Source organism: Ferruginibacter sp. HRS2-29 (assembly GCF_024343615.1).
Classification (GTDB): Bacteria; Bacteroidota; Bacteroidia; order Chitinophagales; family Chitinophagaceae; genus Ferruginibacter.
In genome coordinates, this window is sequence record NZ_RJUB01000158.1 from 57672 (window position 1) to 115048 (window position 57377).

Sequence of the window (57377 nt, forward strand, 5' to 3'; positions counted from 1 at the left end):
ATAGATTTTGTAACGGTAAAATCGTTCGTATTCCCTTACATCAACCTGGTATGGCTTGGGCTGATCATCATGGCATTGGGCCTGATATTCAGCATGATAAAGAGGGCGAATTTTAACAATAAACAAGCGGCAGTGATCCTTGTGCTGGCGGCAGTGGGATTGTTTTATATGTTCCTCCTTGCGAATTAAGAATTAAGAATTAAAGCGAAGAGATCAATCACTGATTTCAGAAGGATAAAGGGGATTACACAGATTATTTTTTACTTCGTAAAAAACGAAAATGCAGTTTGTAAGATGTTGTATAACATTACAAACTGCATTTTCGTTTTGCGCCAGCAAAACAATCTGCGCAATCACCTTTATCCCTTTGAAATCTGTGATCCCCATCCGCTTCAATCCGATTCTTACTTCTTAATTTTTAATTCTTAATTCATTTTATGGTTACTTTAAGCATCTTACTGTATTAACGTTCGATCAATTTGCATTAAATTTACGTACATACTTTTTTGCTAACAGATATATGGCCCGTAAAGTCGCTTATTCCCTTTGTTGTTTCCTGCTGATATATTGCGGCCGTGCGGTTGCGCAGCAACAATATGGCATCCACGACACCATCACCACTTATGCGGTGGTTTACAACGGCGACACCATTGAAGCCAGGACCCTTGAAACCTGTTATTTTTACGCAAAGCTCAATGAATCGAACATGAGCGATAAGGCCAGGTATAACCGGCTTCGGAATGCGGTGTATGTAACCTACCCTTATGCCAGGCGTGCCGGCGTGGTAATGAATGATATCAATGCCAAACTCAGCAATGTTTCCAAAAAAGAAGAGCGAAAAAAATATATCCAGTCGCGGGAGAAAGAACTGAAGAAAGAGTTTTCCGATCCGCTTACCAACTTATCTGTTTACCAGGGCAAAGTACTCATGAAACTCATCAATCGTGAAACGGGTAACAACTGCTACGAGATCATCAAAGAATACAAAGGCGGGATGACTGCCCGCTTCTACCAGACAGTCGCATTTTTCTTTAACAGTAATTTAAAGCAACCTTACGATGCGGAGAAAGACGATGTGGTGATCGAGAAATTCGTTCATGAAGTGCAGCGTATGTACGGTTACAGCGATATCCGCAAATTAAAAGGTACGTAATTGACACGCAATGCCTTATCTCTTTACACATAAATGACAGGTTTGTGCATTACTTGACTACCGATTGTGGCATTAATGATGTACCTTGCGGGCTAAATTTCGTAAGAAGGATATGAAGATAGATGTGCTCGCCTTTGGTGTTCATCCCGATGATGTGGAACTAAGTTGTGCCGGTATTTTGCTGGCAGAAAAAAAACAAGGTAAGACCACCGGGATCATCGATCTTACACAGGGTGAACTTGGAACACGCGGAACGGCAGAAACCAGGAAACAGGAAGCAACAGATTCAGCGAAGATCTTAGGGGTAGATGTAAGAGAAAACCTTTCACTTGCGGATGGTTTCTTTTCCAACGATGAAATGCATCAGCGAAAAGTGATCACAGCATTAAGGAAATATACACCGGAGATCATTCTTTGCAATGCGCCTGAAGACAGGCACCCCGACCATGGAAGAAGTGCACAGCTGGTAGCAGATGCGGCATTCCTTTCGGGATTGAGAAAAATAGAAACTTCCGGCGAAGGAATGCCACAGGCACACTGGAGGCCGAAATACGTTTTTCATTATATACAGGACAGGTTTTTGCAACCTGATTTTGTATACGATATCTCGGATGTGTTTGAAGAAAAACTGGAAGCCATTAAAGCATTCCGGACACAGTTCAACAGTCCGGGCACAGATGAACCGCAGACCTACATCTCCACACCGGATTTCCTGGAGAGTGTGATCTACCGCAGTAAGATGTTTGGAAAAATGATCGGGGTAAAATATGCGGAAGGTTTTATCAGTAAAAAGATGATCGGGATCAGCTCGTTTGATGCGATCATAAAAAAGGAAACTTAAGGAAAAAGCCGATACAGGATGCCAGATACTGGGTATCGTAACAAAGGATAATAAGAAGGCTAAAAATAAAGCATCGGGTGACCAGCATCCAGCAACAAAAAATTAAATAAACTCATTTAAAAATTCACCATGAAGGTTACTTCACCAACCCCAAAATTCAAGAACACACAGGGTTCTACTTTTCACCAGGAACTAAAACGCAGGGTGAATGAATATTTCACCGCAAACAACAAGAAAAGCACCGGTGATTTTTCGCTGCATTTCAAAGCGATCCTGTTCTGGACCTGTTATGTAGCATTATATGTGCATGTAGTTTTCTTTACGCCGGTATCGTGGGTGGCCTTGCTGGAATGCCTGGCAATGGGCGGACTTACCGCGGCCATCGGTTTCAATGTGATGCATGATGGCGGACACGGCAGTTTTAGCGACAGTAAATTCTGGAACAAGATCGCGGCGTTTTCGGTAAACGGGCTGGGTGCCAGTGCATTGATGTGGAACAACAAACACAACATCATCCACCACACTTACACCAATATTGATGGCGTAGACGATGATATCGAGATCAAGCCGATGTTGCGCATGTGCCCTACACAAAAAAAATACAAGATCCATCGCTTTCAGCATATCTATGTATGGTTCCTGTATACCATGCTGCTGATCATCTGGGTTTTCGCGACGGACTATACCAAATATTTCAAGAAAAAAGTGGGTATAGTGCCCATCAAAAAGCTGAGCACTTTCGATCATTTCGCTTTCTGGATCGCCAAAATCGGGTATTATATCATGATGATCGCATTGCCGATCTACATGGTTGGGTTTGTTTCCTGGCTGGTAGGTTTCCTTGTATTGGCTATGTTTGCCGGTTTTGTATTAAGTGTAGTATTCCAGCTGGCTCATACGGTGGAAGAAACAGCATTCCCTACTCCATTGGGAGATACTAATAACATCGAAAACGAATGGGCTATCCACCAGATCGAGACCACCGCTAATTTTGCTACCAAAAACAAGCTCATCAGCTGGCTGGTAGGCGGATTGAACTTCCAGATCGAGCATCACCTTTTCCCGAAAATATCGCACATTCATTACCCTGCTATCAGCAAGATCATCAAAAAGACCTGTGATGATTTCAACGTGAGATATATTGAGTATAAAAGGATGAGGGACGCAGTAGTGTCGCACGCTTTGCACCTCAAAAAAATGGGTACTGCATAAAAAGTTTTTCTACATAAAAAGCCCCGACAACTTGTTCGGGGCTTTTAGTTTTTTACAGGATCAATTATTTAGGTATTTCGATAATTTCGTATACTTTTCAAGGTATCATATGAGCCATTTTCCTGATCTGAAAAATAACTTCAGGTAACAGTCATTTAATGACTTTTCTTTGAATCAATTTCAAATTATTGTTAAATATAATGCCTAAAGTATTCAAAAACTCAATTTCTTAAAAAAATTAAAAAGTATTTGACAAAAGACAATAAGTTTAGGGATTAGGGTTTAGAGTTTAGGGATGGGGGATTAGGGATTATAGATCAGGGATTAGCGTTTACAATTGAAAATACATATGCCTGATTTAAACGTCTACAAACTAAACCCCTAAACTTCCAACCTTCTAAACCTAAACTCTAAACCCTAATCCTTAAACTTCCCTAAAACGCTTATTTTTGCATTTATGACTGAAGAAAAAAGCCTGAATTTCTTAGAAGAGATCATTGAAGAAGACCTTCGCTCAGGAAAATACAAGACCATCGTTACCCGTTTTCCGCCAGAACCCAATGGTTACCTGCACATGGGACATGCCACCAGCATTTGTCTGAACTTCGGCCTTACGGCCAAATACGGGGGTTATTCCAACCTGCGGTTCGACGACACCAATCCGGTTACAGAAGAAACGGAATATGTAGATAACATCAAAGCTGATATCAAATGGCTGGGATTCGAATGGAAAAACGAGCTGTATGCTTCCGATTATTTCGATACGCTTTATGAGTATGCAATTAAACTGATCAATAAAGGCCTGGCCTATGTGGATGATTCCACTTCGGAAGAGATCGCCCTGCTGAAAGGCACGCCTACGGAACCTGGTAAGGATAGCCCCTACCGCAATCGTTCTGTGCAGGAAAATCTCGGGCTTTTTGAAAGGATGAAGAACGGCGAATTTGCCGACGGCACACATACCCTCCGGGCGAAGATAGACATGGCACATACCAATATGCTCATGCGTGACCCCCTGCTCTACCGCATCAAACATGCGCATCACCACCGCACCGGCGACAAATGGTGCATTTACCCGATGTATGACTTTGCCCACGGGCAAAGCGATTCCATCGAGCAGATCACCCACTCCATCTGCACGCTGGAATTTGTGCCGCACAGGGAACTGTACGATTGGCTGATTGAAAAACTGGAAATATATCCTTCTCATCAATATGAATTCGCCCGCCGCAATCTTTCCTATACGGTAATGAGCAAACGCAAATTGCTGCAACTGGTCAACGAAGGTTATGTGAATGGATGGGACGACCCGCGGATGCCTACTATCAGCGGAATGCGCAGGCGTGGTTTTACCCCGGCGAGCATCCGAAATTTCTGCGACCGTATCGGTATCGCTAAAAGGGAGAACGTGACGGATTTCAGCGTGCTCGAATTTTTCCTGCGGGAAGATCTCAACCATGCTGCTCAAAGGGTAATGGCGGTATTGGACCCGGTGAAACTGATCATTACCAATTATGAAGATGGTAAAACGGAAGAATTTCAGAGTGAGAACGGACCCGACGAAGCAAGCGGCACGCGTACCGTTCCATTTTCAAAAGAACTTTGGATAGAACGGGAGGATTTCATGGAAGAAGCGGCCAAAAAATGGTTCAGGCTCGCTCCAGGTGCGATGGTACGTTTGAAAAGCGCTTACATCGTTCGTTGCGACAGCTACGACAAAGATGCTGATGGAAACATCACCGCCATTCATTGTACTTATTTGCCGGAAAGCAGGAGCGGAAACGATACCAGCGGATTGAAAGTAAAAGGCACCATACATTGGGTAAGCGTACAACATGCCCTGAGTGCCGAAGTACGCCTCTATGACCGTTTGTTTAAAGTAGAAAACCCTTCGAGCGAAGAAGGCGATTTCAAAGATTATATCAATCCTGATTCCTTACAGATCGTGAATGCGTTTGTAGAGCCATCGTTGAAAAATGCGGGTAAGGATGACCGTTATCAATTCCTGCGGAAAGGTTATTTCTGCCTCGATGAAGATTCTACCGCAGGGCAACTGGTATTCAATCGCACCGTTACTTTGAAAGATGCGTGGGCGAAGGAAGCACAAAAATGATAACCGATCAGGCGAGAGCGGGATCACAGATTAAAATGGATAAAGGGGATTGCACAGATCATTTTGCTGGCGCAAAAATGAAAATGCAGTTTATACTGTAGTTACAACTACTTATAAACTGCGTTTCTATTTTTACGAAGTAAAAATTAATCTGTGCAATCCCCTTTATCTTTTTTGAAATCTGTGATTAACCTTCTCCCTTTTCTTTGTTCGCTATCTTCAAATCAGGAAATAATGCTGTGATCAACACGCCCAACGTAGCAGCGATCAGCAGGTACAATCCATATTGTCTTTCGGGACAGTAGGCAAAATAACAGGTTGTAAAAACGATAAACACCCTGATGACATAAGCTACTAAAAGCCCGGCCACAAAGAGATGTGTACGCTTTGCCCATATTTTTTTGATAAGTACCAGTATCACGGAAACGATCGCGAAGAACAGGATCACTTTACCCGGTTTGCCATAATGGTTCCTTGAGTAAAAACCGTTGAAATATTCTTTAATATCAGCATGATACGTCCAGGGTAAAAAACAGGCTACAGCCAGCAACACACAAGCCACGATACCGATCCATTTGTAATACTTCATAATTAAAAGCTTTGTAAAGCGGCGCAAAGATAACATTAAAAGTTCAAGAGGTTCAAGAGTTCAAAAGGTTCAAGAGGTTTAAAAGTTCAAAAGGTTCAAAATGTTGTAGAGCCGATCAACATTCTGAACCTTTTGAATTTTTAAACTTTTAAGCTTTTACTGTTTCACAAACCGGTAGGTTTCTTTTCCTGCCCGGATGCTATACACACCTTTCGCCCAGGTGCTGATGTCCAGGATGGTGGTTTGGTTAAGGACGATCTCCGAAACAAAAGCCCCCGCAGCATCATATATCCTTGCATGTTGTCCTGTGAAGGAAATATCTGTCAACGTGATGGTGAGCCTGCTGGTAGCCGGCACCGGCGAGAGTTTCAAAGAATTATTCCCGGAGAATTTCACTACAACAGTATTGCTGTAAGAAAACTTACCATCGATATCGATCATCTTAAGCCTGTAATAATTATATCCGTTCAATGGATTTTCGTCCACTTTGGTATAAAAATTATTTCCGTTACCGATCGCTTTTACAGAACCGATATTGACGAACCTGTTACCATCTGCACTGCGTTCCACTTCAAAAGAAGCGGTGCTCTGCTCATTGGCCGTTTTCCAGTTAAGGTCTACCTGGCTGCCCGACGGGTTGCCGGTGAAATTCACCAGTTTCAGCGGTAAAGCGCTGGTGATCGTCAATACAACTGAATTTGCATTGTAAGTCACCGTACCGATCACCCCTACCGGCCATGTTACCGAACTGAATGTTCCGGTAAGTGCTCCGCCGCTTGTAAGTATCGTGTAAGTCTGGCCAGCGCTTAACTGTACACCATTGTAAATTGAAATGGCTAAATTTCCGCCCAGTGTAGCTGTTCCGGTCACAGCCAGCCGGTCGTATTGTGTGCCAACGGTTGTGCCTCCCAATTCTATCTGCAGTGCTCCGTTGTTGGTATAATTACCGGTGATGTTGAGTATGCCCGGTGAATTACCCGGCGCTACGATCCCGTTATTGATGAAATTCGCATTTGCCAATGTACCGGTTCCTTTCAATGTTCCTTCATGGAAAACAAGATCCGTAACTGTAAGTGTGTTTCCTGCTCCCAGGGTCAATACACGGCCGGTTTCTACTTCAAGACGAACCACGGTCGCGTTCACATTCAAGGTAGCTTCGTTGATTACACCTGTTGCAGGCAGCAATGCACTTTCTGTAGTACCGGGAACCAGTCCTTTTTTCCAGTTGGCAGAATTGTTCCAGTTGGTATTGGTTGGACCAGCCCATGAATTATAGGTTTCCACTCCATAAAGTTCCAGCCCATTGGTGCCATCCGTGCCTACGAATACCAGGTTGTTTCCTGCCAGCATGATCGGGCCCGGGTTTGAACTTCCCGCCCCTGCTACTACTTCTGTGTATAGTCGTGCGGTAGTTCCGTCGTACTCCCAAAGTTCAACACCGTTTGCCGGTGTATAGGCCGAGAAGAAAACAGATTCCAGGACCGGGTGGTAAAAGAAATTAGCGGGGTTGGAGTTTCCGCTTCCGGCCACGATATCACTTACCAAGATAGTGTTGGCTGCTGTACCATCTGTCCTCCACAATTCACGGCCGTTAGTGCCATCAGTTGCAGAAAAATAAATATAGTTGCCGCATACGGTCAGATCCTGCGGATCAGAAGAAGTGATGCCCGGGTTGATATCTTTCAATACTACCGTACCAGCAGAAGTTCCATCAGTTACCCACAATTCATTACCTGAAGTCGGGCTGTAAGCGCCAAAATATGCTTTCCCGTTCAATACTTTCATTTTGGTAAAATAAGTATCGTCGGCACCTGGATTGATATCCTTTATCATCACGGTGTTGGCATTGGTACCATCACTTTTCCATAACTCGCTACCGTTGATGCCATTGTTGGCTGTAAACCAGGCATAGCTGCCTGTACCGGGATAAACAAAGTTTGCAGGATTGCCATTGGCCCCGAGGGAAGTTGTATTGATATCTTTTATCAGTCCGCCGTTGCCGATAGCTCCTGTGGAACCATAAAAATCCCAGCCGGTTTCCTGGCCGGAAGTCTGGTTAAGCGCCACAAACATCAACATGCTGCCTGTGCTGATCATGTTGGTCTCATTGGTAGTGCTTCCTCCTGGTGTTGAACCGCCGGTGCCGGATACGATATCTTTTACCAATACCGTTCCCCCTGCTGTACCATCCGTTTTCCACAATTCTGCGCCGGTAGCCGCTTCAGTTGCGCTGAAGTAAAGTGCGCCATTGTGTGGCACGAAGTTCTTCGGGGTGGAGTTGGCTGTTCCATTATTAATATCTTTCACCAATACTGTACCCGCTACTGTACCGTCCGTTTTGTATAACTCAGCGCCTGTGCCACCTGCACCTGTACCCGAGTTGCCGGAAAAATATGCATTGCCATTAAACACGCCAAACTTTCCCACGGAAGAACCTGTGCCGGCGTTGGTATTGATATCTTTTAGTAATAATGTTCCTGCGGAAGTACCGTCTGTTCCCCATACTTCCAGGCCGTTTACGCCATCATTGGCACCAAACACCACTTTGCTTCCCACAGCGGTAAGGTTGACGATGCCTGCAGCCCCAACCTCCGGATTGATATTTTTCAATAAAGCAGTATTGCCGGCAGAACCGTCACTCTTCCACAATTCTAACCCGTTGGTACCATTATCAGCACTGAACAACAGGAAACTTCCGTTGGTGACCATATTGGTAAGTCCGGATGCGGTTGCACCGGAAAATATATCTTTCACCAGTACGGTACCACCTGCTGTTCCGTCGCTCTTCCACAATTCCGCGCCATTGATGTTATCATTTGCCTGGAAATAAAGAGTAGAACCTATCGCTGTCATTTGAGCGGGATTGCTTCCGCCGGAGCCACTGGAAATATCTTTTACCAGTACTGTATTGCCCGCAGTTCCGTCGGACTTCCATAATTCTGCACCATTGGTACCTTCTGTCGCCCTGAAGTAAAGCGTATTGCCTGCAGCGATAAAGTTGAGTGGCGAAGATGAACCTGCGCCTGCGTTGATATCCTTTACCATTACAGTTCCCGCGTTGGTTCCATCGGTTACCCAAAGTTCGGTACCGCTTCCGTTGGTAGCCTGGAAATAAACTTTACCGTTCATTACGCAAAACTGCTGCGGGTTACTATCGCCTGAGGTATTGATATCCTTTACCATGAACGTACCGGCAGTGGTGCCGTCGCTGATCCAGAGTTCAAGGCCATTCGTACCATTGTTGCCGGCAAAGATCAATTTTTCGCCCCATGCCAGTACCCCTCCGCTCATCCCACCTGTATTCGCATCCGGGTTGATTTCCTTCACCAGGACGGTGCCGGCGGCTGTTCCATCACTTTTGAATAATTCGTAGTTGCCAAACTGAGACGACCCGTTGTTGGCCCCAAAGTAGATCTTCGTACCTGTTCCGGTTACGCGGTTAAATCCTCCGCCCATAGAACCTGCATTGATCTCTTTCACCAGTACGGTACCGGCGGCGGTACCGTCGGTTTTGTAAAGTTCATCGCCATAGATCGGGTCATTCGCAGTAAAAAGTACTGTAGTTGCACTGATAGCGTTAATATCGCTTGGACCGGATCCAAGTCCTGCTCCCGGCCTCAGGTCTTTGACCATCACCGTACCGGCAGTAGTACCATCTGTTTTCCACAATTCCCGGCCGTTCACGCCATCATCGGCCGCAAAGATCAAAGTAGAGCCCATCACCGCGAAGTTGTTGGGAGTAGATGAACCATTACCAGCATTGATATCTTTTACCAATACGGTATTACCGGCACTGCCATCCGTTTTCCAGAGTTCGATCCCATTGATGCCATTGGTGGCAGCAAAATAGTAATAACTCCCCATCCACACGCCTTTGGAAGGTGTAGAAGGAATACCGACAGTGGTAGTGTTAATGTCTTTAAGTAAAACGGCTGTTTGAGCAGAAGCAAACAAGCCTGCGCTGGAACATAATGCCGCCAGCAAGCCTCGATGAAGGATTTTCATAGATTGATTTTGAATTTCGGGCAAATGTATTTTTATTTTTTTTAATATCCTACTTTAAATAAAAGTTCGAAAATTAACTACAGACAAAAATCAAATGCATATATCTCCAAACGTTTATCCCGTTGATTTATTATAAAAAATTTATACCCAATTTGTAGTAGATTCCCACTTTCCTGTACGCCCACTCGCGTTTTCGATATATATTCGATAATATAAATTTATTACATGAAACAATTTTCCCCTTTTTCCTCTTACCTTCTTGGTTTGTTTTGTTTTTTCGTCGTTCCGGCGATGGCGCAGCAGGCAAAGAATACTGTTCCCAATGACAATAAAGAATACCGCGACCTCCTGTTAAAAAATGCCGCTTATATGGGCATTTCAAAGGTGGATGCAGCGCAGGCCATCATCACCGATGGTTATAAGGATGACCTTACCGGCCTTACGTTCCTGTATGTACAGCAGGCATACCAGGGCATCCGGGTTTTTAATACCATTGTTTCATCCGCTTTTAAAAGCGATAATTTCCAGACCGCATCCGGCACTTATGTACAGGATCTGGCTGGCAAGATCAGCACCATCATCCCTGCGCTGAGCCCTGTGGCAGCAGTACGTGCTGCGGCAAGCCATCTGAAGCTGAACAGCCAGGCTGCCTTCACTACTGTTGCAGATAATTTCGCCTCCGGCAAAAGTTATAAGATCAGCGCCGGTGGAATTGCCCGCAGGGATATTGATGCAACACTCGTTTTTGTGCCTTCGGAAGATAAAAAATCTGTAAAGCTTGCCTGGAATGTGAGCATTGATGTGGCAGGTTCCAGCGACTGGTGGAATGTACGCATCGATGCGATGACCGGTGAGTATCTCGAAAAAGATAACTGGACGGTGAATGAAACTTTGAACAAGCCGCAGGTTGAGGGATTGACCCCTATGCCCGATTTTGTTCCGGCATTGCCCTCCTCCGCTCCCCTGGCAGAAGGCAGAACAGCTTTGCTTGCCCCTCCAAATGTAACGACTGCCCAATACAAAGTGATACCCTATCCATTCGAAAGCCCCATATACAGCAGCTTTCAGACTGTAACCAATCCCTGGGAACTTGCAGGAGCCGGTAACAACGCCACTACCAATGGATGGCATTTTAACGGCGTCAACAACTATACCTTCACCCGGGGCAACAACGTATTCGCTTTCCTCGACCGCGATAATAATAATACCGCTTCCGCTACCAACAACTGGCCGGACACATCCACTACTCCTGCGCCATCGCTTAGTTTCATTCACGACCAGAATCCGGCGATCAAGCCTACCCTCAGTGTCGAAAACAAAAAAGTGGCGCTCGACAATCTTTTTTACTGGAACAACATTGTGCATGATGTCACCTACCAGTATGGTTTTACAGAAGCCTCAGGTAACTTCCAGGATGATAACCTGGCAAGAGGTGGGACAGGAAATGATCATGTGGATGCCCATGCGCAGGATGGCAACGGCACCAGCAATGCCAACTTCAACACCCCGGTGGACGGTACCAGTGGCAGAATGCAGATGTATGTATTTCCTTCAAAGGGCGTGCTTACGGTAAATACTCCTTCAGCCATAGCAGGTGTGTATCCCAGTTATGAAGGCAATTTTGTAGCACCCAATTACCTCGAAGATATTGGCCCGGTGACCGGACAGGTAACCTTGTATGATTCCGCATCTGCCACCCATTATGCCTGTGCTGCTCCCCTCGATCCTTCTAAAGTAGCAGGCAAGATCGTTTTAATAGACGTACTGGGCTGTGGTACAAATTATATCGGTAAAGTGAAGAATGCTCAAAACGCCGGCGCTATTGGCGTGCTGGCATATTATTCCACAGTGTTTAGCGTTACCGGTACAGATGCTACGGTAACGATACCTCAGCTGAATATTTCTACCGCCACTGCCAATACCATGCTGGCCCAGATCAATGCCGGAATCCCCGTAGTGGTAACGCTTGCCAGTGTGGGCATTACAAAAGATGGTGACCTCGACAACGGCATTGTTGTTCACGAATATGGACATGGTGTATCCAACAGGCTTACCGGCGGGCCGGCCAATTCAAGTTGCCTGCAAAATGCTGAACAGGGCGGCGAAGGATGGAGCGATTACCTGGCGTTGATGCTTACTACCAACTGGGCTGCAACTCCTGTAACAGCAGGGCCAACCCCTCGCCCGGTAGGCAATTACGCGATCAGCCAGACAACTACCGGCGCAGGTATCCGCCGTTATCCATATTCTACCAATATGGCTGTTAACCCACTCACCTACTCCAGCTTTTCACTGAGCACCGAAGTGCACGACATAGGAGAGATCTGGTGTGCGGCTTTGTGGGATATGACCTGGAACATCATCCAGCAGACCAACAGCATCAGTCCTGATATTTACAATTCATCTGCGGTAGCCGGCAACAACATTGCGTTGAAACTTGTTATGACCGGCATGAAGTTGCAACCCTGCAGCCCCGGCTTCCTCGATGCCCGCGACGCCATCCTCTCCGCCGATTCCATTTTATATAATGGTGCATATCGTTGCGCTATCTGGAACGCTTTCAGCCGCAGGGGAATGGGCTTCAGCGCAAGACAAGGTTTATCGAGCAGTGCAACAGATCAGACAGCAGCATTTGATCTGCCGGTTAAGGTCAGGATCAGCATTCCTTCAGTATTGCAAGTGGCACCTTCTACGCAGCGCACCTTCACGCATACGCTTTCGTGCGATTGTGGGCCAGTGACCGATTACGTGGTACGCGATACCATACCAGCCGGATTTATCTACGTCAGCAGCACACCTGCAGGAGCTACGCTCAGCGGAAATGTACTCACGTTCCCTGCAGCATCTTTTACAGCAAGCGAAGTTAAAAACTACACTATCACTTTACAGACACCAGCTGCCGGCTGCCCGGTATTGTTATCGATCAATGATAACCGTGATGGCAGTACCACAGGTGGATTTGTATCTGGCGGTACTTCGGGCTGGAGCACCAGCACTGTAAGGGCCAACAGTCCGGTTTCATCCTGGTTCAGCGCTACACCAACAACGATCACCAGCAATACGCTTACATCGGCTGCTACGGCAGGCTCGGCAGTTGGCAACCTTAGCCTTTTATCTTTTTCGCATTTTTATAATACAGAAAGCACCTTCGATGGCGGCGTAGTAGAATACTCTACCAATGGCGGTGGAATCTGGACAGATGCTGCTCCGTTGTTTTTAAGGGGCTCTTACTCTACCGCAATGGATGCTTCTACCACTTTGTCGGGCAGAAGAGCATTCTCCGGTACCAATAAATTTTTCTCCAATGCGATGCTGGATCTTTCTTCTTTGGGATCGGCTGACGTGAATATCCGTTTCCGTTCTACATCCGATAACGGTGTAGCTGTAGAAGGCTGGTACGTGGATGACATCACCCGCACCAGCGGTTGTGGCGCCTTATTAAAAACAGGGATCTACAATGCATCCAATGTGATAACGGACACTACGTTCACGCCGGTGTTCATTACATCCAATCCTTTACCATTGAGGCTGATCAGTTTTGATGCAAAAGAAAACAGCGGTCATGTTGCCCTCACGTGGAAAACAGCGGCCGAAGTGAATGTGCGTGATTTTGATGTGCAATGGAGTGCAGACAATATTTCCTGGAGCAGGATCGCCACCGTGAAAGCATTGAACCAGCTCAACAATAATTACACAGCGTTACATGCAGACCCTGTATTTGGCAAAAATTATTACCGCCTGAAAATTAACGACCAGGATGGGTACACCAGTCTCTCGGATGTCCGCATCGTGAACTTCTCCAAAGTGACTAAAAAATCACCGGTGCTCGTTCCGAATCCTGCCGTTACGGAAGCTACTTTATACATCAGTAAATACGCTAAGAATACCGCCGTAAAAGTGTACGATGGAAAAGGAAGCCTGGTTGCCAGCCTTACTGCACAACCTGGCATACAACAACTTAAGATCAATACCAGCAACCTTTCTGCAGGTATTTATGTAGTAGAAGTGATGGGTGAAGAGAGAACGACGATCAGGATGATGGTGCAGAAATAGAATCAATTACAAATTGAAAATTACGAATTACGAATGATCGAATCGAAAGAGAATTGCTGATTTTAAAGCGATGAAGGAGATTACACAGATTATTTTTACTTCATAAAATAGCAATGCAGTTTATAAATTTTGCAACCGGGTATGAGTTCCAAAATTTATAAACTGCATTTTGATTTTCTGCGGCGCAGGAAATAATCTGTGCAATCTCCTTCATCTCTTAATCTGCTATTCTCTTTCGCCTCAATCTTCGCTCACATTTGTAATTCGTAATTCGTCATTAACAATTGTTTCTATTCTGTTCTTAAACTCTTCACCGGGTTGGCGATGGCCGCCCGGATGGATTGAAAGCTCACGGTGATCAATGTTATGAGCACAGTTCCGATACCTGTAGCCACAAACAGCCACCATGGTATACTCGTTCGGTAAGTATAATTCTGGAGCCAGCCATGCATGAAATACCAGGAAACAGGTACGGCGATGAAGAAGGAGATCACCACCAGCAAAACAAATTCACGCGAAAGCAGGTTCCATAAATTAAATACGGAAGCACCCAGTACCTTGCGTACGCCGATCTCTTTTTTTCTTTGCTCCGCAACGAATGAAGTGAGCCCGAATAATCCAAGGCAGGAAATGATAATGGCCAGTACACCAAACACACTCGCGATCTTGCCTACCCTTTCTTCGTTACCAAATTTCTTCGCATATTCGTCATCTACAAAACTGTATTCGAACGGCTGATCCGGATCGAACTTTTTAAACACCGCAGAAACGCTGCTCAATGCGGCTTCGGTAGTTTTATTGTCGGCTAATTTTAAGATGGACATATTTCCTTGCCCGGCTGATAACGTGTAGATCATCGGGCGCACTTCGTCATACGGCGATTCGATGATCATATTTTTGATCACACCGATCACCTGCATCTTTTGTCCCCACCACACCACTGTTTCACCCACAGGCTTTTTCAATCCCATGAAACGAACGGATGCTTCATTGAGTATCACTGCAGAAGAATCGGTTGGAAAATCCCGCGAAAACCCACGCCCTTCCTTTATCTGCCATCCGATCGTTTTTCCATAATCATAAGAAGCCGTTACTACACACAGATCTACCGGAAGGTTAGGGTCCTTGCCATTCCAGCTGAAACCGCTGGTAGTATTCCAGATGCTGGTGGTAGGGCTTTCCGCTTCCGCCATATTGCTGATGGCGCCGGAACGTTGCAATTCGGCTTTCACCGCATCGAAATGCTGATGTATATTGGCATTGTTGCTTGGCACGGTGATAAGGTTGGCCCTTGTATAACCGATATTACGATTGCGGGCATGCTGCACCTGCTGGTATACGATCACCGTGCCGATGATGAGTGCAACAGAAACGGTGAACTGCACCACCACCATTACTTTCCGCGGCACCGCGGCAAATCTGCCCGCTTTAAAAGTGCCTTTCAACACCTGTACGGGGCGGAAAGAAGAAAGATAAAATGCCGGGTAACTTCCCGCGATAAATGCTGTAAGCAAAATGAATAAGATACTCACTCCCCAGAAAAACAGGTTCAGCCAGGGAATAGACATCTGCCTGTCTGCAAGCTGATTGAAAAACGGCATCGCCAGAGTGGCTATCAGCAGCGACAATACAAACGCGAATGCTACGGTGAGAAAAGATTCTGTAAAGAACTGCATGATCAGCTGCCCGCGGAGGGAACCGATCGTTTTTCGTACGCCTACTTCTTTCGCACGTTTTTCGCTGCGGGCTGTAGAGAGGTTCATGAAATTGATGCACGCCAACAGCAATACAAACACACCGATGAGCTCAAACATGCGTACATACCGGATGGCGCCACCAACATTTTTCCCGTTTTTAAATTCACCGTACAAATGCCATTGGCTCATGGGATGCAAAAACAAGGCTGGTTTTTTCTTCTGCAGATCGGCATTGAGTTTTTTCAGCTTCGCATCCTTGATCCGGGCATTCACCGAAGCGATATCCGCATTGTCGTTCAGTTCCACAAATAAGCTGGTAAAATTCGGGCGCCATGGATCGTCCGTATCCCGCAGCTCGTTATTAGCATGGTACCAGGCTTCCATACCTGCAATGAAGTTGAGATTTGCCAGGGATGAATTCATCGGGAGATCTTCATAAACACCCGCCACTTTAAGAGGCGGCATCTGGCCTATCGTGATCAGTTTGTTCATCGGATCTGTATCGCCGAAATACGCTTTTGCCGCGGAAGCGGAAAGCAGGATCGCCGACTGGTCGTTCAGCGCAGACCTGCTGCCTTTAAGCATTTCGAGCGTAAACATTTCGGGCATTTCTTTTTCAAAAAAGCCGCCGCGTCCTTTTAATTTTTTTTGATCGATGGTAAGCTGGTGGTCGCCCCAGTCTACCGCCATCACAATGTGCCTGAAATCGCCACCATAGTTGGTGCGCAATTCTTCTGCCAGCGGATATGGCACGTTTTTCCAGGTCTGCATCTCCCCGTTGTTGGTAAGATGCTGTAGCACTTGTGCAATATTTTTATACCGTTTAAAATTCCTGTCGTACGAAAATTCATTGTACACCCAGATAGCGATCAATATCGCCACGGACATGCCCAACGATAACCCGACGATATTGATGAACGAATGAAGTTTGTCTTTCAGCAGGTTGCGCCAGGCAATTTTAAAATAGTTTTTAAACATCGGTATGAGTTTTGGCTTTAACCTTACAACGATGCAGCCAAAAATACATACTATTGATTATCAACAATATAAATAATCCACCCCAGGCTAGGGTGTTCGCTTTTGATACGCTTCCTGTGCGGTTTCGGGCATTGCGTATGCCGGGAAGACGGGAAGAAGATTTAGTACAAAGTGTTTCGTTGCGCTTTGTACTACCCGAATCCGTGTGATTCTTAAAATTCGTGTAATCCGCGTACCAGCATCTATAACGGTAACGAATATACGATAACGATCAATTATCACACGGTATCTCAAAACAATCAATATTACCCCGAAGCAGGTTCAGTAACCATCACCCAAGGCAACCGCACACTTATAGTCAACATACATGGACAATCTTCCTGCAACGAATCTAAACAGGAAGGCAATAGTAAGTAACTAAAAATAGTACATCAAATGAAATATGATGATACCTTCCGCCATTAAGCAAATGGCCACAGTGTCGAAAATCTCCTTTTTCTGAAAGCAAAATATCCTTCATTTTTGTATCCTTAAAAATACGGAATGAAGATCTTAATTACAGGCAGCAGCGGTCACCTGGGCGAAGCGCTCATGCGCACATTGAAAGATTCGGAACATGAATGTATTGGCATAGACATCAAGCCATCGGAGTTTACAAAGTTTGTGGGTTCTATTGCCGACCCGGTTTTTGTACGCCGGTGCATGGCGGGTGTTGACGCGGTACTGCATACCGCCACGCTGCACAAGCCGCATGTGGGCACACATTCCGACCAGGATTTTATTGATACAAATATTACGGGCACGCTGAACCTGCTGGAAGAATCGTTGAAACACCACGTGCAGGCATTTATCTGCACCAGCACCACCAGTACATTCGGCGATATGCTCACACCCGAAGCCGGGACTCCTGCCATCTGGATCACGGAAGATATCCAGCCCATTCCAAAAAATATTTATGGCGTTACCAAGACAGCTGCCGAAGACCTTTGCCAGTTGTTTTTCCGGAATCACGGGCTGCCCTGCCTGGTTTTGAAAACATCCCGGTTCTTCCCCGAAGAAGATGATAAAAAAGCTACCAGGGAATCATACGACGATCTCAACATCAAAGCGAATGAATACCTGTACCGGCGGATGGATATCGAAGATGTAGTAACGGCGCACCTTGCAGCGTTGGATAAGGCAAAACAGATCGGGTTTGGAAAATACATCATCAGCGCCACCACTCCATTCAACAAGGAACAACTCAACAGGCTTCGTACAGATGCCCCCGAAGTGGTGGCATCCATCTTTCCCGAATATGAACAACTTTTTAAAGAAAAAAACTGGCGCATGTTGCCGGAAATAGATCGTGTATATGTGAATGAAAAAGCCAGGCGGGAACTAAACTGGCAGCCAAAATACGATTTTGCTCATGTGCTGGATTGCCTGCGGCAGAATAAGGACTTCAGGAGCCCGCTCACGTTGGCTGTCGGCAAGAAAGGATACCATGATGAAGTATTTGAGCAAGGGCCATACCCGGTAAAGGAGCATGGATAGGCGAACGTAAGCGATCATGTGAAAAAAAAATAAAGCCAATGATTTATGGACTTCGCTAAAGAAGAGTCTGAAACTGGATAAGTTTCAGCAATATTCAGGGGCAATACATTAAATTCTTTCGAAGCATTGGTACAAGCCTGACCAGATACCCGTTCTTTTTGTTTTGCTTTCGGAGAAACTGCGACGACCAATATCGGGCTCCTTACGGCAAAGTTTTAAATCGCTCCCAAAATTCTTTTTCCAATATTTCTCTATGATCGGGATGGGCCAGGCCAATAAGCAGCCGCCCCCGCTGTTTAAGGTTTTTTCCAAAAAGGTTTACGCTGCCATATTCCGTTACTACCCAATGCACATGCCCACGGCTGGTAACTACCCCGGCGCCCTGCTTCAATATCGGTACAATGCGGGAAATACCGGAGGAGGTTTGTGAGGGCAATGCGATGATCGGTTTACCGCCGGGCGAAAGGGAAGCCCCGCGGATAAAATCCATCTGGCCGCCAATGCCCGAAAATTGATAGGTGCCGAGCGAATCCGAACATATCTGCCCGGTAAGGTCTATCTCTATGGCGCTGTTGATGGCGGTAACGGCGGGGTTTTGCCGGATGATACCGGTATCGTTCACATAGGAAATATCCATCACCCTTACAGCAGGATTGTCATCCACAAAATCGAAAAGTTTGCGCGTGCCACTCAGGAACCCGGTAACCGAACGGCCCCTGTTGAGTTTTTTCAGGCTGTTGTTGATAGCGCCATTTTGAATGAGCGGCACTACCCCATCCGAAAACATTTCGGTATGCAGCCCCAGGTTGCGGTGCCCCTGCAGGTTTTTCAACACCTGGTCGGGTATGGCTCCGATGCCGAGTTGAAGTGTGGCGCCATCTTCTACCAATGAAGCTACATGATAGGCGATCTTTTCCACTGCTTCATTCAACCCGCTGCTGTAATCCACTTCGGGCAGCGGCGCATCGAAATGTACAAGGGCATCGATCTTATCTACATGAATAAATCCATCCCCATGGGTCCGCGGCATATTTTTATTTACCTGGGCAATCACGTACCTCGCAGTATCCACTGCTGCCCGTGCCACATCTACTGAAGTGCCCAGCGAGCAATAACCATGTTTATCGGGCGGCGACACCTGTATCATCGCGACATCTATCGGCAGAATATTTTCCCTGAACAGCTTCGGTATCTCGCTTAAAAAAACCGGCACATAATCGCCATGATCGCTGTTTACCACAGCGCGGGTATTAGCCGATACAAAAAGAGAATTCATAAAGAAACTGTTCCGGCAATCGGGATCATTAAAGTTGATATCTCCAAGCGTGGTAATACTTACCAGTTCTACATTTTGCAGTTCATTGTGCCGCTGCTGAAGCGCTTTGATTAGGTGTACCGGGGTGGCGGCACTGCCGTGGATGAAAACCCGTTGGTTCGAACCGATATTGCTTACCGCTTGTACGGCCGTCATGCTTTTACCCACAACATGAGGAGGGATAATGGTGTTATTGGTATCTCTATACATAAACCTGTTTGTGCCGCAAAATAAAGCTAGCCGCAAAAGCGGATGGCTGACCTTAAACATGCAAATAACTGATGGTGGTCAGGTTCAAAACTGCTATTTCAATACCCGCCACAATACAATTGCCAGCCCGATAACGAACAGGCAGGTAAAGATCACTTTGTTGTATTTCGCCAGCCACTCCGGTAAAAAAATATCGAAGTTGTCGGCCTTTGCGTCTGAATATTTCCGGGCGCTGAGCGTGATGGGGCAATACCCTTTGAAGACCAGCAATACCAGCCCTTCGCCTGATACCGCAGCAATGGCTATCCAGGTTAAGAGGTTAATATGGTTGCTGATGCCGCACCAGCAAACGTACAAGATGGCACTTACAAAAATGAGCCATACGATGCTATGCAGCATCTTCAGCAAAAACAGTTTTGTGCTGGTACCAAATGGCATGGATACAAATTTATTTGGTTTCAAAAGCCGCTACCGCCATCGGCAGGCAGGCAGCTACACCACTGATGCCGCTGGTGGTGAGGGTCATCAATATGGCATCGCTTATTTCGGGCAATGTGGCGCCGGCCTGTTTTGCCATACCAATGTGGAAGCTTACAGCCGTGGTATCGCCCAGTGCCGCTTTAATGGCAATGTAGATCAGTTGCTTGGTTTTAACATCCAGCCCCCTCGATTGAATGATGGACTGCAGCAGGCCATTGAAGGCTTTAAAAACTTCAGGGGCCTGTGTTTCAAACACCTGCATAGAATTTACACTCATGATATAGTTTTTATAAGATCATAAAATGATAGAACCGGAAACAGGTTCCGTTTATGGTGACAGTAGCCTTTTGCAACTACCTGTTGGGTGACTGCTATCATGGCCCATGATATTCGTGTACACGTCTACGAAGCTGAGCCGGAAAATAAGCTCATGGTTCGCAACTGGTATCGATCGTGATGGGGATACCCTGCAGCAAGGCTTTTTTCAACGCGCCGGGTATGGATCCGGTGCAGGAATACCTGGCCGCGGTATATTCTTTTTCGAGCAGGATCATTTTTTCCCGAAGCTGCTGCTGTTTCTTTTCCATATTATCGTTTACCAGGTGGTCTTCGGTGAGCAGTTGCGGCCCGCGGGTAAGCAGCTTTTCCTGTGCCCTGATCTTTTCGTGCATACTTTTAAATGCCCTGATACTGGCAGCAATGGCATGCTGATGCCCTTTCATTTCGGCTGCTACACCCGGAACCAACTGCTTCAGCTGCCCGGTCAATACGCTTGCCTCTTCTGTGTAAAAGGCTATGCGGTTGCGCCAGTCCTGCAGTTCTTCCAGGTAATATTTCGACAGTGTGGTTGACATAATGATAAATTTCAGCATGCAACATACACAGTGAGCGAAAAAAGGCGGCTGATATAGATCAGGGATACGGATGATACAATGCATTCAGAATCTCCTTCTGTCTCCCCGAGTTGACAACTCCCGCCAGTTGTCAACTGCCTGGAGTAGTCAACTCGAATGATTGAATATTCCGATCCTTCACTTCGAAGCCCGTTTGAATTACTATCATCACAGTTCGAAAACCTTCAACCTTCAACCTCCACCTTCCTCCTGCGAAAGCGCCTCCAGCCAGGCAAATGATAAAGGATGCTACCGAATGCAGCAGCCGAAAGTAATAATATGAATACGATGCCTGCATAAGGTACCATCGTCAGCAGCCTCAACCCGATCCATAACACGAAAGCGGTCATCACCAGTTTTGCATTCGACCAATCGCCTGGAAATCTTAGACGGATATAGTTGGCGCCCGCTACCGCGGTGATGTACAACGCGGCCAGTGAGACCAGCATAAAAATTGCCAGTAGAAATAACGCCGGGATAATGCCCGCGAAAGTGATCATGGAAACCAATGAAATAATGGGTACCAGCACGATGAACAACAACCCGTATTTGAACGCCAACACCGGTTGGTCCGCAAGTGTACCGGCTGCCCTGCGCATTGTTTTTGAAAAAAGGAATTGCAGCAGCAGGATCATCACGAATGCCGAGGCCAGGTACCAGGCCACTCCCAGGAGGGAAGCTGCGCCCAGGTAATACCATTTTTCCGGGAAAAATTTCAGCGAAGGGTCCTCCACCGCTCTGGCATTTATGAGAATGCCGGAAAAATTAGGACGGGCCTTATTGCTCCAGTAGCGTACATCTCCATAAAACAATGCATGCGGGCCAAACATGAGCATATCGGCCGACAATGCCGAATGGCCTTTGATACCGCCATTGATGAGTATGCTGGCGGCTTTGCAATATATGCTGTCGCCTACACTTCCATTCATTTCAACATTACCGGCGAGTGCGGTAACGCTTCCCGTAACGGTTCCGTTGATGTGTACCTGGCCACCCGAACTGATGAGGTTCTTCACCACGGCATTTTTTCCGATCCACAATTTCCCGCCGGTAAACAGTACATCGCCTGCTACCCTGCCGGTTATGTTGAGCGATCCGCCCGCAAACCGCACGTCTTCCTTAACAATGCCTGCAATGGTTACATTACCGCCGGCAACCAGGATGTCGTGCATCACCGAATCATTGAAGAACACATTGCCACCAGCCACTACCACATCGCCCCACACGGGTGCGTTGATGGTAACAGTGCCGCCCGTAATGTACAGGTTATCGTGCACAGGGCTTGAAATAGTTACATTGTTGCCAACAAATAAATTGCCGGCAATTGCTGAAACACTCAAAGGCACCAGCAATATTAACAGGATCATCTTTTTCATTGTCGTTGATTTATTTCTTCAAACCATTTTTTCTCATATCGTACCGATAATATATATACCCACACCGCACAGGCGGAAAACATGAACGAATGCCAGTAAACCGCCCCTGCATATATATCCGCGATAATGATCCAGAGAATAAGTGCCGCCGCGGCTATGCGGGCAGCGTTACACATCCGTAAAACCCTGCAGGGGGAATAGAAAATGGCAAGGCCCGCAAAGGTGGTTACCACACTTACGAGGATCATCCCCGGCCATACGAAATTTTTGAAAGGGGTATTATGCAGAATATTTTTATCCAGGCCCAGCAATTGCCCGTCGGGATTCATGATCAGCAGGAAACCGGTGATGATGCTGAAAAGTATAAGGCAGGAGAGCAGGAAATAAAATAACGTTTTCATGATGCGGCTGTTAAATTTTTAGGGATTGAAAGGCAAAGGATACTGGTTGCCGGCATCAAAGCAACGAATAAGCTTCATTACATCCCATGACGATCTATGGCAAGATCGATGATGTTCGTCAGTACAGTGTATGGAATATGTTATGGCAAGGGCAGGTACAATACCACACACGGCCTCCGGGCATGAGGCGGCGGAAAAGAACGCTATGAAAACGAGCAGTTAATTGAGCATATTCTCCAGCTTTTTTTCTTCCAGCACGATAATTTTCGTGCCGTCGATCTCAATCAGTTTTTCCTGGCGAAAATCGCTGAGGGTGCGGATCAGTGATTCGGTGGCGGTGCCTGCAATGTTTGCAAGATCCTCGCGGGAAAAGCTGATGTGAAAAGCTTTTTCAGAACTTTCGCGGAATTTTTTTGTAAGCATCGTAAGGGCGCCTGCTACCCTCTTCCGTAAAGAATTGTAGGCAATGTTGAGTAATTGCCTTTCTTTTTCAATCACATCCCGCGAAAGCAACTGAATGAATTTTTTGGTGGCATCCATATTTTGATGGAGCAATAACCGAAAGCTGTCTGCGGGAATCGCCACGATGCTGCTTTCTTCCATCGTTTCGGCGGTTTCTTTGTAGGGCAGATCTTCCAGCAATGCTGTGTAGCCAAAAAAATCCCCTTCACCGAATAACGCCGTGGTAAGCACTTTACCGTCATCATTACTCACAAAGGTCTTCACTTTGCCTTTTTTGATATAATACAGGCGGTGCGGACGGTTGCCTTCGGAATACAACACATATTTTTTACGGTAGTCGTTTTCATCACTTTCTTCAATCATTTTTTCAAGTGCCGCGGTTCCCCCAAAAACAGCCACCATCTGGTGCAGCCCTTCGGGATCCGAAGAAAAATCTTTCTGTCGTAACGCTACTTTTTTAAGGCGGCTTTCGATGGCGCTCAATAACTCGATATCGGTGAAGGGTTTTGTAATATAATCGTCGGCGCCCATTTCCATTCCTTTCCGCATATCGCTCCGCTCAGATTTTGCGGTAAGGAAGATAAGTGGTATGCCGCTCAGCTGTTCGTTTTTATTCAGCAGGTGCAGCACCCCATAACCATCGAGCACCGGCATCATGATATCGCAGATGATGAGGTCGGGGCGGTTTGCCAATGCACGCTCAATGCCGGCTTTCCCGTTTTCTGCGGCGTCCACTTCATACCCGGAAAGACCAAGTATTTCTGCAGTATTATCGCGGATGTCGTCGTTGTCTTCGATCAATAAGATACGTTGTTTCATATTATTGTAGAGGTTTAAAAGAAACGGTGAATGAGGTACCTTTCTCCAGTTCGCTTTCAAAGCTGATATTACCGCCCATCAATTCTACGTACCGGGCTACAATGTGCAGCCCGAGGCCGGTACCCTGTATATTGGTAACATTGGAAGCCCTGAAAAATCGCTCAAAAAGATGCTGCTGGTCTTCTTCGGAAATACCGATCCCGTTGTCGCTGATACGGATAGTAAACCCTTCGTCATCCACCCTGGAACTTACATGGATGAACGCCACCGGCCCCGAAAATTTGATCGCATTACTGAGAAGGTTATACATGATGTTGCGCAAAAGCGATTCATCCAGCATCACTTCATCCTTTCCCGCATGTTCCACCATTATTTGCTGACCTTCCTTTGCTACTGCCTTTACCTCAGTACACACATTTTCGATAAACTCACGCACATTAAAATTTGTATAATTTGCGGTGACTTTACCATCTTCTATTTTTCCTATAGATAAAAATTCATTGAGTATGGAAGTGAGATTGTTGACCGATGCTTTGATGCGATTGATATGTTTATCCCTTTTATCCTGTTCATCAGTTTCGGTATATTTTGCCAGCAGGGATGCTGAGGAAAGTACAGTGCTCAACGGTGTGCGAAACTCGTGGGAAGCCATGGAAACGAAGCGGCTTTTAAGATCACCCAGTTCTTTTTCTTTCTCCAGCGCTTTTTCCAGCTCATCCCTTGCTGCTTCTACCTGGTGCATGGCTTCCTCCAGCTGGGAAGTCCGCAAGGTTACCTTTTTTTCGAGTTCAATGTTCATTTGTTCTATCTGCTCGCTGGATTCTTTCAGCAGCTTTTGCTGATCCAGTACGTCTTGTTCGATCTCTTTTCTTTTGGTGATATCGATCACAAACGCGATGATATAATTGCCGTCGATAGTGTGATAATTACTCAGGCTTACTTCCACGGGAAATTCGCTGCCATCTTTTTTTACTGCATACAGGTCGCGGCCAACACCCATCGAACGGGGTTCGGGATGCCTGTTGTAATTTTCGCGGTGCCGGTGATGAGAATGATTGTAACGTTGGGGGATCAATGTTTCCACCGGTTTACCCACCAGCTCATTCTTCTCTGTATATCCAAACTGCCGTAGCATGAAATTATTCACCAATTCGATCGCGCCGTTTTCATCAGCCACCAGTATCCCCAGCGAAGCGTGTTCAAACAATGCCTGAAACCGCTCTTTTTCTTTTACTAACGCTATTGCTGATGTTTCATCCATGTAATAAAAATAGCTAAAGTTTTCCAGTGCCCACGATATATATGATGCGGCAGGGATGTTATTAAAATATTCCGGCGGTAACCCCAAGATACCGGCAACCGGCCAAGGCAGTTATGATAGCTTTCAGCCCCGGAACTGAGATGGATCATACCTGCAGAAGGTGTTCGTCATTCAAACAAGCAGGCGCGACCCCTATTTTTGGCCATTCTCTACTTATAAAACAATTACATGTTAGGACAACTAAACGAACAACAAATAAAAAACCTGCTGCTCAGCCATACAGTCGGCCGTGTAGGCTGCATTGCAGGAAACAAACCTTATATAGTACCTGTTACCTATATTTTTGAGGACGGATACATCGTGAGCCAGAGCAACGAAGGCACCAAGCTCGACATGATGCGAAAGAACAAGAATGTATGTTTCCAGGTGGATATGATCGTAGATATGGCCAACTGGCAAAGCGTATTTATCGACGGGCATTTTGAAGAACTGAAAGGCAAAGCGGCGATAGCGGCACGTAATAATTTATACGACCGCATTTTTCCACTGCTCACCAGCGCCACCGTTCACCCGCATGAACATGGCGTAACCTCAACACCCGACGACAGCAACCGCCTCAAACCAATCATGTACCGCATAAAAATAAAAAGTATGACCGGAAGGTTTGAAAAACAGTAGAAATGTATGATGTATGATCTGTGATCTATGATGTAGGATCTATGATGTGCTTTCAACCTTCAACCTTCAACCTTCAACCTTCAACCTTCAACCTTTCCCGCTCATGAAAAAAATACTCGTGCTTACCGACTTTTCCGATCCTGCACGCCATGCGGCGGAATATGCCGTATCGATGGCCGCGGACCTGCAGGCGGAAGTAACCATCCTGCATGTTTACCAGATACCTTTATTAATGCCGGATATCCCGTGCGACATGTCGCAGGACGACCTGCAGAAAATAACGGTGAAAGAGCTGGACCTGCTGGCAGAAGACCTGCGGGTGTTGACGAATAACAAAGTGACGATCTCTACGGAGATCCGTACAGGCAGCCTTTTTGTGGAACTGATGTATGCCTGCGCCCATATGGACCCCTACCTGGTGGTAATGGGCAGTTATGGAAATATGGCCGCCCGGTATATGCTGCTGGGAAGTCATACGCTGTATTGTATGAAACATCTGCCTTACCCGTTATTGGCGGTACCAGTTACGGCGCAATACAAACCGGTGGAAAGGGTATGTTTCGTCATCGATGAAAATGAAGCGGCTTATACTTTACCCACTGCCACGATCGTACGCTTTTGCAGCGATCTCAAAGCGGCACTGCTGTTGCTGTCGGTCACCAGGGAAAACCTCCCCGAAGAAGAACGCTTACGCAACAACGCTTCGCTGATGAAACACTTATCCCCCATCAAACCCGAATTTCACCAGGCCAGGCGCCACCACCGCGATGCCGATATTCTTGCTTTCTGCGAAAAGTCTGCGATCGATGTGCTGATAGTGGCCCCCGTGGCCCATTCCATCCTGGATATTTTTTATAAAAATAATATCCGCCAGTTCATCACCCATAGTAACCTGCCAATACTTGTGCTCCATAAAAAATTAGTGTACTGAGACAATTACGAATTACGAATTAAGAATTAAGAATTAAGAATTAAGAATTAAGAATTAACGGCAACCCATTGCATGCTGCCCATTCACTTACTCACCCATTCTTATTTCATTTTACCATATACGTCTTCGTAATAACGCAGTTGCCCGTCTGTATCGGTCCCGGCCGGGTTATACCATACCACTAACGGTGTAGGTGTATCCGCTTTCACTGTTACGGGTACCTTGTTGCGGATATTCCCTTTCTCCTCCAATGTATCTATGGCTATATGATTAACCGGTAAAAGGTCGCGGGCCAGCTCAAATGGTTTTTCCATGCGCATGCAGCCATGGCTGAGGAATCTTTTGCCAAGCAGGAAAGCCATCTTATTGGGGGTATCGTGGAGATAAACCGAATATGGGTTATCAAAATTCAGTTTGATGAGTCCAAGCGCATTATCGCAGCCGGTACTCTGGCGCAACGTATAAGGAAAATTTGACGGGCCGAGCGCCTTCCAGTTCACCGTTCCGGGATCAACAATTTTGCCCGCTTTATTCAATACCTGGTAACTCCCCTGGTCTAAAAAAGCACGGTTCATTTTGATCAGCGGCAACAACTCCCGCGTAGCGATCTTATAAGGCACATGCCAGTATGGGTACAGGATCACTTCATCAACCGTGCTGGTAAGTGTGGGGGTTGGAGTGGAAGGCTTACCACATACCATCTTCATCTCAAGTGTGGTGGTTCCATAATCATATACCCTCATCCATGCCGCGGGAATGTTCACCACGATCACCTCCTGCCGCTCCTGCAGCACTGCCAGCCAACGGTAATAATTAAGCGATAAAACCAGTTGCTCCAATCGTTTTTTTAAAGGCATATTCAGCGCTTCGAGGTAAGTGGTCCGGATGATGCCATCATCCAGCAGGCCAAACTCTCGTTGGGAAAGGCGTACAGCATTCTTCACGGCTGCATCGTCCTCTGCCGACTTTAACAATCCCATCTGTAAGAGCCGTTGGGCCAGTTCTTTATTTTCTGCCGAAACAACTTTTCTTACTACTGTCTTTTCTACAAACCCCGGGGCATCTGCCACCTGCTGAAAATAAACGATCTTCTGAGCGATCACTTTCAATTCGGGTAAACGCTGTGTAAGATCCGCCGCAAGGCTGGTGAGCTGATGGCGGCCAACATAGGTGGCCAGGCGGATGGCAACTTTGTGCCAGCTAAAAGGAACTGGTAATCCCTTATACCCGAATGCCGGTTCCACATTGCCATATTGCAGGTCGCGGTAAAACTGCATGGCTATACCCGTTATCCTTATTTCCGTTGCCAGCGAATCCGCTGCAGAAGTAAAGGGCTTATTTCCCCGGAGTTGTGCAGCCAGCCAGGCGTGTGGATAATCGGCGGAGCGAAGCCCCAGCTGCGGCGCTTTCGCCATTTCCATTTCCAGTGCAACCAGGTTTGCCTGGTTTTGACTTCCCACCCATGCTGTGGCAGTGCCATAACACTCGTAAAATTCGCAGACGGCTTCGGAAATTCCATCGCGGCGCGATTGCAGGTATTGCTCCAGCGACTGTTCATTACCCTGCCCAAGGGCGGTTACAGTAGAATGGATCAGCATCAGTAACAGGATCTTTTTTATCATGATATGCCGCCATTGATGTGGCGGGGCTAAAACTATGAGATAAGCTTACCTGATCCTGCAAGCATCATCAGGCTTGCAGGTGATGATGATCAGCAGGTTCATGATGCATATCAGGCATAAGCAGAAGGGCAGTCATTGATAATGCTTTGTACGCAAAATATCTTCGGTGTCATTAATTCATGGAAAAGAATGATTATGAAAAAGATATTGCTTGCTTTCGACGAAACCAATTTTTCCGAAGGCGCTTTTGACTTTGCACGCAGGCTGAATGAACTCAGCCCGGTATTGTTAACGGCCGTTTTTTTGCCGCAGGCGCAGATAGCGAATGCATGGAGTTATGCCGCCGGCGGATCAGTATCGGTGCCATTGCTCGAAGGTGACGACGCAGACAAAATAGAAAAGAATATCGCCCGTTTCAAAGAGCTTTGCCAATCCCACCGGATAGACTACCGTGTTCATAAAGATTACTTTGACCTTGCCATCCCGGCACTTAAAAAGGAGAGCAGGTTTGCAGACCTGGTGATCCTTGGATCGGAAGCTTTTTACAGTGGGTTCAGCAAACAAGATCAGCAACAGTACCTCGAACAGGTACTCCACGACCTGTGGTGCCCTGTAATCGTAGTGCCGGAAAAATATTCCTTTCCTCAAAGTGTTACGCTCACCTATGATGCAAGCACTTCTTCCATCTTTGCCATCAAACAGTTCGCCTACCTCTTTCCCGAATTATGCAACTGTGATGTAATGCTTGTTCATGTAACCGGGGATGAAACGAAGAGCCTTCCGGAGATGCAGCAGATGGAAGAACTGGCTGGCAGGCATTTCCCCAACCTTTCTATGTTAAACCTTCAGTTGAATACAAAAGCGTTGTTCAACACCTGGTTAAGCGAACGAAGATCATCCATATTGGTATGCGGGTCGTACGGACGGTCGGGAATTTCACAACTGTTTAAAAAAAGCTTTATCACAGAAATCATTGATGAGCATGCGTTACCTGTGTTCATTGCACACCGGTAGCTATAAGGTGCTTCATTAAACCAAATCATCATGGAAAAGATCCTGCTGGCCATGGATGCCACCAACCCCAATAAGAATGCTCTGGAATTTGCCTGTTACCTGGCCAGGCTCACCGGCTCCGTTGTTACCGGCGTATTTTTAGAAGACCAGGAATCTGAAGAACACGCGGTGATGAAACGGGCTTATGGGATGAGTTATGTAGACTGGGTGGTAGATGAAGACAACCCGCAGCACTTGTCTAAAATGGCCACGATAGAAAATAATATCGAATGGTTCAAACGGGGCTGCATTTCCAGGGAAGTAGGGTTTAAAGTACACCGCGATCGTGCGATGCCGCTGAAAGAAATGATCGGCGAAAGCCGTTTCGCCGACCTCATCGTAATGGATGCCGAAACTAATTTCAGGCACTCTTACCAGGGCACCCCCTCCGATTTTACCCGTGAGGTACTGCATAACGCCGAATGCCCGGTTGTGATAGCACCCGAAGATTTTAACGCCATAGAAGAGATCGTTTTTACCTACAACGGCACTGCCTCTTCCGTCTTTGCCATCAAACAGTTCACGTATCTCTTTCCCCAGTTTCAACTTAAAAAAGTGACCGTGTTGCAGATCAATGAAACGGGCACCTGGAATGATGTGGACAAGTACAATTTTGGCGAGTGGCTCAGCGATCATTACACCTCGTTTGAATTCATTGCACGAAAAGACAATTCCGTCAACGGGCTTTTCAAATACGTTTTCCCGCAAAAAAACAGTTTCCTGGTAATGGGCGCTTATGGCCGTACGCAGCTTTCGCAATTCTTCAAAGACAGCCATGCCGACCGTTTGATACGAACCATGAGCCAGCCTGTATTCATAACGCATCATTGATGCTATTCAACTAAACAAACCTGAAACAAGCAATATGAAAAAGATCATCGCCGCCTTTGACGGGCTGAAATATTCCACCAGCACGCGTGACCATGCCCTTGCACTGGCAAAACAAACAGGGATACACCTGTGCGGTTATTTTATGGACGACCCCGTTTACAACAGTTTTAGTTTGTACGATGTGGTGGTTAACCAACAGGCAGATGAACAGCTGCTGGATACATACCGGCAGGCGGATGATCAGCTACGGCATGCGAGTGCGCTGAATTTTGAAACGAATTGTATACAGCAAAACCTGGCATACACCATACATGCGGATAAGAATATTGCCCACCAGCAGATCATTCACGAAAGCATTTATGGCGATCTCCTGCTCATCTGTAAAACGGAAAGCCTCAGCCGCTATCCCGAAAAAACACCTACCCGGTTTGTACGTGAGCTGCTCGAAAATACCTGCTGCCCCGTGCTGCTTGTGCCGGAAAAATATACACCCGTTCAAAAGATCGTATTGTTATATGATGGCGCCCCCGCGTCTGTATTTGCTATCAAGATGTTCAGTTACATTTTGCCGGAGTACATGCTGCTTGAAACAGAGATCATTTCTGTATCGGGCACAGATAATATGGAACACACCCCCGATGACAAACTGATGAGGGAATTTCTCACACAACATTACCCCACCGCCAAAAGGACGATACTTTCCGGGAACCCGGAAGTAGTGATACCACAGCATATGAAACATCAGCCGCCCGGCACGATGGCAGTGCTGGGGTCGTACAGCAGGGGCAACGTGAGCCGCTGGTTCAGGCAAAGCATGGCCGATGTGCTGATGAAAGAAAGTGACCTGCCGTTGTTTGTTGCCCATGGCTGAAAATATTTTCGACGAACTGATAAATTTCCTTAATGACCAATACAGAACAATTCCTGGAACTAGAAAAAGAACAGCTTGATAAACTGAATACCATCGTACTGAAAACCGTGGAAGAGGAGAAATTATTATCGGAAAAACTACTCGAATTCGAGGACCGCAATCCACCCTTCGTAAGCCGGATGACGGATAAAATTGCACAGTTTGGCGGCAGCTGGAAATTTGTGATATCGTTTGCCCTGGTGATGGCGTTGTGGATCATATTGAACAGTTATTTTTTCATTCATCCTTTTGATCCGTTCCCGTTCATATTCCTCAATCTTGTATTGTCTACCATAGCAGCCCTGCAGGCTCCGCTGATCATGATGAGCCAGAACCGGAAGGAAGAAAAAGACAGGCAGCGTGCCGTGAATGACTACATGATCAATCTTAAATCGGAAATAGAAGTGCGCAACCTCCACGGCAAACTCGACCTGTTGATGACTGAGCAAATGAAGACACTTTTTGAGATACAAAAAACACAGATGAACCTGATGGAAGATATCCGGAAACTGGTGGATACCGGCAAAAGGCAAGTAAAGAAATAAAGCATCAACAGGAGCTGAAACATCAACCTGGCTTAAAATAATCTTTAATCATAAAAAACTATGACATGAAAACGATCCTGCTCGCGACGGATTTTTCAGTTACCGCTACAAACGCCGCCAATTATGCTGCCGACATGGCACAGGCCATCAAGGCAAAACTTGTTCTGTTGCACGTTTACCAGTTTCCGATGGTTGCTACGGATATCCCGGTAGTGACAGATGTGGAAGCAGAAATGCTGCAAGCGGAAACAGGGCTGCTCCACCTGAAAAACGACCTGGTAAAACGAACGGCCGGTTCGGTGGAAATAGATACCCTTACGATCCAGGGGCCTTTTTTTACCACGCTTAAAGAGCAATGCGAAAAATTACATCCCTATTCAGTAGTGATGGGCAGCCAGGGCACTACAGCCGCCGAACGGTTGTTGCTGGGCGGCCACACGGTATATGCCATGAAACATCTTCACTGGCCCCTGATCACCGTGCCGAAGCAGGCAAGCTTCAACGGCATCAAAAAGATCGGGCTCGCCTGCGACCTTCATAATGTGCCCGATACGATACCCGCTGATGAACTGTTGATCCTGCTGAAAGATTTCAACGCCGAACTGCATGTAGTGAATACAGGCGACAAACATGATTTTGACCCGCAGGTAGTTTTTGAATCGGGTGAACTGCAAAATATGCTCGGTGACATAACTCCGCATTTTCATTTCCTGGCGGGCAACGATACAGACCGGGAGATCATGGAATTTGCCGATCAGAAAAATATCGACCTGCTGGTAGTACTGCCCCGCCGGCACGGGATCCTTCATAACATCCTGCACCGCAGCCATACAAAAATATTCGTGCTGCATAGCTACGTTCCGGTAATGGCGATGCACCCGTCAACTACTTAACTACATTTTATGGAAAAGCTGATCAGAAAATTTTCCGATATCCATATTTCCGACGTGGACATCGTAGGCGGCAAGAATGCTTCACTGGGAGAAATGTTCTCTTCCCTCGCTTCCAAAGGGATAGCCGTTCCCGACGGGTTTGCCACCACCGCCGCTGCATTCGACCTGTTCCTGTCGCACAACGGCTTAGCCAACTCCATACGCGAATACCTCCGGCATCTTGACCGCGATGATTTCTCCAACCTCAACGACACCGGCTCGCGGATAAGGGAACTTCTATCGGACACTATACTGCCTGAGCGGCTGATGTTATCCGTAAAAGCTGCCTATCGCGAACTTTGCGGTAACGATGATAGCGCAGTGGCGGTAAGAAGCAGCGCTACAGCTGAAGACCTGCCATCGGCAAGTTTTGCAGGTCAACACGATTCCTTTCTAAACATTACCGGAGAAACTGCGCTGCTGGAAGCCATCAAAAAATGTTATGTTTCCCTGTATACTAACCGGGCCATCAAATACAGGGAAGAGAACGGTTTCGACCACCTGGATGTAAGGCTGTCGGTGGGGGTGCAAAAAATGGTGCGTTCAGACAAAGCATCTTCCGGGGTGATCTTTACCCTGGAGCCGGAATCAGGATTTAAAGACATCATCCATATAAGCGGCGTATGGGGCCTGGGCGAAAATATGGTACAGGGAACCGTAACACCGGATACCTGGATGGTATTCAAGCCGATGCTTGCCGCGGGAAAAAATGCCGTGATCCAGAAAAAACGCGGGGCGATGGAAACCCGCATGGTCTACGACGATATCCACCCCAACAAAATCGTGAGCAGCGAATTGCCGCAGGCCAACCGCGACAGCTTTACACTTTCGGAAGCGGAGGTGCTGCAACTGGCAAAATGGGCGCTTGACATCGAAGCGCATTATCACCTGCCCATGGATATCGAGTGGGCAAAAGATGGCATCAGCCAGCAGCTTTACATCATACAGGCACGGCCCGAAACGGTACATCACGGGCAAAATCCTTTATTGGTGCGCCAGTATCACCTGTCTGGCAAAGGAACTGTACTGGCTTCAGGTGAAGCCATTGGAAGAAGTGTGCGTACCGGCATTGCACGGCTGGTAGAGTCGCCGGCCATGGCAGGCAAACTTGCCCCGGGGGATATCATCGTAACAGACATTACCAGTCCCGATTGGGATCCGCTGCTGAAAAGATCGGGCGGCATAATCACCAATAAAGGCGGGCGTACCAGCCATGCAGCCATCGTAGCCCGCGAAGCCGGGGTGCCCGCGATCGTAGGCTGCGGAAATGCTACCACCGGGATAACAGACGGCGATACGATCACCATCGCCTGCTGCGAAGGAAAAACAGGGCATGTATATGCAGGAAAGATCGATTATAAAGAAACCGTTACCGACCTTAAAGGGCTTACCCGGCCTTCATCCCCGAAAGTAATGATGATCGGCAGCGATCCTGAAAAAGCTTTCGAATTATCGTTTTTCCCCAACGATGGTATCGGCCTACTGAGGCTGGAATTCATCATCATGCATAGCATCGGCATACACCCGATGGCGCTGGCGGATTTTGACAACCTGAAGGATGCAATGGTGAAAGATTCCATCAACATGATGACCAACGGTGAAGCCGATAAGCAAGTTTATTTCATCAACCGGCTGGCGGAAGGGATCGCTGCTTTTGGCGCCGCATTTTATCCTAAAGAAGTGATCGTGCGCATGAGCGATTTCAAGACGAATGAGTATGCCGGCCTGCTGGGAGGAAAAGACTTTGAGCCGGTGGAAGAAAATCCTATGATCGGTTTCAGGGGCGCTTCGAGGTACTACCATCCCCTGTATCAAAAAGGGTTTGAAATGGAATGCAGGGCGGTAGCGAAAGTGCGGCACGAGATGGGCCTGGAGAATATCAAAGTGATGATACCTTTCTGCCGTACAACCGGTGAAGCGAAAAAAGTAATTGAAGTAATGGGCGAAAATGGCCTGGTTCAGGGCATGCATGGCCTGGATATCTACATGATGGCGGAAATACCGGCCAATGTGATATTGGCGAAGGAGTTCGCTGAGTTATTCGACGGATTTTCGATCGGGTCCAATGACCTTACACAATTGACGCTGGGCATAGACCGCGACTCTGCCTTATTGAAAGAACTGTTCAGTGAAGAGAACGAAGCAGTAAAAATTTCGATCCGCCAGCTGATCCGGGCAGCACACGCCGCCGGCAAAAAGATCGGCCTTTGCGGCCAGGCAGCCAGCGATATCCCTTCTTTTGCCGCCTTTCTGAAGGAAGAAGGCATCGATTCCATTTCATTCAACCCGGATGCACTACTGCAAGGGATCAGCCTTTTAAATGCAGCATCCGCAGAAAGCGCATCGGTATCTCACGAAAAAATAAATTCACCGGAAATACCCCATCATTCCTGACCCATTAAATCTATACAAATGTCCGCCATTGTAACGCTCACCCTCAGTCCATGCATCGATAAAAGTTTTAGTGTACCCGAATTAATACCGGAGAAAAAATTATCCTGCTCCTACCCGCTCATAGAACCGGGCGGAGGCGGTGTAAATGTTGCCCGTGCGCTTCACCGGCTTGGCAGCAGGGTTACAGCCATATTTCCTTCCGGCGGGTATACCGGGCCTTATTTCGAGCACCTGCTCGATATGGAACGGGTGTCATATATCAGCATCAATGCCGCCCATGAAACCAGGGAAAATGTGATCGTACTGGAAGAAAATACCGGCCTTCAGTACCGTTTCGGTATGCCGCCGTCATTCCTGTCAAACAGCGAATGGTCGCATTGCCTGCGTGCGCTGGATGGAGTGGAAGATGCGGGTTTCCTGGTAGTAAGCGGAAGCCTGCCAGCGGGTGTACCGGCTGACATATACGGCCGTTTGTCGGAGATCGCTGCTAAAAAAAATATGCGGTTGATACTCGATTGCCCCGGCGCCGAATTGCAACGGGCTGCCGGCAAAGGAGTATACCTGATGAAACCGAGCCTGCACGAACTGGCGGTATTATGCGGCGCCGGTTCGGTGTTGCCCGAAGATGTTCCCGCACTGGCGAAAATACTGATCGCCAAAGGCACCTGCGATATACTGCTGGTATCCACAGGGGAAGCGGGGGCCGTACTCGCTACAAAAGACAAGTGCCTGCTGATAACAGCGCCACCGGTGAAAAAAAAGAGTACCGTGGGGGCCGGCGATTGCCTGGTTGCCGGGGTGTTGCATTATCTGTCGAAACATAAATCTTTGGAAGAAGCTGCCGCCTACGGTGTAGCCTGCGGCACTGCTGCCACCTTGCAACCCGGTACAGCTTTGTTTTGTAAAGAAGAAGTGGAAAAACTGTACCCGCGGGTGATAGTACAGGAAAAACATTCGTAATATAAAGAGGGCCGGATAGACATCCGGCCCGTGTATTCGTACCCTATGAAAAACCACTGACCAAAACTACCAGCTGAACACAACTACACCAATGAGCCGGGTCAGGCCGGCGGATGATGCCAGGCACTCCGCCAACTACATAACTTTTATGCAATGAATACCGATACAACCACACCAACAAACAGGAAGATATTGCCAGCGGGCAACGGGGAATACACAGGCTTATCCGCTTCCGAAGTAACAGCATTGCTGGCAACTGCAGGACATAACGTTCTGCCGGTAAACCGGTACCGCCATCTCTTCAGGCTTGCGAAAGAGCTCTTTACCGAGCCCATGCTACTGCTGCTTGCACTGGCCTGCCTCTTATACTTTTTGCTGGGAGAAAACAACGAAGCATGGATGATGCTGGGTGGCATGGCTATCATGACGGGCATATCGCTATACCAGCAGATCAAAAGCAACAGCGCTACCGAAGCCCTGAACAAACTGACTGCTACTGAAGTAAAAGTGATCCGCGACGGTCTGCAGGCCGGCATTCCTTCTGCCAACCTGGTACCGGGAGATATCTTATTGCTGGAAGAAGGCATGAATGTTCCCGCGGATGCTGTGATACTGGAGCAGCATGATCTTACCGTAGATGAATCAGTCATCACCGGCGAATCGGTGGCCGTTGAAAAAAAGGAAGGAACGGGAACTGTATTAATGGGAACGCTCATCAACAGTGGCAGTTGCATCACCCGCGTAACCTTTACCGGAGCCGCTACCACCCTGGGAAAGATCGGCAAAAGCATCGATGAGTATGCCGGTACAAAAAGCCTGCTGCAAATACAGATAGCGAGGTTTGTAAAGCGGTTGGCGCTGGCAGGCCTGGCTGGCTTCTGCTGCATATTCCTGCTCAATTATCTTCATTATCACCAGGCCATACCGGCTTTGTTGTTCGCCTTAACCCTTGCCATGTCTGTGATACCGGAAGAAATACCTGTAGCCTTTTCCTCTTTCATGGCATTGGGCGCCTACAAGATGAGCACCATGGGCATCATCTGCCGGCAACCACTGGTGATTGAAAACCTGGGAGCGGTAAATATATTCTGCCTGGATAAGACGGGTACCATCACCGAAAACCGCATGGAAGTAAAAATGCTGGCCGTGCCGGCGCAGGATGACGTGAGTTTATTGGAAGACCTGACTGTGCCGGCAAAGCAAAAGATATTGTGGTATGCCAGGCTGGCCTGCGAAGAAAAACCTTTTGATGCGATGGAAAAGGCGATCTGTAAAGCCTACGACGGGCTTTCCGGAACACAGGATAATTTGCCCGCCAAGATCTTCGAATACCCGCTCGAAGGCACCCCGCCCATGATGACCCATATTTATGAAGGAAACGGGATGAGCACTGTTGCCGGGAAAGGTGCGCCTGAGCGTATCATGGATGTATGTAAAATTGAAGGGGTGCGCCGCAGCAGGATAATGGAACATGTGGTTAAAATGGCTGCGGAAGGCTACCGGGTACTGGCTGTGGCGGGCACTTCTTTCCGCGGCAACGGCTTCCCGGAAGCCCAGGATGATTTTGACTGGAACTTCGAAGGGCTATTGGGATTGTACGATCCGCCAAAGCCGGAAATGCCGCAGGTGATCGCTGATCTGTACAAAGCCGGGATAACCATAAAGATACTCACCGGCGATCATCCTGCCACTGCCATGAATATTGCCGCCCGCATCGGCATAAAGAATTGCGGCGAATACATCACCGGCGAAACCATCATGAAAGCGGAAGGGAATGAACTGGCACAACTGGCAGCGAGGTACAGCATATTTGCCCGAATGTTCCCCGAAGCAAAACTGAAAGTGATCCGCCATCTGAAAGCGGAGGGCAACGTAGTAGCCATGACCGGCGATGGTGTAAATGACGGGCCTGCCCTCAAAGCTTCCAGCATTGGCATCGCCATGGGAAAGAAAGGCACCGCCATAGCACGCGATGCAGCCGACCTGGTATTAACGAGGGACGAGCCGCAGGTAATACTGGATGCCATCGGCGAAGGACGAAAGATCTTCGTGAACCTCAAGAAGGCTATGCGCTATATCATTTCCATCCACATCCCTATCCTGTTACTGGCAGTGATACCGGTGTTGCTGAGCTGGAAATTCCCCAACATCTTCACCCCTATCCATATCGTTTTCCTGGAACTGATAATGGGGCCTACGTGCTCGGTATTTTTTGAAAAAGAGCCCGCGGAGTCGGACAATTTAACACAGGCGCCACGAAAGATCACCGCTTCCATGTTTTCCCGCCCGGAGATCACGATCAGTATCGTTCAAGGCCTCGCTATCGCGATAAGTTGCCTGGGTCTGTATTGGTACCACATGCACAACGGAAGAACCATTGAATTTACACGGACCACCGTGCTCGTAACACTCATACTCAGCAATCTCCTGCTTACGTTCGTTAACCGTTCCTTTGTAGAAAACATTTCGGCCACCATACGTTACAGGAACCCGCTGGCCAAAGTGGTGGTACTGCTCTCCGGCATTTTCCTGCTGCTGTTACTGCTAAACAATACAGCCAGGGAGGTCTTCACGCTGTCGCGGCTTACCGGAATGCAATTCCTTGTTTGCCTGCTGGCGGCTACTACAGGAACAGGATGGTTTGAGCTTTATAAAAAAATAGCCCGGCAGCGTATGCGGGCTAAGGGTTGATAATAAAGTGCCTGGCAGAATTCAGTTTTTTTGAGATCTCCTGCAGGTGCTGATCCCAAAGATCCGGTATAAAGGGCAAAAGCCTATCCACGCGGTAAGCAGCGGGATGAACCCGAGCAGGCCCCACCAGGAATGATAGTAATAGCCGATCAGGAAGGCCAGCAGGCCAAGCGTAGTGCGAATGAATATATCCGCCGATCCGACATTTTTTTTCATATGTGTTGTTTTAAAATTTGATCAATCCCTTACAACCTGATTTTCGGACAGCACCCCTTTCTTCACCATGTTTTTTATCAGCAGCCGTCCATACTCATGCCCCATCGATTCGATGCTGGAGGGAGAGAAAGAAACAGTCTGTGCAGAATACATGAGTTTGCCGGAGGGCAGTTCATAAAAATTGGTTTCCCATAAATATTTCATGTTGGTAACATAGTATCCTTCTTCATGGATCATCCTGTACTGCCCGTGAACATAGCCGCTAAGGCTGCCGTAGTAATTTACATCGGGCTGCACATATGTTTTTTCGCGCCGGCTCCTGAGCAGTACTATGGTTACCAAAGCATCTGCATTGGATGCAGTTATTTTTGGTAATATTTGCTTTTCAGTCAGCTGCTCAAAAGCTTTGGGGCCGTAAGTCTCCAGTGCGGTTACGGCGGAGTATCCTGTTTTTACCAGGTCGCCCGCAAGATGGTTTTCCATTTTCTCCTGTATGCTCCTGTCGGCTTTGTTCACCACTGCCAGTACCATGATCTTTTGATATTTCGGGGCATGTTCCGGCGGTGCCGTCCACACGCTGGTGATCTTCGAAGAAGAACAGCCCAGGCTGCCCAGGAGGAAGAGCGCCCCTGTTATGATTTTTATTTTCATGCTGTTTATTTTAATGACCTTTTAATCACCTGCCTTGCGGGTTTAATTTGAACCGCCACCATCCCCGTACCTTTCGGTGAGGAACTGGTTAAACTCGAATTTCAGCTGACTGAACAATTGCTCTACACGGCGTACATCTTTTCGTACAGTCCGTAATTGTTGATAGACCGTATATTCCAGCGGGCCATCTACAAAAAGTTCCTGCACCAGCAGCTTTCCCAGCCGGGTATTATCGATGCGCAGTTGTTCGAGCATGGCATCCTGGGTGAGCAGGCGCTGGTGAAAAGTTTCCATTTCCGTTACCAGTTGTTTATCATCCGATAACCCGACCACTTCGGCGAGGTGTAGCTTCAAGAGATTATTTTCTTCTGCCATGAAACCTGTCAATCGCTGCCAGGTCTCTGCTTCGTGTTTTAATAGTATTAGTCTGAATGTGTGCATCTATCTTTTTTATGAGGCAGATATCCGGCAGGATAAAAATATCCGGCATAAGCTGCGCCCCCCGCAGTAGCAGGGGGCGCAGCAGGCGATTCTACTGAACGTTTATCTTCCTTGTAATATGTTTCTTTGATTCCAGCCGTGGGATGGTGATCTGCAATACCCCATCTTCATAGCGGGCATCTATCTTATCCCGGCTTACATCATCGGGCAGTGTAAAGCTCCTGCTGAATGAAGTATAACTGTATTCTTTACGGGTATACTTTTTCTCTTTTTCTTCTTTGGTTTCTTCTTTTTCGCTGCTGATGGTGAGCATGTTTCCATCAAGGTCGATCTTGAAATCATCCTTTTTCATCCCGGGCACCGCCAGCGATACACGGAACTCGTTGTCCAGTTCGGTGATATTCACGGCGGGCACATTGAATGGATGGCTGAGCAGGCCGCTATCGTCGAACCATTCATTCCATGGTTTAAAAAAATCATTGAAGACTGCCGGCAATCGGTTGCCGTTGGGGCGAACTAAAGCTTTTGTTTGCATGATCTTTGTTTTTGAAGTGATTGAATAGGATACAAATTTCTATCGTCTTCTTTGCCAAAGCCATGATGCCGGTCAAGCAGGCGGATGATCATCGGCATACTGACACTAACTACGGGGACGGTAATAAAAAGTGAGTGTATGAAAGACGAACCGGATGATCTGGTAAGCAAAAAAGCGCGCCACCTGGATGAAGACATTTTTATGCCGTTTCACTTCATCGGCGGTTTGCAACAGGCAATCACTGGTAATGAGGTTTTGTAATATCCCGTTGATCCGCTTGCAAAGAAACGGGTCGTACACATCCAGGTTAAGCTCTATGCTGGCATAGGCGCTTAGGTCGTTGATATTGTAAGAACCCAGCGTAAACCAGGTATCATCGCAGATAGCCAGCTTTGCATGTAATACCCCCGGCTGGTATTCCAGCACCTTGATATCGTGCCGCAGCAGCCAGTCGTACATCCATCGCTCCGCCATTTTTGCAATACGCACGTCCGATACCCCCGCGGTGATGAGTGTAACCTGCACTCCCCTTTTTGCCGCCGCACTGATATGCCTGCGGAGGAGCTTGCCCGGCAAAAAATAACTGCATACGATGGTGATGTGCGACGTTGCCTGCTGAAGCATCCGGACATAAGTAAGGGTGATCTCATTTTTTTTGCGTACCCAATCATTGCGCCTGATATGTACGGGGTCGGTTGCGGATACCGACTGGTGTGGCTCTATCCCTGGTGGCTTCTCAAATGATTTGCTGTTGATGCCCGACCGTACGCCACACCATGTTTTCCAGCAGATATCATCCAGTTGGGCAGCCACCTCCCCTTCTGTGTATAAGGCAAAATCCAGCCACGCCGGCTGGCCCGGGAGATCGTTGTACCGGTCGGCGATATTCAATCCTCCTACCAGGGCAGCCTTTTTATCAAACACCGCCACCTTCTGATGCAGCCTGCGCCCGAAATAAAAATAACTGCTGTGAATGACCGGCTCAAAAAAACGGAAATGAATTCCGGCAGCCCGCAACCCATCTATGAAATGCTGTGCCATCACCTGTGATGCATACCCGTCGGCCAGGAGATATACATTGACATGCCTTCGTGCCGCCTCCTTCAGCGCCGATGCTACTTCGGTCCCGGTACTGTCATCGTCGAAGATGTAGGTCTGAAGATGAATGCAATGTTGTGCAGCTGAAATAAGCCCGATCAGTTTTTCAAAATATTCATGCCCTCCACGCAGGATGGTAATGTTGCTGTCAGTTGCCAGCCTGGTGTGCCTGTACTCCTGCGTCGATAAGATTTTTTCCGGGGCCATGATGGATACTTGTATACTGCAAATAAAAAAAAAGAGGAAGGCTAACCGCTGAGGATCTTCAGCCGGAAAACTGATGCTGGTCATTCAAAAAAAAGAAGGGATGTATTACGTTAGCTTAAAATTTATACCATGACACCCAAAAAAGCCCCGCATTATTTTTTTGAAACAAACCAGGCATGGATCGGCGCAGATAAAGGAAAGGTCAGCATTCAGCATGTTGATGCAGAACTGATCGTTGCGCCCCCGGTGCAGTTTGGCGGAGAAGCGGGGCATTGGTCGCCCGAGCACCTGCTGCTCAGCGCTGTCAGCAGTTGTTATATGGCTACTTTTTTTGCTTTTGCGGAAAAGAAAAAAATAAGTATCACCGGTTTTGACTGCCAGGTGATCGGGCAGGTAGAGCTGGTAGCAGGAAAGTTCAGGTTCACACACATCAATGTGTACCCCGTTATAGTTGTTGCGGAGGATGCTTTACGTTCAGCAGCCATGATGACAGCGGCACAGGCAGAACGCCATTGCCTGGTGGCGAATTCACTGGATACGGATATCATCTATCATACTGCCGTGAAAACGGCTGCTATTTCCTTACAAAAAAAAACACGGTTATCTTAGTGCAGAAGATGAATAACTGATAGTGGTTATGCGCCCTCCTTGCTGTCAACCGGCGTTTTTACAGGATGCTGAAACCGGCCGGTCACTTCATCGATCTCTATCCTGAACATCACTTTCTTCAGCCGGTTGCCCTGCCTGATCAGTTCGATCATTCGATCTTCAATGGCTTCTGCAGGTTCGTTTGGCTGCTTCGGAAACAGCCGGTTGTACAAAGTATACCTTGCTGCCTCGGCCAGTTTCCCGGAGAGTTCTTCAAAGGCGCCCAGCACCAGTACACTTTGCCAGAACCCTGAATTGACAATGGCATCAACCTGGAAACAGATCCGTTTGTGCCTGCGCAATATGGACAGTTTCATCCCTTCATCAGACTGACAATAAATACTGGTACCATCAAAAATATAGTTTACCGGGAAGATATAAGGTTGCCGGCGGTGTACACACCCGATCCTCCCGATAGTATGGCTTTGCAATAAAAGCCTTATTGCCGCGGCATCCATTTCTCCCTGCATGATATAAGTTTTTCAATCAGGTTAAGATAATTCACTGTCCAGGATCACTTTCAGGGTCTTATGGTCTGCGGCATGCGCAAACGTATCATAGGCATCCAGTATGGCATTGAGTGCAAACCGGTGTGTGATGAGTTTTTTTGGATCGATCAGGCTGGAGGCGACAGTCTTCAACAACATCGGTGTGGTAACCGTATCCACCAGCCTTGTGGTGATGGTGATGTTTTTGGCCCAGAGTGATTGCAGGTGAAGGGTTACACTTTTGCCATGCACGCCTATGTTGGCGATATGCCCGCCGGGAGCAATGATCTCTTCACACAATTCGAAAGTGGCCGGTATACCTACCGCTTCAATGGCTACATCTACGCCAACATTATTGGTAAGTTTCATGATCGCTTCCACAGCGTTTTCTTCTGCGTTGTTGATCACATCCGTAGCGCCGAATGTTTTGGCCACCGCAAGCCGGTTGCTGTCGGGATCCACGAGAATGATCATAGCCGGGGTATATAATTTAGCAGTAAGCAGCGTAGCAAGGCCGATAGGCCCCGCGCCGATGATGGCCACCGTATCGCCGGGTTTTACCTGGCCGTTGAGCACGCCACATTCAAACCCTGTAGGCAGTATATCACTCAGCATTACTATAGCATCTTCATCCACGCCATCGGGCACCGGGTACAGGCTGGTATCAGCATAAGGGATACGCACATATTCCGCCTGCGTACCATCTATGAGGTGGCCGAGTATCCATCCACCTTTTTCGCAATGCGAGTACATACCTTTTTTACAATAAGTGCATTTTCCGCAGGAGGTGATGCAGGAGATCAGTACTTTATCGCCTTTTTTAAAATTAGCTACTGCTGTGCCTGCTTCTTCTATCACGCCCATCCCCTCATGCCCCAGGATACGGCCATCCGTTACTTCCGGCACATCGCCTTTGAGGATATGCAGATCGGTGCCACAGATAGTGGTCTTCAATATTTTGACGATCACATCCGTAGCTTCCACAATAACAGGATATGGTTTTTCTTCCCAGGATTTCTGGCCGGGGCCATGATATACCAACGCTTTCATGATATTTTTTTTTAGATAACTGCTCTTCTTTCTGAGCCTTGATTGACTGGCCGAAAATAACTCTTGCCAGATAGCCCTGGCATGACGCAACAAACCCTTTCGGATGATCTTAATCATACCATACAGTAATAGCTCTCACGTTCTTCATTACGTGCTCCCGCTACTTTTGAACAAACTATTTTTATGGACAGGATTCTGATCGCCACCGATTTTGACCCGGTATCACACCATGCAGCGGTTTTTGGAACAGCCCTGGCAAATGCCTGTGGCGCCAAAGTCATTTTGTGCAACGCATTCAACCCGCCATTACCTGTAGCATCGGCGGATGATCAGCAGGAACATTATGAACAGATGCTCCGGGCCGATGCGCTACTGCTGAAGGAAGCCGCGGAAATAGATCCTGAAAAAAAATGCGTCGAAATACTCTGTGATGAAGGCGATGTGCCGGAAGCCATTATGGAAATGGCGAACCAGGAGCACGCAGATCTCATCATTACGGGCCTGCGGCCTCATATTACCACTCCCTTATCACCGCACAAAAGTACCGCCGCGGCATTGGCTGAAGCTACCCGCAAACCGTTGTTGATGGTGCCGGAAGGCGCTGTATTAGGGTCCGGCCGTACCGGCCTGTTCATTCACACTTCCTTTAGCGGGGGAATTAAAAATATCGTTGAGCGGCTTTCTGATGCGGCATCATGGTTTGATGGCTCCATTCCCGTTTATAAGGAGGGCGAAGACCTGGCCGCACCGGCAGACAAACCCGCTCTATTGTTGCACCTGATTAAAAAATACCGCCCCGATTGCGTACTCATGATCGACCCCGGGCAGTTGTGGCTGACTGCTTTTTGTGAGTACGGCAGGCTTCCCTTGATGGTGCTTCCAAAAAACCATTTTTAGATCTTTTATTAAAAAACAGTTGTCTTTATGAAACTCATTTATTTATTCCCCCTGTTATTGCTGGCTGCAGGCTGCCGGAGCAATGATCAGAAAAAAACTGCCTATCCCGTAATAGTAAATACAGTTCCTGTAACCGACAGCCTGCCGCGAAAAACCACAGACGCCCCCTATTATTGGGAAGCTGATCTTACCCAACAGGAAGGGCTGGTAGTAAAACGTTCGGCCACTATCCCTGCCGACTCGCTCAACCCCGTGATGATGACGGCCAGGCTCAATGGCCTTTACCCGGAAGTGCCGTTTTTGCTGAAGAAGATCTCCAACGATACGGCCTATATCCGTGTAACGGACAGCAGGTACCTGAGCCGGCAGATGGGCTCCAGCGGGCCCGAAGCCTGGATGGCCGAAGTGGTGTACAACCTTACCGAAGTACCGGATATACGCTATGTGAACATTGATTTTAAAGTGCGGGACCATGGTGCCCCGGGTACTTATTCCCGTACAGATTTTACCATGCGCTGATCCCCTGTCTGCATGACCAGCATCACCGCCAATGCTAAGCAGACTCACCTGCGGCATTGAACCACCAGATTAATTTTGAGTAACAGAAATAAATAAACATGAAAAAAATATTGGTCGCCACCGACTTTTCCGACGCTTCAATCAATGCATTTTTATATGCCCTTAACCTCGCCAGGGCCACGGGCGCTGCTGTGCACCTGTACCACGTGTACCATGCAGTACAGCCCATCCCGGAAAGTTACCTGGTTCATACCACACCCGACTTATGGCCATCCATTAAAGAAAAACTGGACACGATGGTGAAAGGCGCCGAACTTACCAGCTCACTTAACATCAGTATTTCGGCCGACCATGGAAGGGCATCGGACCTGATCTTAAAGGAAGCAGCCGCGGTAAAAGCGGACCTGATCGTTTGCGGAACCAAACACACTACCCCCGACCTGAAAAAGATCTTTGGCAGTACGGCAACAGCCCTTTCCCATAAAACCAATATTCCCCTGCTGGTGGTGCCGTTGAAGGTATCGTACAACACCATCCGCCATATTGCGCTGGCCTGCGATACCGATCCGGATACCAGCCGCGAAACTGTGTGGCTGTTAAAAGATATCTGCCACCGGTTCTCGGCATCGTTGTCCGTGGTATTGGTATCTCCCGATCCCGTTACCGCGAAATATGAAACCCTTTTTCAATCGATGCCTGTCATGGATGCGCTGAAACCCTACCGGGCGGCCCTGGAGTTTTCCAAAGGCAGTAATATCACCCATTCGCTGTTGAAATTCAGTAACGAGAAACAGATCGATCTGCTGGTGGTCATTTCCCATAAACACAGCATCTTCGACCGGTTGATAGTGGAGAGTGTTACGCGGCAACTGGTCTTTCATACAGATCACCCGCTGCTGATACTTCCCCAGTTGAGGGATCCCATCGCTGCGGGGGAAAACGTTGATGAGGAGGAGGAAAAGGGGCAGGATTTTTTTTATACGGACTAGGTATTTTTTCCACCAGGACAGCCCGATAATGTTCCGCCAACGCTCGGTAAGCCGATGCTCATTCTTCAATATTCATTAAAAAAGCGATCATGAAAAAATTATACCTGCTCGTTATCCTGGGCTCACTCAACATGCTTTCGTTTGCTCAATCCTATGTAGGTTTTAAGGCAGGCTGCACCATTCCATCTATAGCCGGTACTACTGAAAATACCAATAACTATGTTTCAGGTCTGTCGTTCAATGGGGGGATAGCGTATAGCAGGCATCTTAAAAATGACTGGTACCTGCTGGCCGAACTGAACTATGCACCTCAATCGGGGCACCGCAACGGCCTGCAGCCCCTTACCGACCGCCAGTATGCAGACTTCAAGATGAATACGCTGCAACCATTGTATGCCAACTATCGCCACGAGCTTGAATTCACATTCCTGGAGATACCGGTAATGTTGCAGTTGAAACTGGGTAACAAACTGAAATATTCGTTTTGTATAGGCCCGCAAATCGGCCTGCTGCTACATGCAAAAAGCCGCAACTCGGGCACGAGTTTTCTTTATGTGAATGAAGGCGGTACGCTTGTTACGATCCCCGGTGGTACAGAAGTTGCGCCTGTATCGCTTACCAAAACAGTCAATACCACGGGCAACTATCATCGGTTCATTGCGGGTATGCAGGGTGGTTTGCAGCTGGAATACCCTCTTGCAGGAGGGATCATATTTATACAGTCGCGTACAGACATCGGGTTGACCAATATGAATAAAAAAAGTATCGATTCCGAAAACCTCTATACGGGGTCGCTCATCTTTTCCGCCGGGTGTTTTTTTACCCTGTAAAAAAGCTGCAGGCTTGGCGCTGGAAAATATTGACGGGCATCCGAACATCCTTTCCCGCATTTCATATTAAAAGATCATCCTGCCTGTGAATGTAACATAAGTGACCAAGCGCCCCCTTTGCAGCAGCCATCTTTGCATAAATAAAAAACGATGCAATTACTGGTCTTGTTCCTCGCTGCTTTGGTGGGCGTATCGCTGGGTGTTATTGGCGGTGGCGGCTCCATCTTAACTGTTCCCATACTGGTATACATCGTAGGTATCAACCCATTACTGGCCACTTCGTATTCATTGTTCATCGTTGGCGCCACTTCGCTGGTGGGCGCTTTCAACAGCTGGCGGCAGGGGCACATAAAAATAAAAACGGCAATTCTTTTTGGTACTGCATCCATCAGCACCGTATTCGCTACCAGGAAACTGCTGGTACCTTTGATACCGCATCATATTGCCCGGATAGGAAAATTTGAAGTCACCGCTAGTCTCGTCACCATGGTATTGTTCGCCATACTGATGCTGGCAGCTGCTATTGCCATGATCAAAAACGGCAGCAACAAAAATGCGCAATCGCCACCAACTGACCCCGTTCAAAAAATCAGGTTCTCGCGGTTATTATTTTATGGTGTTGCCATTGGCCTGGCTACAGGCTTTTTAGGTGCCGGCGGCGGATTTTTACTGATCCCAACCCTGGTGTTGCTGATGGGGCTTACCATGCAGGAAGCCATCGGCACTTCGCTGCTCATCATTGCACTTAACTCCCTGATCGGCTTCACCGGCGACATTGGCCATTTTGCCATTGACTGGGTATTCCTCCTCAAAATTACAGCGGTAGCCATAGCTGGCATTTTTGCGGGTGGGTATATCGGCAGGCGAACGGACACCGCAAAACTAAAAAAGTTATTCGGCTGGTTTGTGCTGCTGATGGGCATTTACATCCTCATTCACGAGATATATGCAGGATGATAAAGATCATTGTCCGAATGTGACCAATGTTACTTAAACACTTTTCATTTACCTCCATCTTTGTTTTATAAAAAAAATTATCATGAAAATTGAACAGATCTATACAGGTTGCCTGGCACAAGGGGCCTACTACATCAGCAGCAACGGCGAAGCAGCAATTGTGGACCCGCTTCGCGAAACAGCTCCTTACCTTGCCCGCCTGCAGAAAGACGGCGTACAACTGAAGTACATTTTTGAAACCCATTTCCATGCAGATTTTGTAAGCGGGCATGTGGACCTTGCCAAAGCCACCGGTGCAACAATTGTGTATGGCCCGGGTGCCGAGGCTGCATTTGATATTATATCGGCGGCTGATGGGGCCGAATTTAAAGTAGGCGACATTACCATCAAAGTATTGCACACACCCGGCCATACCCTGGAAAGTACCACTTACCTGCTGAGGGATGAAACCGGTAAGGATCATTGCATCTTCAGTGGCGACACCTTGTTTCTCGGTGATGTTGGCCGCCCCGACCTGGCCCAGAAAGCTGCCCACATGACCCAGGAAGAACTCGCCGGCTTATTATACGACAGCCTTGTAAATAAAATAATCCCGCTTGCAGACGATGTGATCGTATATCCCGCTCATGGCGCCGGCAGCGCGTGTGGAAAGAATATGATGAATGAAACGGTGGACACACTCGGCAACCAGAAGAAGATAAATTATGCGTTGAACCAGCCCGACAAAGCATCGTTTGTGAAAGCAGTAACAGATGGCCTGCTGCCTCCGCCTGCCTATTTTGGGTACAATGTGGCCATGAATAAAAAAGGGAATCCACCGTTTGAAGCGATCCTTCAGCAAGGCACTACCGACCTCACGGCCGACCAGTTTGAAGCCGCTGCCGATATCACCGGGGCATTGATAATAGACACCCGCAGCAACACGGAATTTTACAAAGGATTTATCCCGCAATCCATCAACATCGGCCTCGACGGCGATTTTGCGCCCTGGGTAGGCACCTTGCTGGCAAATGTGGATATGCCCCTCCTGCTGCTAACCGACAAAGGAAGGGAAACCGAAGCCGTTACCCGCCTGAGCCGCGTGGGCTTCGACCGTATCACCGGCTATCTCGAAGGCGGGTTTGAAGCCTGGCTGGCTGCAGGTAAACAAGCGGATGTGGTCAACAGGATCTCTGCTGCACAAATGGCCGAAACTTTTGTACCCGGCAAAGACAAAGTGATCGATGTGCGCAAAGAATCCGAATATGCGGCGGCGCATGTGGAAGAAGCTTACAACAAACCACTGGCTTTCATCAACGACTGGATAAAAGACCTTGACCGCAATGAACATTTTTTCATGCATTGCGCAGGTGGCTACCGCAGCATGATCGCGGCTTCCATTTTGCAGGCACGCGGCTACCGCAACTTTACAGAAATAGCCGGTGGCTTCAGCGCCATCAGCGAAACCAGCATCCCGAAAACAGATTTTATTTGCCAGAGCAAACTGATGAAATTTTAAATGCTTTTGCGTACATTAAACCTGCTTTTCGATATTAAATAAAATAAGACGTTTATGAATTTTGGTGAATGGATATCACGCCCCTGGCCCTGGTATGTAGCGGGGCCACTGATCGGGCTTACAGTACCGGCGCTGCTGGTACTGGGCAATAAATCTTTCGGGATCAGCTCTTCGTTCCGGCATATCTGTGCTGCCTGTTTCCCGGGCAATGTGCCCTTCTTTCAATACGACTGGAAGAAAGAAGCCTGGAACCTTTTTTTTGTAGCAGGTATTTTACTGGGGGCTGTGCTGGCAACGCAATTACTCGCTAACCCGCAGCCGCTGCAGATCAGCCCGCAACTAAGCGCCGAACTCGCCGGTTATGGCATTACAGAGCACAATGGGCTCTTACCCTCACAGCTGTTTAACTGGCCGGCATTGCTCACCCTGCGTGGCCTCATCACCATGGTGCTGGGCGGCTTCCTCGTAGGCTTTGGCACCCGCTATGCCGGTGGCTGCACCAGCGGACATGCCATCATGGGACTGTCCACGCTGCAATGGCCATCGCTGATTGCTACCTGCTGTTTTATGATCGGTGGATTTGTAATGGCCAACCTCATCCTTCCATTTATTCTTTCCCTTTAAATTTTTTGTATGCAAGAAACCATCACGAATACCGACTTTGAAGTGCGATCGCTCGACAGCATTTGTGTAAATGACAGCAGGCTTACGCACCGGTGGTACCACAATATCAAATACCTGATCGTTGGCATCCTCTTCGGGATCATTTTTGTAAAAGCGGAGATCATCAGCTGGTTCCGTATCCAGGAAATGTTCCGCCTGCAATCGTTTCACATGTATGGTGTTATTGGCAGCGCCGTACTGGTGGGCATGTTATCGGTATGGCTGATCAAAAAATTCAACATCAAAACCATTTACGGCGAAACGATCGTTTTCCCGGTAAAAGCATTCAATAAAGGACAGATCTACGGCGGGCTGCTGTTCGGGTTCGGCTGGGCCATCACCGGCGCCTGCCCGGGGCCGCTCTTTGCGCAGATAGGCACCGGCGCCACCGTGGTGATCGTTACGCTGCTGAGCGCTATTGCGGGAACGTGGGTGTATGGGTATGTGCGGGAAAAGCTGCCGCATTAGCAGCCGGCGATAATTTTTTATATCTAAAATATAAAATCCCTGTAATTACGATGATTGATTTTTTTTAAGATTCTACACCCGTATTTCCCTCCGCACAAAGTATCATTGTTTGTCCCCACAGTACTGTGGGGAGCGCAAACGTTCGGCCCCACGGCCGTGGAGTGAATAAGAAATTCGACTTTCACGAAGCCAGCGAAACTAAAGCCGGCATATATTTTTTGCGGCTTTCAGTGCCGACCAGGCAAAGAAGAACAGAACCTTCTGAAGAACTATCAATTTATCCATCGTACTTTTAGTTCAAAAAACAAAACCTCCCCATGCCATCCCACCCCACCCTCGAATCCATTTTCGAACCCGCCCTGGTAAAAGAGATCTACCAGTTCGGCGACCTGATGCATTTCGCCGAAAGCGATGTGATCATGGATTATGGTAAATACATCCGCATGATGCCGCTCATTACCAAAGGCTCCATCAAAGTGATGCGGAAAGATGATGCCGGCAACGAAATACTGCTCTACTACCTCTCCGCCAGTGAAAGCTGCTCCATGGCCTACAGTTGCTGCATGGAAGCCAAAAAGAGCGTGGTGAAAGCCATTGCCGAAGACGACGTGGAACTCATCGCCATCCCGCAGGTAAAGCTCGACGAATGGCTCTGCAAATACAGCAGCTGGAAAAACTACATCATGCGGGGCTTCAACGACCGCCTGCTCGAAATGATCAAATCTGTAGAAAGCATCGCCTTCCACCAACTCGACGAGCGCCTCCTCCACTACCTCCAGGAAAAACAACGCCTCTCCGGATCGAGCCTCATAAAAACCTCCCACTATACCATCGCCGACGACCTGCATACCTCCCGGGTAGTGATATCCCGCCTGCTGAAGCAGTTGGAGAATGATGGGCGGGTGATATTGTATCGGAATGAAATTAAGCTGCTGAAATTGTAACGGATCTCATCACACCTCTCCGCTGCCTTGCCGCAGGCATATACCTCTAAAGGGGTATATTTTGGAAATAGTTGGGGGTGTGGAAGGAAAGGAGTAGCATTGTGAGGCCGTAACCTTATGTTCTTCACCTGGGATTGATTATTCTTTTAACTGTGGTATTTTAGTTAGTCTGTTATCAGAAAATTTCATATTCTGAAAGAATCTGATAAGTTGAAATTTTATCCAATTCTCAATTAACAATAAACGTTTTTCAAAACTTACAGTAATGAATTTAGCATTAAATAAAAAAATCCTAGAATCCGATATTTGGAAAAGACCAGAAAATGCTACTGATGGAAATTCTAACGGAAATTACTCCTACACAGAAACACCTTGCCCCAATTATTTTACTTTAGATTTAGAACAAGTTGTCGAATTGACTACAATCAGATTTCTTCTGTATGACCGAGATGTTAGAAGTTATAAGTACCGGTTATTAACTTCGACGGACTTGTACACTTGGATGGTTCATTCGGATGCAATGGGAAATAGCTGGCAAAATTTTGAGTTCAGCCAAAAAATACAAGCTCGTTATGTCAGACTTCACTGCTTATGGAATTCGAGTAATGGGTCATTTCATATCGGAGAAATTGAAGTATATAAAGATAACATAACGATCAGCCCAAAAGAAACTGTTTATGTAATTAATAATTTGACGACCACTTATGAAATTTCCGATGGTTTGTCTATTTCAAGAAAATTGCAACCATTGGTAAACACAATCAAACAAATCCCCAATAAATTCTCAGGACTTAATAAAGAGTACTTTTCTAGTATTAGTGCAGAATTGGAAAAAGGAATTTATGACATCGAAAAAATTGAAAAAGGAATGGAATCTATTCGTCGTCAAATAATTGAGCCAGTGAAACAAGAGTTAAATGTTTCGAATAATATTGGAAAATGGTCTATCTGGCTAGGTTTAATAGGTGGAATTGTAGGAATATTTTCCTTGTTAAATTCAATCTTTAAATGGATCGAATAAAGCCTTATAGAAAACAATAATGATTACTAACATTACATTATGCTATAAAATAGTCTTAAAATGAACGAAATACCAGACGACAAGGATACCAGATACCAATTTAATGCTTACTTAGGACAACATTTAAGTTTTGCAGGTTATTTTGGAAGCTATGAAAGAGCTTTCGAGGCTTTGATGGAAAAGGTTTATAAATCTGGGAATCACGTTGACCTACTTGCTTACCCTATTCTATTTATTGCAAGACATTGTATGGAGTTAGGTTTCAAGACAAACATCAGATATTTTCTTAAATACTCTGACAAAGATGATTTTAAGAAAGCAGGAACACATGACTTAGAAAAACTTTTTGGAGCCTTTAAATTGCATATTGCTGAAACCATTAAAAATCTCAATTCAAAATATGGAATCGAAGTTGAAAAAGAAGATATCAAAGAGTTCAATACATATTGCGAAGAGGTAAACAAATTAACTGGCATTTTTCATTTGCTTGACAAAAACTCTGATAGCTTTCGTTACCCGGTAGATAAAGAAAACAATAATTCCTTCGAAAAAAAAGATACTATAAACCTCCTTGACGTTAAAGATCTTTATCATAGGACATCAATTTTATTGACACATACCGCAGACGTGTTTGCAAAATATACTGATTATGCAGATGAGATTGAAAATATGTATGAACAAGAAATGAGAGATAATTATGGATATTAAACGATCAAAGCACCCCGGCCTAAATGGCAGTATTGATCAGAATACATATAACTCTAACTTAATTTAATATGGCTATAAAAAAATGGGATGCATTTATTTCTCATGCTAGTGAGGATAAAGATACTATTGTAAGAGAACTAACTAATGTTCTAGAAAATTTGGGAGTACAAGTTTGGTATGACGAAACACCTTGACTGTGGGTGATAGTTTAACACAACAAATTGATAACGGTTTAAACAAAGCGAATTTTGGAGTAGTAATAATCAGTAAATCCTTTCTAAATAAAAAATGGCCAGATTATGAATATAAGTCTTTATTGAGTAAGGAGGAAAATTTCAAAAAAAATAATTTTACCAATTTGGCATAACATAACGCTTTCTGAAGTAAAGAAATTTTCATTGTATTTAGCGGACAAGTATGCTTTAAATACCACTAAAGATTCTATACAGTCGATTGCATTCCAATTGCTGGCAGTTATACGTCCTGACATCTTTTCTAATTATCATCGGATGGCAGTTTATCATCGAATGGCTAAAGAAGATAAAACGAAAGAATACCGTTTCGAGGATATAAATATTGGTCCCAAGAAAAGAGATACTTTGCCCGGAAAGCTTATAAACCGAATTAAAAATATTCATTTTGGAATAGGTGTCAACTTCCCACTCTCAATGGAAGAGGATATTGATTGTTATTTACGTGACTCAGATCCCGAATCTGAAATTGAACTCTGGGAAAATATGAATGCTTCTTATTTTGAATTTATTGATTCCCAAGAAAATGTTGGTGAAAACTTAAAGTTCGAAGTAGCCAGCCAATTATTACATTTTTCTACATACCCAAAAACTAAAATCTCTTCTTTGACACAAGAACAATTTGAAGAATTGTTTAAGATATGGAAATCTAATAGCCACCTATATTGAAAATTGCTAAAAAAATATTTGCAAAAAAAAGGACTTAACAATTAATGAATTTACTCCTTGCAAACAATAGTTTTTTTTCCTTCAATCATCACCTATTAAATAAAGGGAGTAACGTTAATATTTTAACTCCCTGTAAAAAAATCCCACTTGCTAAGAACTAAATTTTATTCTTCACTCCATTTTTTTCTATCTTTGAATTGCGAAACGATTAATGTAAAAAATGAACAATTCAAATTTAGAAATCAAAGATAAAGCCTTGCGGAGAGCGGGTGTAAGTCCCGTATCTTCAAACTACGTTTGTCGTTTCGCAGCACCGCCAGGCCTCTTTTTAAAAAATCAAAGTTATGCGAAACGACAAACGAACAACCCTCCGCCGCCCCGATGTGCGCAGCCTGAAAATTCAACCCAAAACAAGGTTTAACAAGTACAGCCAGAAAGATGTTCCCGAGATCAAGCTTTGCGGGGAATGGTTGCAGCAGCTCGGCTTCGAACTGAACGCAAGGGTACTGGTTACTTCCATGCCCAACTTATTGATCATCCGAACTACAGAGTAGTACACAGTAAAGAGCCGCTGACAATATGTTGGCGGCTTATTTTTTATCAGCCATCATGCCGCGGAACCGGCTGGCGGGGACGCCACGCCGGGGCGGTATGGTTTATTTTTGATACGCAGCCGTGTGGAAAACTTGAGCGACGGCGTATTTTTTACACAAAGCCGAAACTCCCGCGGAACCGGCTGGCAGGGACACCACGCCGGGGCGGTATGGTTTATTTTTGATACGCAGCCGTGTGGAAAACTTGAGCGACGGCGTATTTTTTACACAAAGCCGAAACTCCCGCGGAACCGGCTGGCGGGGACGCCACGCCGGGGTACAAGTTTTTTTTTTGCCATTGCCAGGCCTTTTCCGGCGCATCCCTCTTCCTTTAAAAATCCATTTTACTCTTTGTAAAATGAGATACACTCAAAAAGGCTATCAGTAAACTACCAGGTCTGGCTGTTTTTTCAAGTAGGGCAATAAAAACGATTGATTAAAATAGCACAGGCCGGTACGGTAATTTAATTTTTTACCAAGGGCAAAAGCAATAGCTGCATTGTACAGCTGCATTGATTTTAGAGTATCTGCCGTTTCATACTTTACTGCCAAACGCATCATGCTTAATGCTTCCCGGATAGTATCGGGCAGTATAGTGGCTAATTGCTTTTTTCTACACTATCTATATTAGGTTGCTGTGCAACGCACACAACGGTTGTGTGTAAAAAATATCCTGTTTTTACAGGATGGACAAGAGCTAAAAAAATGATGAGGTTTGTTTTACCATAAACAACTTACCATGAAAAAAAATTTTATCCCTTTCAGGCAGGCTACACATTTGCTGCAACATGTTAGCGCAGGTGCGTTACACAACAGAAATGTATCTCCTTCGGTTGCCCAACAGAATTAAAACACAACACTCTTTTCCTTTTATAAAACAATAAGTTCATCGTACAACAACATAAAACTACTGCAATGAAAATCTGCTTTGTATGTATCGCTGTATTTCTTTTCCTGAGTACAGCATTTGCCCAGCCGGGCAAAAAAGTAAAGCCAAAGGAAAAGCCGCCTACGCAAAAAGAAATGGAAGATTTACTGAAGCTGGCGCAGGATGCGATGAAGGATATTAGCCCGGAGGATAAAAAATTAATGGATAGTATGGGCATTAAGATACCAACATTTAGCAATATGCCAAATGTGAGTGATCAGCAATTAGCAGATGCCTATACGCAGGATGGTTCGGGTGTTGTGGTACCTGCAAAAAAAACTGCACTCATTGCTCAAATCCCTAAAACTATTTTTTCTACCGCACAACTGGAGGCGTATGTACAGTCTACAAATGCATCCATTGCCGATATGATTAAGCCGGAGGCAAAACAACTGGCAGAAAAGATTCTGTTGCAGTTTAAAAACGATCCTTACCCTGGTGCCATGGTGGCTGCATCTGCAAATGGTTTATGGCTTTTGGGCTATCAGGAGCCTGCCGTTTACCTTATGGGCAAAGCCATACAACTGTTGCCCAATGCCGATAATTACAGCAATTATGCTGCATACCTAACCATGATGGGTGCCGCCCACATGGCCATACCTATATTACAAAAACTAAACAATGTTCATAAAAAAAACAGCACCATTTACAACAATCTTGCACAGGCATGGCTGCAAATGGGCGATGGAGATAAAGCAGAAAAATATATTGACAGTGCCATTATGATCTATGCGTATCATCCGCAGGCAAATTTTACCAAATGCCTGCTGCAGGAAGCCAGAGGGGAAATGACGAATGCTGTGATTTCTTTAAAACGATCTATCAAACATAGTGCAACCAAAAAGAAACTGGACAAACTGCAGGCTATGGAGAAAGATAAAAAACAATTGAAATACTATGTACCCAGAGTGTACTACTCTACTGCTTTTAATTTAGCAAAATATGCGGCTTTGGTACCCAAATCGTATGCACATGTGGTAGATCCCGGTATTTATAATCAATGGGCAAATTTCAGAACCATAATGGCAAATGAAATAGCGGTGGTAACTGCCGACATTGCCAGGGCTACTGCAAAAGCCAATGAAGAAGCGCATTACCTCACGGTGAATACCGCTAAAGCAGGAGGGCTGCAATTTAGCCCATGGTACAGCAAGCAACTAAAACGTG

Annotated in this window: 52 protein-coding genes (1 of these 52 only partly in view); 33 read left to right on the forward strand and 19 right to left on the reverse strand. The window is 46.7% G+C overall.

Annotated features, from left to right (window positions below; genetic code table 11):
• The 5 genes from ccsA to EGI32_RS19065 all read left to right on the forward strand — a co-directional run.
• A protein-coding gene (gene ccsA, locus EGI32_RS19045; RefSeq protein ID WP_255157230.1) for a cytochrome c biogenesis protein CcsA crosses the window boundary here: on the forward strand, window positions 1-189 show its end. Its footprint begins 2370 nt before the window's first position; only the last 189 of its 2559 coding nucleotides appear in the window; its start codon lies beyond the left edge, outside the window; it ends in the stop codon at window positions 187-189.
• A 331-nt stretch (window positions 190-520) separates the two neighbouring features.
• Entirely contained in the window at window positions 521-1153 is a 633-nt protein-coding gene (locus EGI32_RS19050; RefSeq protein ID WP_255157231.1) for a DUF4294 domain-containing protein, read from the forward strand.
• 112 nt (window positions 1154-1265) lie between these two features.
• Window positions 1266-1994: a bacillithiol biosynthesis deacetylase BshB1 gene (gene bshB1, locus EGI32_RS19055; protein WP_255157232.1), complete on the forward strand. Its 729-nt coding sequence runs from the start codon at window positions 1266-1268 to the stop codon at window positions 1992-1994.
• A 129-nt stretch (window positions 1995-2123) separates the two neighbouring features.
• Entirely contained in the window at window positions 2124-3206 is a 1083-nt protein-coding gene (locus tag EGI32_RS19060) for an acyl-CoA desaturase (protein ID WP_255157233.1), read from the forward strand.
• A gap of 457 nt (window positions 3207-3663) precedes the next feature.
• Entirely contained in the window at window positions 3664-5319 is a 1656-nt protein-coding gene (locus EGI32_RS19065) for a glutamine--tRNA ligase/YqeY domain fusion protein (protein ID WP_255157234.1), read from the forward strand.
• Between the two features lie 187 nt (window positions 5320-5506).
• On the opposite strand, the gene EGI32_RS19070 is transcribed toward EGI32_RS19065, so the two are convergent.
• On the reverse strand, window positions 5507-5908 hold the full coding sequence (locus EGI32_RS19070) for a hypothetical protein (protein WP_255157235.1): 402 nt from the start codon (window positions 5906-5908) through the stop codon (window positions 5507-5509).
• Window positions 5909-6064: 156 nt separating this feature from the next.
• The gene (locus EGI32_RS19075; protein WP_255157236.1) at window positions 6065-9913 is read right to left on the reverse strand and encodes an ELWxxDGT repeat protein; all 3849 of its coding nucleotides are present in this window, start codon (window positions 9911-9913) and stop codon (window positions 6065-6067) included.
• Window positions 9914-10138: 225 nt separating this feature from the next.
• On the opposite strand from EGI32_RS19075, the gene EGI32_RS19080 reads away from it, so the two are divergent.
• Window positions 10139-13966, forward strand: a complete 3828-nt coding sequence (locus EGI32_RS19080; protein WP_255157237.1) for a M36 family metallopeptidase — start codon at window positions 10139-10141, stop codon at window positions 13964-13966.
• A 290-nt stretch (window positions 13967-14256) separates the two neighbouring features.
• Here EGI32_RS19080 and EGI32_RS19085 read toward each other — a convergent pair whose 3' ends face one another.
• Window positions 14257-16641 carry an ABC transporter permease gene (locus EGI32_RS19085; protein WP_255157239.1) on the reverse strand — a complete coding sequence of 795 codons (2385 nt, stop codon included), beginning with the start codon at window positions 16639-16641 and terminating at the stop codon, window positions 14257-14259.
• 543 nt (window positions 16642-17184) lie between these two features.
• Between EGI32_RS19085 and EGI32_RS19090 the strand changes: the two genes are divergently transcribed.
• On the forward strand, window positions 17185-18177 hold the full coding sequence (locus EGI32_RS19090; RefSeq protein WP_255157241.1) for an NAD(P)-dependent oxidoreductase: 993 nt from the start codon (window positions 17185-17187) through the stop codon (window positions 18175-18177).
• A gap of 202 nt (window positions 18178-18379) precedes the next feature.
• On the opposite strand, the gene EGI32_RS19095 is transcribed toward EGI32_RS19090, so the two are convergent.
• The 8 genes from EGI32_RS19095 to EGI32_RS19130 all read right to left on the reverse strand — a co-directional run bounded on the left by EGI32_RS19095 (window position 18380) and on the right by EGI32_RS19130 (window position 25394).
• Window positions 18380-19702, reverse strand: a complete 1323-nt coding sequence (locus tag EGI32_RS19095; RefSeq protein WP_255157243.1) for an acetyl-CoA hydrolase/transferase family protein — start codon at window positions 19700-19702, stop codon at window positions 18380-18382.
• 93 nt (window positions 19703-19795) lie between these two features.
• Window positions 19796-20140 (reverse strand): hypothetical protein, encoded by a 345-nt coding sequence (locus EGI32_RS19100; RefSeq protein ID WP_255157245.1) that lies wholly within the window; start codon window positions 20138-20140, stop codon window positions 19796-19798.
• Between the two features lie 10 nt (window positions 20141-20150).
• Window positions 20151-20459 (reverse strand): carboxymuconolactone decarboxylase family protein, encoded by a 309-nt coding sequence (locus EGI32_RS19105; RefSeq protein ID WP_255157247.1) that lies wholly within the window; start codon window positions 20457-20459, stop codon window positions 20151-20153.
• Window positions 20460-20610: 151 nt separating this feature from the next.
• Window positions 20611-21036, reverse strand: a complete 426-nt coding sequence (locus EGI32_RS19110) for a hypothetical protein (protein ID WP_255157249.1) — start codon at window positions 21034-21036, stop codon at window positions 20611-20613.
• Between the two features lie 224 nt (window positions 21037-21260).
• The gene (locus tag EGI32_RS19115; RefSeq protein WP_255157251.1) at window positions 21261-22451 is read right to left on the reverse strand and encodes a FapA family protein; all 1191 of its coding nucleotides are present in this window, start codon (window positions 22449-22451) and stop codon (window positions 21261-21263) included.
• Window positions 22448-22852, reverse strand: a complete 405-nt coding sequence (locus tag EGI32_RS19120) for a hypothetical protein (RefSeq protein ID WP_255157253.1) — start codon at window positions 22850-22852, stop codon at window positions 22448-22450. The genes EGI32_RS19115 and EGI32_RS19120 overlap by 4 nt, the downstream gene beginning before the upstream one ends.
• 219 nt (window positions 22853-23071) lie before the next feature.
• Complete coding sequence (locus EGI32_RS19125) at window positions 23072-24133, reverse strand: response regulator (protein ID WP_255157254.1); 1062 nt, start codon at window positions 24131-24133, stop codon at window positions 23072-23074.
• A 1-nt stretch (window position 24134) separates the two neighbouring features.
• Window positions 24135-25394, reverse strand: a complete 1260-nt coding sequence (locus tag EGI32_RS19130; protein WP_255157256.1) for a PAS domain-containing sensor histidine kinase — start codon at window positions 25392-25394, stop codon at window positions 24135-24137.
• A 228-nt stretch (window positions 25395-25622) separates the two neighbouring features.
• Between EGI32_RS19130 and EGI32_RS19135 the strand changes: the two genes are divergently transcribed.
• A complete protein-coding gene (locus EGI32_RS19135; RefSeq protein ID WP_255157258.1) occupies window positions 25623-26072 on the forward strand; it encodes a pyridoxamine 5'-phosphate oxidase family protein in 450 nt (149 codons plus the stop codon).
• Between the two features lie 103 nt (window positions 26073-26175).
• On the forward strand, window positions 26176-27003 hold the full coding sequence (locus tag EGI32_RS19140) for a universal stress protein (RefSeq protein WP_255157260.1): 828 nt from the start codon (window positions 26176-26178) through the stop codon (window positions 27001-27003).
• 101 nt (window positions 27004-27104) lie between these two features.
• Here EGI32_RS19140 and EGI32_RS19145 read toward each other — a convergent pair whose 3' ends face one another.
• Entirely contained in the window at window positions 27105-28625 is a 1521-nt protein-coding gene (locus tag EGI32_RS19145; protein WP_255157262.1) for a L,D-transpeptidase family protein, read from the reverse strand.
• A 195-nt stretch (window positions 28626-28820) separates the two neighbouring features.
• On the opposite strand from EGI32_RS19145, the gene EGI32_RS19150 reads away from it, so the two are divergent.
• The 8 genes from EGI32_RS19150 to EGI32_RS19185 all read left to right on the forward strand — a co-directional run bounded on the left by EGI32_RS19150 (window position 28821) and on the right by EGI32_RS19185 (window position 38941).
• Entirely contained in the window at window positions 28821-29639 is an 819-nt protein-coding gene (locus EGI32_RS19150) for a universal stress protein (protein ID WP_255157264.1), read from the forward strand.
• 30 nt (window positions 29640-29669) lie between these two features.
• Entirely contained in the window at window positions 29670-30509 is an 840-nt protein-coding gene (locus tag EGI32_RS19155; protein ID WP_255157266.1) for a universal stress protein, read from the forward strand.
• A gap of 34 nt (window positions 30510-30543) precedes the next feature.
• A complete protein-coding gene (locus EGI32_RS19160) occupies window positions 30544-31380 on the forward strand; it encodes a universal stress protein (RefSeq protein ID WP_255157268.1) in 837 nt (278 codons plus the stop codon).
• A 32-nt stretch (window positions 31381-31412) separates the two neighbouring features.
• The gene (locus EGI32_RS19165) at window positions 31413-31964 is read left to right on the forward strand and encodes a DUF1003 domain-containing protein (RefSeq protein ID WP_255157270.1); all 552 of its coding nucleotides are present in this window, start codon (window positions 31413-31415) and stop codon (window positions 31962-31964) included.
• 65 nt (window positions 31965-32029) lie between these two features.
• Window positions 32030-32857 (forward strand): universal stress protein, encoded by an 828-nt coding sequence (locus EGI32_RS19170; protein ID WP_255157272.1) that lies wholly within the window; start codon window positions 32030-32032, stop codon window positions 32855-32857.
• 9 nt (window positions 32858-32866) lie between these two features.
• A complete protein-coding gene (gene ppsA / locus EGI32_RS19175; protein WP_255157274.1) occupies window positions 32867-35290 on the forward strand; it encodes a phosphoenolpyruvate synthase in 2424 nt (807 codons plus the stop codon).
• A gap of 18 nt (window positions 35291-35308) precedes the next feature.
• Window positions 35309-36250 carry a 1-phosphofructokinase family hexose kinase gene (locus EGI32_RS19180; protein ID WP_255157276.1) on the forward strand — a complete coding sequence of 314 codons (942 nt, stop codon included), beginning with the start codon at window positions 35309-35311 and terminating at the stop codon, window positions 36248-36250.
• Between the two features lie 153 nt (window positions 36251-36403).
• A complete protein-coding gene (locus EGI32_RS19185) occupies window positions 36404-38941 on the forward strand; it encodes a cation-translocating P-type ATPase (RefSeq protein WP_255157278.1) in 2538 nt (845 codons plus the stop codon).
• Between the two features lie 21 nt (window positions 38942-38962).
• Here EGI32_RS19185 and EGI32_RS19190 read toward each other — a convergent pair whose 3' ends face one another.
• The 5 genes from EGI32_RS19190 to EGI32_RS19210 form a co-directional block, all read right to left on the reverse strand.
• Window positions 38963-39157 (reverse strand): DUF2892 domain-containing protein, encoded by a 195-nt coding sequence (locus tag EGI32_RS19190; RefSeq protein WP_255157280.1) that lies wholly within the window; start codon window positions 39155-39157, stop codon window positions 38963-38965.
• 21 nt (window positions 39158-39178) lie between these two features.
• Entirely contained in the window at window positions 39179-39808 is a 630-nt protein-coding gene (locus EGI32_RS19195) for a hypothetical protein (protein ID WP_255157282.1), read from the reverse strand.
• Window positions 39809-39850: 42 nt separating this feature from the next.
• Window positions 39851-40249, reverse strand: coding sequence for a hypothetical protein (locus tag EGI32_RS19200; protein WP_255157283.1), 399 nt, complete (start codon window positions 40247-40249; stop codon window positions 39851-39853).
• A gap of 91 nt (window positions 40250-40340) precedes the next feature.
• Entirely contained in the window at window positions 40341-40784 is a 444-nt protein-coding gene (locus tag EGI32_RS19205) for an Hsp20/alpha crystallin family protein (protein ID WP_255157284.1), read from the reverse strand.
• Between the two features lie 105 nt (window positions 40785-40889).
• Window positions 40890-42089, reverse strand: a complete 1200-nt coding sequence (locus tag EGI32_RS19210; protein ID WP_255157285.1) for a phosphatidylserine/phosphatidylglycerophosphate/cardiolipin synthase family protein — start codon at window positions 42087-42089, stop codon at window positions 40890-40892.
• A 129-nt stretch (window positions 42090-42218) separates the two neighbouring features.
• On the opposite strand from EGI32_RS19210, the gene EGI32_RS19215 reads away from it, so the two are divergent.
• The gene (locus EGI32_RS19215; RefSeq protein ID WP_255157286.1) at window positions 42219-42698 is read left to right on the forward strand and encodes an OsmC family protein; all 480 of its coding nucleotides are present in this window, start codon (window positions 42219-42221) and stop codon (window positions 42696-42698) included.
• 26 nt (window positions 42699-42724) lie between these two features.
• On the opposite strand, the gene EGI32_RS19220 is transcribed toward EGI32_RS19215, so the two are convergent.
• Together EGI32_RS19220 and EGI32_RS19225 are read right to left on the reverse strand one after the other, a co-directional pair.
• Window positions 42725-43207, reverse strand: a complete 483-nt coding sequence (locus EGI32_RS19220) for a pyridoxamine 5'-phosphate oxidase family protein (RefSeq protein ID WP_255157287.1) — start codon at window positions 43205-43207, stop codon at window positions 42725-42727.
• Window positions 43208-43228: 21 nt separating this feature from the next.
• Entirely contained in the window at window positions 43229-44275 is a 1047-nt protein-coding gene (locus tag EGI32_RS19225) for a zinc-dependent alcohol dehydrogenase family protein (RefSeq protein ID WP_255157288.1), read from the reverse strand.
• A 183-nt stretch (window positions 44276-44458) separates the two neighbouring features.
• Here EGI32_RS19225 and EGI32_RS19230 point away from each other — a divergent pair, with 183 nt between their 5' ends.
• The 15 genes from EGI32_RS19230 to EGI32_RS19295 all read left to right on the forward strand — a co-directional run.
• Complete coding sequence (locus tag EGI32_RS19230; RefSeq protein WP_255157289.1) at window positions 44459-45172, forward strand: universal stress protein; 714 nt, start codon at window positions 44459-44461, stop codon at window positions 45170-45172.
• A 27-nt stretch (window positions 45173-45199) separates the two neighbouring features.
• The gene (locus tag EGI32_RS19235) at window positions 45200-45691 is read left to right on the forward strand and encodes a hypothetical protein (protein WP_255157290.1); all 492 of its coding nucleotides are present in this window, start codon (window positions 45200-45202) and stop codon (window positions 45689-45691) included.
• 98 nt (window positions 45692-45789) lie between these two features.
• Window positions 45790-46680, forward strand: coding sequence for a universal stress protein (locus EGI32_RS19240; protein WP_255157291.1), 891 nt, complete (start codon window positions 45790-45792; stop codon window positions 46678-46680).
• Window positions 46681-46769: 89 nt separating this feature from the next.
• Window positions 46770-47510 (forward strand): outer membrane beta-barrel protein, encoded by a 741-nt coding sequence (locus EGI32_RS19245; protein WP_255157292.1) that lies wholly within the window; start codon window positions 46770-46772, stop codon window positions 47508-47510.
• A 150-nt stretch (window positions 47511-47660) separates the two neighbouring features.
• Window positions 47661-48467, forward strand: a complete 807-nt coding sequence (locus EGI32_RS19250; RefSeq protein ID WP_255157293.1) for a sulfite exporter TauE/SafE family protein — start codon at window positions 47661-47663, stop codon at window positions 48465-48467.
• Window positions 48468-48549: 82 nt separating this feature from the next.
• Window positions 48550-49965, forward strand: coding sequence for a rhodanese-like domain-containing protein (locus tag EGI32_RS19255; protein ID WP_255157294.1), 1416 nt, complete (start codon window positions 48550-48552; stop codon window positions 49963-49965).
• A gap of 54 nt (window positions 49966-50019) precedes the next feature.
• Window positions 50020-50589: a YeeE/YedE family protein gene (locus EGI32_RS19260; RefSeq protein ID WP_255157295.1), complete on the forward strand. Its 570-nt coding sequence runs from the start codon at window positions 50020-50022 to the stop codon at window positions 50587-50589.
• Between the two features lie 9 nt (window positions 50590-50598).
• Entirely contained in the window at window positions 50599-51096 is a 498-nt protein-coding gene (locus EGI32_RS19265; protein ID WP_255157296.1) for a YeeE/YedE family protein, read from the forward strand.
• A 317-nt stretch (window positions 51097-51413) separates the two neighbouring features.
• The gene (locus EGI32_RS19270) at window positions 51414-52040 is read left to right on the forward strand and encodes a Crp/Fnr family transcriptional regulator (RefSeq protein ID WP_255157297.1); all 627 of its coding nucleotides are present in this window, start codon (window positions 51414-51416) and stop codon (window positions 52038-52040) included.
• Between the two features lie 265 nt (window positions 52041-52305).
• A complete protein-coding gene (locus EGI32_RS19275) occupies window positions 52306-53061 on the forward strand; it encodes a discoidin domain-containing protein (protein WP_255157298.1) in 756 nt (251 codons plus the stop codon).
• Between the two features lie 60 nt (window positions 53062-53121).
• The gene (locus EGI32_RS19280; RefSeq protein WP_255157299.1) at window positions 53122-53769 is read left to right on the forward strand and encodes a hypothetical protein; all 648 of its coding nucleotides are present in this window, start codon (window positions 53122-53124) and stop codon (window positions 53767-53769) included.
• A 68-nt stretch (window positions 53770-53837) separates the two neighbouring features.
• Window positions 53838-53963 carry a hypothetical protein gene (locus EGI32_RS21235; RefSeq protein ID WP_303626640.1) on the forward strand — a complete coding sequence of 42 codons (126 nt, stop codon included), beginning with the start codon at window positions 53838-53840 and terminating at the stop codon, window positions 53961-53963.
• Between the two features lie 204 nt (window positions 53964-54167).
• Window positions 54168-54689, forward strand: a complete 522-nt coding sequence (locus EGI32_RS21240) for a hypothetical protein (protein ID WP_303626639.1) — start codon at window positions 54168-54170, stop codon at window positions 54687-54689.
• Between the two features lie 344 nt (window positions 54690-55033).
• Window positions 55034-55243: a SymE family type I addiction module toxin gene (locus tag EGI32_RS19290; protein ID WP_255155413.1), complete on the forward strand. Its 210-nt coding sequence runs from the start codon at window positions 55034-55036 to the stop codon at window positions 55241-55243.
• A 954-nt stretch (window positions 55244-56197) separates the two neighbouring features.
• The coding region (locus tag EGI32_RS19295; RefSeq protein ID WP_255157300.1) for a M48 family metallopeptidase at window positions 56198-57377 on the forward strand (1180 nt) is incomplete at its 3' end.

Coding starts and splice junctions, on each gene's coding strand:
- EGI32_RS19050 (WP_255157231.1), top strand. CDS start 521: ATGGCCCGTAAAGTCGCTTATTCCCTTTGTTGTTTCCTGCTGATATAT.
- bshB1 (WP_255157232.1), top strand. CDS start 1,266: ATGAAGATAGATGTGCTCGCCTTTGGTGTTCATCCCGATGATGTGGAA.
- EGI32_RS19060 (WP_255157233.1), top strand. CDS start 2,124: ATGAAGGTTACTTCACCAACCCCAAAATTCAAGAACACACAGGGTTCT.
- EGI32_RS19065 (WP_255157234.1), top strand. CDS start 3,664: ATGACTGAAGAAAAAAGCCTGAATTTCTTAGAAGAGATCATTGAAGAA.
- EGI32_RS19070 (WP_255157235.1), bottom strand. CDS start 5,908: ATGAAGTATTACAAATGGATCGGTATCGTGGCTTGTGTGTTGCTGGCT.
- EGI32_RS19075 (WP_255157236.1), bottom strand. CDS start 9,913: ATGAAAATCCTTCATCGAGGCTTGCTGGCGGCATTATGTTCCAGCGCA.
- EGI32_RS19080 (WP_255157237.1), top strand. CDS start 10,139: ATGAAACAATTTTCCCCTTTTTCCTCTTACCTTCTTGGTTTGTTTTGT.
- EGI32_RS19085 (WP_255157239.1), bottom strand. CDS start 16,641: ATGTTTAAAAACTATTTTAAAATTGCCTGGCGCAACCTGCTGAAAGAC.
- EGI32_RS19090 (WP_255157241.1), top strand. CDS start 17,185: ATGAAGATCTTAATTACAGGCAGCAGCGGTCACCTGGGCGAAGCGCTC.
- EGI32_RS19095 (WP_255157243.1), bottom strand. CDS start 19,702: ATGTATAGAGATACCAATAACACCATTATCCCTCCTCATGTTGTGGGT.
- EGI32_RS19100 (WP_255157245.1), bottom strand. CDS start 20,140: ATGCCATTTGGTACCAGCACAAAACTGTTTTTGCTGAAGATGCTGCAT.
- EGI32_RS19105 (WP_255157247.1), bottom strand. CDS start 20,459: ATGAGTGTAAATTCTATGCAGGTGTTTGAAACACAGGCCCCTGAAGTT.
- EGI32_RS19110 (WP_255157249.1), bottom strand. CDS start 21,036: ATGTCAACCACACTGTCGAAATATTACCTGGAAGAACTGCAGGACTGG.
- EGI32_RS19115 (WP_255157251.1), bottom strand. CDS start 22,451: ATGAAAAAGATGATCCTGTTAATATTGCTGGTGCCTTTGAGTGTTTCA.
- EGI32_RS19120 (WP_255157253.1), bottom strand. CDS start 22,852: ATGAAAACGTTATTTTATTTCCTGCTCTCCTGCCTTATACTTTTCAGC.
- EGI32_RS19125 (WP_255157254.1), bottom strand. CDS start 24,133: ATGAAACAACGTATCTTATTGATCGAAGACAACGACGACATCCGCGAT.
- EGI32_RS19130 (WP_255157256.1), bottom strand. CDS start 25,394: ATGGATGAAACATCAGCAATAGCGTTAGTAAAAGAAAAAGAGCGGTTT.
- EGI32_RS19135 (WP_255157258.1), top strand. CDS start 25,623: ATGTTAGGACAACTAAACGAACAACAAATAAAAAACCTGCTGCTCAGC.
- EGI32_RS19140 (WP_255157260.1), top strand. CDS start 26,176: ATGAAAAAAATACTCGTGCTTACCGACTTTTCCGATCCTGCACGCCAT.
- EGI32_RS19145 (WP_255157262.1), bottom strand. CDS start 28,625: ATGATAAAAAAGATCCTGTTACTGATGCTGATCCATTCTACTGTAACC.
- EGI32_RS19150 (WP_255157264.1), top strand. CDS start 28,821: ATGAAAAAGATATTGCTTGCTTTCGACGAAACCAATTTTTCCGAAGGC.
- EGI32_RS19155 (WP_255157266.1), top strand. CDS start 29,670: ATGGAAAAGATCCTGCTGGCCATGGATGCCACCAACCCCAATAAGAAT.
- EGI32_RS19160 (WP_255157268.1), top strand. CDS start 30,544: ATGAAAAAGATCATCGCCGCCTTTGACGGGCTGAAATATTCCACCAGC.
- EGI32_RS19165 (WP_255157270.1), top strand. CDS start 31,413: ATGACCAATACAGAACAATTCCTGGAACTAGAAAAAGAACAGCTTGAT.
- EGI32_RS19170 (WP_255157272.1), top strand. CDS start 32,030: ATGAAAACGATCCTGCTCGCGACGGATTTTTCAGTTACCGCTACAAAC.
- ppsA (WP_255157274.1), top strand. CDS start 32,867: ATGGAAAAGCTGATCAGAAAATTTTCCGATATCCATATTTCCGACGTG.
- EGI32_RS19180 (WP_255157276.1), top strand. CDS start 35,309: ATGTCCGCCATTGTAACGCTCACCCTCAGTCCATGCATCGATAAAAGT.
- EGI32_RS19185 (WP_255157278.1), top strand. CDS start 36,404: ATGAATACCGATACAACCACACCAACAAACAGGAAGATATTGCCAGCG.
- EGI32_RS19190 (WP_255157280.1), bottom strand. CDS start 39,157: ATGAAAAAAAATGTCGGATCGGCGGATATATTCATTCGCACTACGCTT.
- EGI32_RS19195 (WP_255157282.1), bottom strand. CDS start 39,808: ATGAAAATAAAAATCATAACAGGGGCGCTCTTCCTCCTGGGCAGCCTG.
- EGI32_RS19200 (WP_255157283.1), bottom strand. CDS start 40,249: ATGCACACATTCAGACTAATACTATTAAAACACGAAGCAGAGACCTGG.
- EGI32_RS19205 (WP_255157284.1), bottom strand. CDS start 40,784: ATGCAAACAAAAGCTTTAGTTCGCCCCAACGGCAACCGATTGCCGGCA.
- EGI32_RS19210 (WP_255157285.1), bottom strand. CDS start 42,089: ATGGCCCCGGAAAAAATCTTATCGACGCAGGAGTACAGGCACACCAGG.
- EGI32_RS19215 (WP_255157286.1), top strand. CDS start 42,219: ATGACACCCAAAAAAGCCCCGCATTATTTTTTTGAAACAAACCAGGCA.
- EGI32_RS19220 (WP_255157287.1), bottom strand. CDS start 43,207: ATGCAGGGAGAAATGGATGCCGCGGCAATAAGGCTTTTATTGCAAAGC.
- EGI32_RS19225 (WP_255157288.1), bottom strand. CDS start 44,275: ATGAAAGCGTTGGTATATCATGGCCCCGGCCAGAAATCCTGGGAAGAA.
- EGI32_RS19230 (WP_255157289.1), top strand. CDS start 44,459: ATGGACAGGATTCTGATCGCCACCGATTTTGACCCGGTATCACACCAT.
- EGI32_RS19235 (WP_255157290.1), top strand. CDS start 45,200: ATGAAACTCATTTATTTATTCCCCCTGTTATTGCTGGCTGCAGGCTGC.
- EGI32_RS19240 (WP_255157291.1), top strand. CDS start 45,790: ATGAAAAAAATATTGGTCGCCACCGACTTTTCCGACGCTTCAATCAAT.
- EGI32_RS19245 (WP_255157292.1), top strand. CDS start 46,770: ATGAAAAAATTATACCTGCTCGTTATCCTGGGCTCACTCAACATGCTT.
- EGI32_RS19250 (WP_255157293.1), top strand. CDS start 47,661: ATGCAATTACTGGTCTTGTTCCTCGCTGCTTTGGTGGGCGTATCGCTG.
- EGI32_RS19255 (WP_255157294.1), top strand. CDS start 48,550: ATGAAAATTGAACAGATCTATACAGGTTGCCTGGCACAAGGGGCCTAC.
- EGI32_RS19260 (WP_255157295.1), top strand. CDS start 50,020: ATGAATTTTGGTGAATGGATATCACGCCCCTGGCCCTGGTATGTAGCG.
- EGI32_RS19265 (WP_255157296.1), top strand. CDS start 50,599: ATGCAAGAAACCATCACGAATACCGACTTTGAAGTGCGATCGCTCGAC.
- EGI32_RS19270 (WP_255157297.1), top strand. CDS start 51,414: ATGCCATCCCACCCCACCCTCGAATCCATTTTCGAACCCGCCCTGGTA.
- EGI32_RS19275 (WP_255157298.1), top strand. CDS start 52,306: ATGAATTTAGCATTAAATAAAAAAATCCTAGAATCCGATATTTGGAAA.
- EGI32_RS19280 (WP_255157299.1), top strand. CDS start 53,122: ATGAACGAAATACCAGACGACAAGGATACCAGATACCAATTTAATGCT.
- EGI32_RS21235 (WP_303626640.1), top strand. CDS start 53,838: ATGGCTATAAAAAAATGGGATGCATTTATTTCTCATGCTAGTGAGGAT.
- EGI32_RS19290 (WP_255155413.1), top strand. CDS start 55,034: ATGCGAAACGACAAACGAACAACCCTCCGCCGCCCCGATGTGCGCAGC.